This is a genomic window from Oceanobacillus sp. CF4.6, from assembly GCF_051262635.1.
Taxonomy (GTDB): domain Bacteria; phylum Bacillota; class Bacilli; order Bacillales; family Amphibacillaceae; genus Oceanobacillus.
Window position 1 is genome coordinate 57,672 of sequence record NZ_JBIMEX010000012.1, and the last position, 57,671, is coordinate 115,342.

Annotated in this window: 51 protein-coding genes and 1 pseudogene (2 of these 52 cut by a window edge); 11 read left to right on the forward strand and 41 right to left on the reverse strand. The window is 35.5% G+C overall.

Going from position 1 to position 57,671, the window contains the following annotated elements:
• Positions 1-187 carry the 5' end (the start) of an AraC family transcriptional regulator gene (locus tag ACHABU_RS16340; protein ID WP_435766003.1) on the reverse strand. 665 nt of this gene lie to the left of the window's left edge, so only the first 187 of its 852 coding nucleotides appear in the window; it begins with the start codon at positions 185-187; its stop codon lies beyond the left edge, outside the window.
• 1,063 nt (positions 188-1,250) lie between these two features.
• Between ACHABU_RS16340 and rnhA the strand changes: the two genes are divergently transcribed.
• On the forward strand, positions 1,251-1,913 hold the full coding sequence (gene rnhA, locus ACHABU_RS16345; RefSeq protein ID WP_435766004.1) for a ribonuclease H: 663 nt from the start codon (positions 1,251-1,253) through the stop codon (positions 1,911-1,913).
• Positions 1,914-2,045: 132 nt separating this feature from the next.
• Here the strand turns inward: rnhA and ACHABU_RS16350 are convergent, their stop codons facing one another.
• The 4 genes from ACHABU_RS16350 to ACHABU_RS16365 form a co-directional block, all read right to left on the reverse strand.
• The gene (locus tag ACHABU_RS16350; RefSeq protein WP_435766005.1) at positions 2,046-3,254 is read right to left on the reverse strand and encodes an MFS transporter; all 1,209 of its coding nucleotides are present in this window, start codon (positions 3,252-3,254) and stop codon (positions 2,046-2,048) included.
• Between the two features lie 310 nt (positions 3,255-3,564).
• The gene (locus tag ACHABU_RS16355; RefSeq protein WP_435766006.1) at positions 3,565-4,749 is read right to left on the reverse strand and encodes an amidohydrolase; all 1,185 of its coding nucleotides are present in this window, start codon (positions 4,747-4,749) and stop codon (positions 3,565-3,567) included.
• 24 nt (positions 4,750-4,773) lie between these two features.
• Positions 4,774-6,201: an MFS transporter gene (locus ACHABU_RS16360; RefSeq protein WP_435766007.1), complete on the reverse strand. Its 1,428-nt coding sequence runs from the start codon at positions 6,199-6,201 to the stop codon at positions 4,774-4,776.
• A 315-nt stretch (positions 6,202-6,516) separates the two neighbouring features.
• Positions 6,517-8,856 carry a helix-turn-helix domain-containing protein gene (locus ACHABU_RS16365; RefSeq protein ID WP_435766008.1) on the reverse strand — a complete coding sequence of 780 codons (2,340 nt, stop codon included), beginning with the start codon at positions 8,854-8,856 and terminating at the stop codon, positions 6,517-6,519.
• Between the two features lie 273 nt (positions 8,857-9,129).
• On the opposite strand from ACHABU_RS16365, the gene ACHABU_RS16370 reads away from it, so the two are divergent.
• Entirely contained in the window at positions 9,130-10,707 is a 1,578-nt protein-coding gene (locus tag ACHABU_RS16370) for a BCCT family transporter (protein ID WP_435766009.1), read from the forward strand.
• Positions 10,708-11,152: 445 nt separating this feature from the next.
• Positions 11,153-11,977 carry an alpha/beta fold hydrolase gene (locus ACHABU_RS16375; protein ID WP_435766010.1) on the forward strand — a complete coding sequence of 275 codons (825 nt, stop codon included), beginning with the start codon at positions 11,153-11,155 and terminating at the stop codon, positions 11,975-11,977.
• A gap of 146 nt (positions 11,978-12,123) precedes the next feature.
• Here ACHABU_RS16375 and ACHABU_RS16380 read toward each other — a convergent pair whose 3' ends face one another.
• From ACHABU_RS16380 to ACHABU_RS16420, 9 genes are all read right to left on the reverse strand, one after another.
• Entirely contained in the window at positions 12,124-12,420 is a 297-nt protein-coding gene (locus ACHABU_RS16380) for a hypothetical protein (RefSeq protein WP_435766011.1), read from the reverse strand.
• A 102-nt stretch (positions 12,421-12,522) separates the two neighbouring features.
• Positions 12,523-14,022 carry a BCCT family transporter gene (locus ACHABU_RS16385; RefSeq protein ID WP_435766012.1) on the reverse strand — a complete coding sequence of 500 codons (1,500 nt, stop codon included), beginning with the start codon at positions 14,020-14,022 and terminating at the stop codon, positions 12,523-12,525.
• A 1,962-nt stretch (positions 14,023-15,984) separates the two neighbouring features.
• A complete protein-coding gene (locus ACHABU_RS16390; protein WP_435766013.1) occupies positions 15,985-17,178 on the reverse strand; it encodes a thiolase family protein in 1,194 nt (397 codons plus the stop codon).
• A 580-nt stretch (positions 17,179-17,758) separates the two neighbouring features.
• Positions 17,759-18,592 carry a VOC family protein gene (locus ACHABU_RS16395; protein ID WP_435766014.1) on the reverse strand — a complete coding sequence of 278 codons (834 nt, stop codon included), beginning with the start codon at positions 18,590-18,592 and terminating at the stop codon, positions 17,759-17,761.
• Positions 18,593-18,650: 58 nt separating this feature from the next.
• On the reverse strand, positions 18,651-19,667 hold the full coding sequence (locus ACHABU_RS16400) for an alcohol dehydrogenase catalytic domain-containing protein (protein WP_435766015.1): 1,017 nt from the start codon (positions 19,665-19,667) through the stop codon (positions 18,651-18,653).
• 280 nt (positions 19,668-19,947) lie between these two features.
• Positions 19,948-20,730, reverse strand: coding sequence for an enoyl-CoA hydratase/isomerase family protein (locus tag ACHABU_RS16405; protein WP_435766016.1), 783 nt, complete (start codon positions 20,728-20,730; stop codon positions 19,948-19,950).
• Positions 20,731-20,818: 88 nt separating this feature from the next.
• Entirely contained in the window at positions 20,819-22,003 is a 1,185-nt protein-coding gene (locus ACHABU_RS16410) for a CaiB/BaiF CoA transferase family protein (protein ID WP_435766017.1), read from the reverse strand.
• Between the two features lie 41 nt (positions 22,004-22,044).
• Entirely contained in the window at positions 22,045-22,797 is a 753-nt protein-coding gene (locus tag ACHABU_RS16415; protein WP_435766018.1) for an SDR family oxidoreductase, read from the reverse strand.
• Between the two features lie 376 nt (positions 22,798-23,173).
• Complete coding sequence (locus ACHABU_RS16420) at positions 23,174-23,890, reverse strand: FadR/GntR family transcriptional regulator (RefSeq protein WP_435766019.1); 717 nt, start codon at positions 23,888-23,890, stop codon at positions 23,174-23,176.
• Between the two features lie 434 nt (positions 23,891-24,324).
• Between ACHABU_RS16420 and ACHABU_RS16425 the strand changes: the two genes are divergently transcribed.
• Together ACHABU_RS16425 and ACHABU_RS16430 are read left to right on the forward strand one after the other, a co-directional pair.
• Entirely contained in the window at positions 24,325-25,224 is a 900-nt protein-coding gene (locus tag ACHABU_RS16425; protein ID WP_435766020.1) for an NAD(P)-dependent oxidoreductase, read from the forward strand.
• A gap of 698 nt (positions 25,225-25,922) precedes the next feature.
• Positions 25,923-26,927 (forward strand): 2-keto-3-deoxygluconate permease, encoded by a 1,005-nt coding sequence (locus ACHABU_RS16430; RefSeq protein ID WP_435766022.1) that lies wholly within the window; start codon positions 25,923-25,925, stop codon positions 26,925-26,927.
• 332 nt (positions 26,928-27,259) lie between these two features.
• On the opposite strand, the gene ACHABU_RS16435 is transcribed toward ACHABU_RS16430, so the two are convergent.
• The 3 genes from ACHABU_RS16435 to ACHABU_RS16445 form a co-directional block, all read right to left on the reverse strand.
• The gene (locus ACHABU_RS16435; protein WP_435766024.1) at positions 27,260-28,039 is read right to left on the reverse strand and encodes an enoyl-CoA hydratase/isomerase family protein; all 780 of its coding nucleotides are present in this window, start codon (positions 28,037-28,039) and stop codon (positions 27,260-27,262) included.
• Between the two features lie 229 nt (positions 28,040-28,268).
• Positions 28,269-29,642 carry an MATE family efflux transporter gene (locus ACHABU_RS16440; protein ID WP_435766026.1) on the reverse strand — a complete coding sequence of 458 codons (1,374 nt, stop codon included), beginning with the start codon at positions 29,640-29,642 and terminating at the stop codon, positions 28,269-28,271.
• Positions 29,643-29,942: 300 nt separating this feature from the next.
• Positions 29,943-30,578 (reverse strand): hypothetical protein, encoded by a 636-nt coding sequence (locus ACHABU_RS16445; RefSeq protein WP_435766028.1) that lies wholly within the window; start codon positions 30,576-30,578, stop codon positions 29,943-29,945.
• A gap of 324 nt (positions 30,579-30,902) precedes the next feature.
• Between ACHABU_RS16445 and ACHABU_RS16450 the strand changes: the two genes are divergently transcribed.
• Positions 30,903-31,223 carry a MerR family transcriptional regulator gene (locus tag ACHABU_RS16450; RefSeq protein ID WP_435766030.1) on the forward strand — a complete coding sequence of 107 codons (321 nt, stop codon included), beginning with the start codon at positions 30,903-30,905 and terminating at the stop codon, positions 31,221-31,223.
• Positions 31,224-31,415: 192 nt separating this feature from the next.
• The gene (locus ACHABU_RS16455; protein WP_435766032.1) at positions 31,416-32,507 is read left to right on the forward strand and encodes an NAD(P)-dependent alcohol dehydrogenase; all 1,092 of its coding nucleotides are present in this window, start codon (positions 31,416-31,418) and stop codon (positions 32,505-32,507) included.
• 126 nt (positions 32,508-32,633) lie between these two features.
• Here ACHABU_RS16455 and ACHABU_RS16460 read toward each other — a convergent pair whose 3' ends face one another.
• Positions 32,634-32,867, reverse strand: a complete 234-nt coding sequence (locus ACHABU_RS16460) for a DUF2798 domain-containing protein (protein WP_435766034.1) — start codon at positions 32,865-32,867, stop codon at positions 32,634-32,636.
• A gap of 280 nt (positions 32,868-33,147) precedes the next feature.
• On the opposite strand from ACHABU_RS16460, the pseudogene ACHABU_RS16465 reads away from it, so the two are divergent.
• From ACHABU_RS16465 to ACHABU_RS16480, 4 genes and pseudogenes are all read left to right on the forward strand, one after another.
• Positions 33,148-33,402 (forward strand): annotated as a pseudogene (locus ACHABU_RS16465) (LLM class flavin-dependent oxidoreductase); the annotation flags it as partial.
• 11 nt (positions 33,403-33,413) lie between these two features.
• Positions 33,414-33,980 (forward strand): NADPH-dependent FMN reductase, encoded by a 567-nt coding sequence (locus tag ACHABU_RS16470; protein WP_435766036.1) that lies wholly within the window; start codon positions 33,414-33,416, stop codon positions 33,978-33,980.
• Between the two features lie 117 nt (positions 33,981-34,097).
• Complete coding sequence (locus tag ACHABU_RS16475) at positions 34,098-34,652, forward strand: NADPH-dependent FMN reductase (RefSeq protein ID WP_435766037.1); 555 nt, start codon at positions 34,098-34,100, stop codon at positions 34,650-34,652.
• Between the two features lie 708 nt (positions 34,653-35,360).
• Positions 35,361-36,500, forward strand: a complete 1,140-nt coding sequence (locus ACHABU_RS16480) for a Shedu immune nuclease family protein (RefSeq protein WP_435766039.1) — start codon at positions 35,361-35,363, stop codon at positions 36,498-36,500.
• A gap of 576 nt (positions 36,501-37,076) precedes the next feature.
• Here the strand turns inward: ACHABU_RS16480 and ACHABU_RS16485 are convergent.
• The 23 genes from ACHABU_RS16485 to ACHABU_RS16595 all read right to left on the reverse strand — a co-directional run.
• Positions 37,077-37,946 (reverse strand): DUF4238 domain-containing protein, encoded by an 870-nt coding sequence (locus ACHABU_RS16485; RefSeq protein WP_435766040.1) that lies wholly within the window; start codon positions 37,944-37,946, stop codon positions 37,077-37,079.
• Positions 37,947-38,352: 406 nt separating this feature from the next.
• On the reverse strand, positions 38,353-39,999 hold the full coding sequence (locus ACHABU_RS16490; protein ID WP_435766041.1) for an LPD25 domain-containing protein: 1,647 nt from the start codon (positions 39,997-39,999) through the stop codon (positions 38,353-38,355).
• A 53-nt stretch (positions 40,000-40,052) separates the two neighbouring features.
• Positions 40,053-40,592: a hypothetical protein gene (locus ACHABU_RS16495; RefSeq protein ID WP_435766042.1), complete on the reverse strand. Its 540-nt coding sequence runs from the start codon at positions 40,590-40,592 to the stop codon at positions 40,053-40,055.
• 71 nt (positions 40,593-40,663) lie between these two features.
• A complete protein-coding gene (locus tag ACHABU_RS16500) occupies positions 40,664-40,888 on the reverse strand; it encodes a hypothetical protein (RefSeq protein WP_435766044.1) in 225 nt (74 codons plus the stop codon).
• A gap of 27 nt (positions 40,889-40,915) precedes the next feature.
• Positions 40,916-41,311, reverse strand: a complete 396-nt coding sequence (locus ACHABU_RS16505; RefSeq protein ID WP_435766045.1) for a hypothetical protein — start codon at positions 41,309-41,311, stop codon at positions 40,916-40,918.
• The gene (locus ACHABU_RS16510) at positions 41,308-41,778 is read right to left on the reverse strand and encodes a restriction endonuclease (RefSeq protein WP_435766084.1); all 471 of its coding nucleotides are present in this window, start codon (positions 41,776-41,778) and stop codon (positions 41,308-41,310) included. The genes ACHABU_RS16505 and ACHABU_RS16510 overlap by 4 nt, the downstream gene beginning before the upstream one ends.
• A gap of 102 nt (positions 41,779-41,880) precedes the next feature.
• The gene (gene mobP2 / locus ACHABU_RS16515; RefSeq protein ID WP_435766047.1) at positions 41,881-43,134 is read right to left on the reverse strand and encodes a MobP2 family relaxase; all 1,254 of its coding nucleotides are present in this window, start codon (positions 43,132-43,134) and stop codon (positions 41,881-41,883) included.
• Between the two features lie 3 nt (positions 43,135-43,137).
• Complete coding sequence (locus ACHABU_RS16520) at positions 43,138-43,608, reverse strand: hypothetical protein (protein WP_435766048.1); 471 nt, start codon at positions 43,606-43,608, stop codon at positions 43,138-43,140.
• Position 43,609: 1 nt separating this feature from the next.
• Positions 43,610-43,942: a hypothetical protein gene (locus ACHABU_RS16525; RefSeq protein WP_435766049.1), complete on the reverse strand. Its 333-nt coding sequence runs from the start codon at positions 43,940-43,942 to the stop codon at positions 43,610-43,612.
• A 313-nt stretch (positions 43,943-44,255) separates the two neighbouring features.
• On the reverse strand, positions 44,256-45,179 hold the full coding sequence (locus tag ACHABU_RS16530) for a hypothetical protein (protein ID WP_435766050.1): 924 nt from the start codon (positions 45,177-45,179) through the stop codon (positions 44,256-44,258).
• Positions 45,180-45,201: 22 nt separating this feature from the next.
• Positions 45,202-46,341: a peptidoglycan DD-metalloendopeptidase family protein gene (locus tag ACHABU_RS16535; protein WP_435766051.1), complete on the reverse strand. Its 1,140-nt coding sequence runs from the start codon at positions 46,339-46,341 to the stop codon at positions 45,202-45,204.
• A complete protein-coding gene (locus ACHABU_RS16540) occupies positions 46,338-47,063 on the reverse strand; it encodes a hypothetical protein (protein ID WP_435766052.1) in 726 nt (241 codons plus the stop codon). Before ACHABU_RS16540 ends, ACHABU_RS16535 begins: the two co-directional genes overlap by 4 nt.
• Before the next feature lie 3 nt (positions 47,064-47,066).
• Complete coding sequence (locus ACHABU_RS16545) at positions 47,067-49,028, reverse strand: VirB4 family type IV secretion system protein (protein WP_435766054.1); 1,962 nt, start codon at positions 49,026-49,028, stop codon at positions 47,067-47,069.
• A 16-nt stretch (positions 49,029-49,044) separates the two neighbouring features.
• The gene (locus ACHABU_RS16550; protein ID WP_435766056.1) at positions 49,045-49,737 is read right to left on the reverse strand and encodes a hypothetical protein; all 693 of its coding nucleotides are present in this window, start codon (positions 49,735-49,737) and stop codon (positions 49,045-49,047) included.
• A 9-nt stretch (positions 49,738-49,746) separates the two neighbouring features.
• Positions 49,747-50,076, reverse strand: a complete 330-nt coding sequence (locus ACHABU_RS16555; protein ID WP_435766057.1) for a DUF5592 family protein — start codon at positions 50,074-50,076, stop codon at positions 49,747-49,749.
• Positions 50,048-51,952, reverse strand: coding sequence for a pLS20_p028 family conjugation system transmembrane protein (locus ACHABU_RS16560; RefSeq protein WP_435766059.1), 1,905 nt, complete (start codon positions 51,950-51,952; stop codon positions 50,048-50,050). The genes ACHABU_RS16555 and ACHABU_RS16560 overlap by 29 nt, the downstream gene beginning before the upstream one ends.
• Positions 51,953-52,021: 69 nt before the next feature.
• Positions 52,022-52,561 carry a hypothetical protein gene (locus ACHABU_RS16565; RefSeq protein ID WP_435766060.1) on the reverse strand — a complete coding sequence of 180 codons (540 nt, stop codon included), beginning with the start codon at positions 52,559-52,561 and terminating at the stop codon, positions 52,022-52,024.
• Positions 52,562-52,630: 69 nt separating this feature from the next.
• A complete protein-coding gene (locus ACHABU_RS16570) occupies positions 52,631-52,873 on the reverse strand; it encodes a YdbC family protein (RefSeq protein WP_435766062.1) in 243 nt (80 codons plus the stop codon).
• 21 nt (positions 52,874-52,894) lie between these two features.
• Positions 52,895-55,168 (reverse strand): VirD4-like conjugal transfer protein, CD1115 family, encoded by a 2,274-nt coding sequence (locus tag ACHABU_RS16575; protein WP_435766063.1) that lies wholly within the window; start codon positions 55,166-55,168, stop codon positions 52,895-52,897.
• Between the two features lie 107 nt (positions 55,169-55,275).
• Positions 55,276-56,316, reverse strand: coding sequence for a toprim domain-containing protein (locus ACHABU_RS16580; protein ID WP_435766065.1), 1,041 nt, complete (start codon positions 56,314-56,316; stop codon positions 55,276-55,278).
• Complete coding sequence (locus tag ACHABU_RS16585) at positions 56,309-56,953, reverse strand: hypothetical protein (RefSeq protein ID WP_435766067.1); 645 nt, start codon at positions 56,951-56,953, stop codon at positions 56,309-56,311. Before ACHABU_RS16585 ends, ACHABU_RS16580 begins: the two co-directional genes overlap by 8 nt.
• 10 nt (positions 56,954-56,963) lie before the next feature.
• Positions 56,964-57,557 (reverse strand): hypothetical protein, encoded by a 594-nt coding sequence (locus ACHABU_RS16590; protein WP_435766069.1) that lies wholly within the window; start codon positions 57,555-57,557, stop codon positions 56,964-56,966.
• Positions 57,558-57,624: 67 nt separating this feature from the next.
• Positions 57,625-57,671, reverse strand: partial view of a hypothetical protein gene (locus ACHABU_RS16595; RefSeq protein ID WP_435766071.1) — the final stretch only. The gene runs 133 nt beyond the window's last position; the window shows 47 of its 180 coding nt (coding positions 134-180); the start codon falls outside the window, past its right edge; the stop codon is at positions 57,625-57,627.

The following is a 57,671-nucleotide window of genomic DNA, read 5'->3' on the forward strand; positions in this document are numbered from 1 at the left end:
CAGCTAATGTCAGGCGACGGCGTCTGACATAATCACCCACAGATATATCGGTCAGTATCGCAAATGTACGCTGAAAGTGAAATACTGAAAAATTTACATGTTGAGCAATACTTTTCATTGATAGGTCATCTAGTAAATGATCTTCCATGTAGTCTATTGCCGCCTGTAATGATTCAACCCATGTCATGTCACTCACTCCTTATTTAAATCCTAACAGGGCATCACCTGTGAATCCTGTCTTTCTGTGCTTTTCTCGGACAGTATTTTTGAGATAGCTTAGACGGTGCTTTTATTCAACAATCTGGTCCATTGTTGAAAAGATAATCAGACCGCACTCTTTAGCTAACCTGCCAAGTTAGATTAACAGTATTTTATTTAATGTTAACATAATATTCCTAATATTATTCAAAAAGGAAAAGACAATCAAGCTATGATTGCCTTGTTTAAGTCTCGTACCAGTTAGCACAATTGGTTTATTTAACTTTAGTACTAATTACTTTAAACATCACTTGTCGAATTAACATCACAGATGCTGCTAACAACAAGGCTAATATCGACCTTTCACTTCTTTCAACAAAGAAATAAATAGATAGACATCCTATAATTACAAGAAACAAACAAAATATTGTCACTATCATTTTTGGACTTTTCACATCCATCCCCCGTTATCTTATTAAAATAGGTTTTACTAATTCGCTATCTGTCTATTCCTTTCTTGCACTAACCTGCCTCTTTAGTTTAAGTAAATTTCTTCACAATCTCTATATTTATTTTAACATAAATATTCAGAATACCTTGTATAACCAAGGAAAAGGAATCATTTATCTTATTTAATGGATCAGGATTTGCATACAAAATGTACATCAAAAATATAACCATACATCAGCTATTGCATATTGCCCCCGACAAATAAGTGTACAATTCACCCTAGAAAATCACTGAAATGACTTTATATCAATAAAAAATTGACTACAAATTGGTATGTAATTAAGTAGTCAATTTATGTTTCATATTTAATGTTTACGATAAGTAACAGAACCCGTTAGTATCTGTAATCTCACTTTTCCTCTTATCCATTACAAGTTTTACTCGAATAGTGCAACAATCGAGTATCTGAAGCCATTCCTTGTCAGAAGGCGATTCATCTCCACATTACTCGTTGAGAATGGAGTCTTCTCGCCTAAAATGATAATAGTAATCTTAAATGTTATAATTGATTATATGATAATTAACGTGCGAGGAGTAATACAATGGCGAAGAAAAAATATTATGTTGTCTGGGTTGGTAGAAAACCCGGTATTTATTCGAGCTGGGCAGACTGTCAAGCACAGACGAATCACTTTGATCAAGCAAAATTCAAATCCTTTGAAAGTCAGGAACAGGCGGAGAAAGCCTATCGTGAAGGCTGGCAACATCATTGGGGTAAGGGAAAGACACAAAAAGCTACGAAAGGTCAATCGAATAGAAAAACGACTGCAAGTAGACCAAGTGATGTAACCTCCGATGAAATCGATTATAACAGCATTTCCGTTGACGTTGGAACCCACGGGAATCCTGGTCCAGTTGAATATCAAGGTGTCGATACACGAACAGGAGAAGTGATCTTTTCTTACGGACCAATCAGTAAGGGCACGAACAATTTAGGGGAATTTCTTGCAATTGTGCATGCATTGGCTTACTTGAATAAGATAGGTAGTAATAAAACCGTTTACACGGATTCCCGAAATGCCATGCTATGGGTAAAGAAAAAGGCTGTGTCGACAACACTTAAAAGAGATGAATCTACCGCTGAAATTTGGGAATTAATTGACCGCGCCCACCACTGGCTTCACCATCATACATATGAAAATAAAGTCCTTAAGTGGGAAACGAAAAAATGGGGTGAAATTAAAGCTGATTATGGGAGAAAGTAAATCGTTGCCTCCACTGCACGAGTTTTGCCATTTCTTGTGCTAAACCTCAAAAAAGCATTATATACAAGTAACTTAGCCCTTGTATATAATGCTCCATTTTTCTCAACACATGTTGCGTTCAGACTCATGAATTTAGACTTCCCCCGTATTTACTGGCTTTGTTCTTACTAAAAGAATTACTAAGCCACAAATAAATGCACTTATTCCCATTGCAATAAAAGCCACATTATAATTACCACCGTAAGCGGAAATTAAATATCCAGTAATCGTAGGAGATAGAAAACCTCCAATCGTAGAACCCATATTAATAATGGCAATGGAGGTGCCAATCACCGCTGGCCGAATCAATTTATGTGGCCAGCTAAATAAAGTAACGAAAACGGCATTTGATGTAAGTGTAAAAATAAACATCATGATAATCGACAAAAATAAGCTATCGGTCATAGCAAAAACGATACACGCAAGTCCACATAAGATAATACCAGTTAAAGCAAAGCGCTTATCTTTTCCTTTAAAAACTTTATTGACTATAAAGCTTGAGCTCAGTGCACCAACACTCATTAAAATGGCATTGATACCCAAAATAATACTTATTGCTTTTAAATCAAATCCAAATTCAGCCTCATAGAGGGATGGCAACCAGGAAAGATAGCCGTATAAAACAATATTTAGAAATAGTAGTGCAGTAAATAAAATAAATACATTTTTATCTTTAAACACAACACGGATTGGGACCTTATCCTTTTTTATCTCTTGTTCTCCGTTCGGATACTTTTTCTTATTCGGAAAGAAGAAAAAGATCATAAGAATGGAAACAGCAAATAATAAAGCTAATCCGTAGTAAGCATAGCGCCAGTTCATATTAATTAACGTGGAACCTAATGTGAATGCAAGAATGCCACCAATACCAGAAGTTGATAAGATTAATGACTGGACAAACATCTTTTGTTTGGGCTGAATGGTATTTGATACAACCTTTGTCGCGCTTGTTGGTACACCAGCATGACCAAGCCCTGCAACTAATCGGATAACCATTAACAATACTAATGCGCTCACAAATCCAAAGAAAAGGGTTGCTACTAGAATGGTACCAATCGAAATTAATAATACTTTTTTTGGTCCAATTTTGTCAGAGAGCCATCCACTTGGAACTTGCATCACGGTATATCCGATGAAGAACATACTCATTAATAGGCCTGATTGACTAGCACTTAACCCCAATTCTGCTTCCATTGGAATGATTGCTGCGGCGATCATATTTTTGTCCATATAGGTCAATGCATATCCAAACATAATAGAGATAATTAGCATGACGTTATTTTGTGGCTTCTTTTGACTCATCTATTCCACCTCTAACATTTTCTATATTTTTGTAGGTTAACTGGCTGAAAGACAATTCGGGAGTAATAAGAATCGTAAATAAAGAAAAGGAAGCAAATCAAACGCCCGATTCGTTTACAGAATCCCCCCCTGATTGAAGTTCACTTTTCCTATACTACCCTAAAACTTCAATATATAAAATGAGGAAGGGAAAATTTTTAGTCTTTAGGTGATGAATGCGCCGTCATGACATTGAATAAAGAAATACCGATAGTACCTCCTACTATCGGTATGTTTTACTTCATTTTTTTTAGAATACTTTTATGCTTTCTTATTTGCCGAAATAACCGCAAACGACATGACCAACTGCTTTTGCTGCGACAAGAATGGCATCTTCATCAATTTCAAATTTAGGATGATGATTGAAATACGGTTTTTCTACCCCTTTTGGTGTACATCCGATATAGAAGTAGCAACCTGGTATTTTTTCTAAATAATAAGCAAAATCCTCTGATGGGGATAACGGTGGATATTCTTTTACTTCTTTAATATCCTTGTCATTTGCCTGCTTTAGCGTTTCAGCAACCATCTCTGTATATTCTGGATGGTTGTATAATGGCGGGTAGTCCGCATTGTATTCCAGTGTGCATTCCACACCGAACTCTACTTCAATCCCTTTCACAATCCGCTTAAATTCTTTTTCAATTATTTCTTGGCTTTCTACGCTCATATAACGAATATCACCTTCCAGTTCGATACTATCTTTAATCACATTGAATGTACCTTTTCCATCGAATGAGCCAATTGTAACGACACCGACATCCATTGGATTTAATCTGCGGCTAATAATGGTTTGAGCGACCGTAACAAAATGGCTACCTGCAACAATCGCATCATTTGCATTATGTGGTGATGAACCGTGACCACCTTGTCCTTGTATTTTCAATTTAAAATACGACCTACCATTAAAGGAATAACCACTGTGATATCCAACGACACCAGCTTCATCCATCGGTAGCACATGAACCCCAAAAATAGCATCTAAATCGTCTAACTTTCCAGATTCCAATATACTTTTCGCTCCACCTGGTGGTACTTCTTCTGCATGCTGATGAATAATTTTAATCGTTCCGTTCAGTTCACCCTTTAATTGAATGAGACAATCCGCGAGAATGAGTAAGTATGCTGTATGGGCATCATGACCACACGCATGCATCACACCTTCATTTTTGGATTTAAATGGGACATCTGTTTCCTCTTTAATTGGAAGCGCATCGAAGTCCGCTCTTAGTCCGATCGTTTTTCCCGGTTTCCCACCTGTAATGGTTACGACAATTCCGTAACCACTACCAACATTTGTCTCTACTTTAACATCTTTATTCTTATAAAAATCTGCAATATATTGCGCTGTTTTCTCTTCTTCAAAGGATATTTCTGGATATTCATGTAGATAGCGGCGAATTTCAATCATTTCTTCTTTACGCAATTCCAACATTTCCATTAATTGGCTTCTCATTACAACCGTCTCCTTTTGTAGGTTTTAGCGCTCTGCGCCAGCTGGTTTTACGATCGGTGTTGTTGCTTTTGCTTTCGGTTCTTTTCCAACACTACTTGGAACAAAAATGATAATCGAGATAAGTGATAACACTGCAAATAGTACGTTTGTTATAATCCCTGCGGTTGCTGCTACCTCGACACTACTGAAGACAGTGATTGTACTATAAACCGTTGCGGAAATCGCTACACCAAATGCATTACCAAGCGAACTTGCCATTTTGTATATACCTGATGCTTCCCCAACTTTGTTTGCTGGTGCGTACGTAACTGCTGTGTCTGTAGAAGGTGTTGCATACATTCCAAGTCCTAAACCGAAGAGGATAAATCCGCCAAAAACGACAATGGTATACATCATATCTGGTAAAAAGGTAAGTCCCATGACTCCTACACCAATCATCGTTAAAGTAGTTCCCCAAATCATTGGCTTTCTTGCTCCAGTACGTTGCATCAATTTCTCACCAACACGAATCATCGCAAGAACCGCTGCGAGATAACCTAGTGAAAGCATGCCTGATTGAAATGCTGAAAATCCACGTCCAACCTGTACATATGTGTTTGCTACAATAAGTGTACCTGCTACTGCATTCAATAAGAAGTTAGAGATGGTAGCACCTGTATAGGGTTTGCTTTTGAAAATATTGAAATCGATTAATGCACTTTTACGTTTTGCTTCATATTTAATAAAGGAGGTAACACCAACTACCGTAATTACTGCAAGGCCAATTGTTATTGGACTAGTCCAGCCGAAGCCTGCTCCTTGTGTAATAAAGATATTTAAAGCAAGCATGGTAACAATAAATATTCCTAGACCACCAAAGTCAAACTTAAATGAACCTGTTGTTTCTGCTTTACTTTCAGGTACATCTTTAATTAACCACATGGCAAGAACTGCGAAGACGATAGAGAAAATGAAAATCCATTTCCAGCCTAAAGATGTTGCAACTGCACCACCAAAGAATGAACAAAGACCAGAACCACCCCAAGAACCAATGGACCAGTAGCTAAGTGCACGTTGACGATCTGCACCCTCAAAGTATTCTTTCACTAAAGCAATGGTTGCTGGCATAATGGCTGCCGCTGATAAACCTTGTAAGATACGTCCTAGAATTAATAATACGGAACCATTCGCTAAGACAAGCAATAAGGAACCAATGATACTTAAAATTAAACCGACATACGTTATTTTTTTCCGACCCATTCTATCTGCTAATCCACCTGCAACAACGATGAACATTCCTGAGAACAATGCTGAAAGACTTATCGCTACGTTAATCGTTCCGAGTGAAATACCTAGATCCGATTGAACCGCTGGAACAATATTGACCATCGATTGTGCAAACAGCCAAAATGTAATTACCCCAAACACAATACCCGTTAACATCTTATTTGTACCTTTATACGTTGTTTCCATGATACAAAAACCTCCTAATTTTTTATAAATTACATTTGTGATGGCATTTCTATATGATTGCCACCCTTAACCTACTTCGTTGTTAAAAAATCAATTAGATAATAGTGCAATAAACAATTTATGAGCTCATCTTTATTACATCTTTATTATAAGAAATATCCGTTTTTTAAATAAGCTATTTTTCCGCTTCATTACCCGTAAATCATGTGCAATTTTTCACATATATTCAAATAGGTAAAAAATCAACCGTTCATTTTTAACAAAAATAGATGATGGATAGGTAATACACCTATCCATCATCTATAGAATTACTCATTAAAGATGCCCTCTTCGAATGTCAAAGAAATGAATAGCATTGATCGTCATATAAGAATAAAACGACCAATCCCCATCAATCTGTTCATCGAATAGTTCCATGGATGGCTGACTAGTTTCTGTGATGTAATCAATAACCTCCGCATCCATTCCATACGCACTATTCAAATCCCACCATTTCGTATAGAGTGCGCCGTGATCTTTATCGAATACACGTTTTCTAATCTGATAATGACCTGGCTTTATCCCCGCAATGGTGACGCGAATATCTTTGTTTAATTTTTTTAGAAACGTTTCTTCTACCGAATAATATGGATTTACATTATTGATATTCATGAGGATAAGTTGATATCCACGGTCATTTTCGGTCATCACATACGATGATCCTTGTGCAATGATGGTTCCACTTAGCCTCTCTAAAAACTGCATCGCAAAGTATGCTGGACGTTTCCCATTAAAGTAATGGTAAAGTTCTAATCCCTCCATCCGAATCTGCCGGTTTCTTCCCGACTTCTCGTGCTGTTCCGTGTTAATCCAAAAGCCAATGGATTCTACTTCGTTTGCTAATTCGAGTGCATTCTGCAATACTAACGCACCACGGAAAAATGTCCCATTCGTGTATCTCGTATTCCCTGAAAGTGTATTCCAACTTACCAAACTAAGGGGCAGGTTTTTCCTATACTTCCTTACATAACGCTTCATTTTATCTGTTTTTTCCTTAATATAGCCTTCCGCGAGTGAAAAGCGATCATCCCCTAACTCTGTAAAGTCAATGATCTCATTTTGATTCGCTTCATAGCCAATGAAATCGAGCTGGACGTTCCCTTCTACTAACCACGTATGATTTTTCGTCGTCTTCTCCTCTTTGAAAGAAAATGGCAAAAAGGAACCGACACGGATAGCTGGCACAAGTGATTTTAATGCTTCGTATAATTTCAAATAGACACGCTGCAGCTCACTCCCACTTACCGCTGATTGGCTTGGTTCATAAAACATAAAATGCCATTTTTCAAGATAGGAGGTCCCATACACATTCATACAATGCTTCATAAAATTATTTAATTCTTTAAAATATGCTCCTTCATCATTGGTTATTTCCTTATAATCGACACGAACAAAAAGCGATAAATCATGTTTCCTTAGAAAATTCAAAGCGAAATCTGCGTTGTAATAAGGCGAAGTCGTCGCAATAACTTCATCTGTTTCGACAGGTGTAATAAAGGTCGAACCACCAATCAATTGTCGTACAGCAATATTTTCAAGACGCAAATCCTTTTTTGCCATTAAAACTTGTAATCGTACACCTTCCTTTAATAACTCCCTTAACTCGCCAATAGCAAGATTATGCATTGGCCGATTAATTTTGTGTTTCGTAACCTGCTGCAAGTCAAGGTTTAATTCCGAAAGTTGCGTTTCTGAATTCGTATAGGATTCATCTGCATCGGTTAGGAACATACCTAGCTTCTCTAAAACCTCTGGTGATTTGATAATATGAATGGCATCATCAAAATCATAGGATTTTATAAAATCGATTCTTTCTTCCTGATTTTCCTCCCGATATATTTTAGGCGTTTGCTTGTATACTTCTTTAAAATAACTCACAAAAGACTTCGTATTTGGAAAGCCATGATTCATCGCAACATGGGAAATGGACTCCGACGTATACAGTAAGTCCTTCATGGAATGTTCAAGCCTGATTTTCATCAAAAAACGATTAAAACCAATACCTGTTCTATTTTTAAAATAGCGAGATAAGTATCCGGAAGATAAATAAAATTGATTCGCTATTGTTTCTAATGTGATTGCTTGATTATAATTGGTCTCCATATAATCAATAATTTGTATTAAACGCTGATCAGCCGTGTCCACTCTTTCCGAAGTGCTGCCCTTTTGCTTAAAGCGACGAATTAAGATAAGTAGAATTTGACTCACATATGCTTGTAATTCAATTCGATAACTTTCTTCTCTTCGATAGTAACTAATCATCAATTCAGCTAATAGCTTACGAATACGATCGATCATGGATTCTCTTCCCATATCTATGTCCAATGAGTTGCATTCAAACCGACTATATGGATACTCCTCGTATTGCTCCAGCATAAACCGATCCGAAATAGTCAAGATCAATACACGATTTTCGATACTACCATCAGCCTGATACAGTTGATTCCGATTAATCACGAGAACATCTCTTTCTTTTAATGGATAGAATCGGCTATTTGTTTCAACGGTCAGCTCCCCATGAATAACAAGAATGATTTGAATCCCTTTATTTAATCGTGGAGCCAAGATTTTGATTTGTTGTAAATTAATTGTAAAGTCTGTTATGTGTTCATCCATCGTATCTTTTCCCCATTCTTTAATGGTTCCTATTTCTTTTAGTTTACACGTTCTCTATTTAGGGAAGCAATAAAAAAGTGTAGGATTACCTTCCCTCCGGATACCCTGTAAAGTACAATTCGTATATTTACATATTCGATGGATGAATGTGCAAAATAATCGAAGACTTAAACCAGACTCTTTTAAAAGAATTAGACCCTAATTGAAAAGATTTGTAATTATGTTAATATGAAAAACATGGAAAATATCATACGAAGAGGATGGGACTATATAATGAAAGAAAAAAGAAAACAATTTTCCAGTGTATTCACTTACGCTTCCATACTTGTCGGAATACTGGTACTTCTAGGTGCTATTTTCCCCGATCAATTTGGTGAAACTACTGGAGCTATTGGGGCATGGGTTACAGAAACTTTTGGTTGGTACTATATGGCAATTTTTACGTTAATTCTGTTCTTTTGTATATTTTTAGGTTTTAGTCCAATCGGTAAACTCAAACTGGGTAAACCAAATGATAAACCTGAGTTTAATACGTTATCATGGTTAGCCATGCTTTTTAGTGCTGGTATGGGGATTGGCTTAGTGTTTTATGGTTCCTCTGAACCAATTTCACATTACCTGGCTCCGCCTACTGCTGATCCGGAAACAAGAGCTGCAATGGCTGAAGCGATGCGATCAACTATTATGCACTATGGATTCCATCCATGGGCTGTATACGGTATCGTAGCACTGGCATTAGCTTATTCACAGTTCAGAAAAGGAGAAGTTGGTTTAATATCCAAAACATTACGGCCTATTTTAGGTGATCGAGTGGATGGTCCTATCGGTAATATTGTTGATGTGTTATCGGTGTTCGCAACCATTATTGGTGTCGCTGTTTCTTTAGGGATAGGGGCAATGCAAATCAATGGGGGCTTGAACTATCTCTTCGGTATCCCTAACAATCAGCTCGTCCAAGGTATCATCATCGCTGTTGTTACGGTATTATTCTTATACAGTGCCTGGAGTGGATTAAGCAAAGGTATTCAGTATTTAAGTAATTTAAATATGATCCTGGCAGGCCTATTGTTTGTTGCTATCTTAATTCTCGGTCCAACTTTATTTATTCTCAATATGATGACAAGTTCGACTGGTGATTATTTCAATACATTATTATTTAATAGTTTGGATGTAGCCCCATTAAACGAACAAAAACATGAGTGGATGCAGTCCTGGACGATCTATTATTGGGGTTGGTGGATGAGTTGGAGTCCATTTGTAGGTATATTTATTGCAAGGATTTCTCAAGGACGATCCATCCGGGAATTTATCTTTGCGGTACTACTCGTTCCAACTTTTGTGAGTATATTTTGGTTTAGTGCATTTGGTTTGACAGGAATTGAAGTAGGACAAAATGCACCAATCATATTTGATCTTCCACCGGAAACGCAGTTGTTTGGTATTTTCAATGAACTCCCGATGAGTATCATTTTATCTGTAATTACGTTGGTGCTTATATCATCCTTTTTCATAACCTCAGCCGATTCTGCAACCTTTGTTTTAGGTATGCAAACAGCCTTTGGTACGTTACATCCTGCAAATTTTGTTAAAGTCGTATGGGGGTTATCATTATCAGCAATCGCATATATATTGCTGTTAGCAGGTGGAGAAAGCGGATTAAATGCCTTACAATCTGCAGCAATTATATCTGCATTGCCATTCAGTGTTGTCGTCATATTAATGGCAATCGCATTTTATAAAGATGCCAATCAGGAAAGAAAGTCCTTAGGTTTAACACTTACCCCGAACAAAAAAGCAATGAAAGAATATATTGAGAAGTCAAAGGAAGAAGAAGATAAAGAAAGAAGCTAAGTACACGGGAGACTGTGAAATTGACTGGGACAATTACAATGAGCCGTATCTGTTTGGATACGGCTCATTCATTATTTATGCCAAAAAAATTCTCCATCCGCATTGTCTGCGCAGGTCGCTTTATGTGACATGCTTTGGAATACTTTATTTTCTTAACTTAATTCAAGTTGAATTCCATTAATCAAAGCCTTATGAAGACAATGGGGGCATCGTCCAAGACTGCGTGCGATCCTCTACATTGCTATTTTGCTTTCTGCCACGCCATTTTATTGCTGTACCCCCAAGACTTAGATGGTACTATTAGTTATATATCCAATTGATAAGGTTCTTATGTATCCTAAGGAAGCTGCCTATGAATAATGGCAGAAATGCAAGTTCACTCACATGTTTCCTTGTTTATCGTAAATAATAATCATAATTATATTCTTACATCGAGGTGACAAGGGTGAGACGAAATAGTTATTCAAAAGCAGAGATTATTTTGGAAGATGTCAACGTATACTGCGAATATATTTTAAATGGGAAGCCTCCAATACTATTAATTCACGGGTTTGTTTCGTCCATTTATACATTTAATCGCCTTATACCATTACTTGAGAAACATTTTTCAATTATTGCTTTAGATTTACCGGGCTTTGGAAAAAGTGAAAAATCAACCTCCTTTGTATATAAACATGAAAACTATGCGAAGTTGGTTGCCAAATGTATCGACTATTTCAGCTTAGAGAATGTGTGTATCATCGGTCATTCGATGGGTGGGCAAGTAGCCTTACATACCGCGAGAATCATCCCGGAAAAAATCAATAAGTTAGTTTTACTAAGCAGCTCTGGCTACCTGCGAAGTACGAATCGATGGATGGTTTATTGCTCCTATCTTCCGTTATTTAACCAGATGGTGAAGCAACGGATTAAAAGAAGTAATGTAAGGGCAAGCCTGCAAAATGTTTTTTATAATCCATCCTTAATCACAGACGAACATATTAGAGAATTTGAAACTCCATTAAAGGATAAGAATTTCTATAAGTCTTTAATAAGATTATTACGACAGCGTGAGGGTGATTTAAGAAGTGATCAACTAAGAGAAATCCAGACACCCGCATTATTAATATGGGGGCAGGAAGATAAGGTGGTACCATTAGGAGTGGGCAAACGATTGGTTGGGGATTTGCCAAATGCCAGATTAATTACGTATGAAGAGACCGGTCATTTTGTTACAGAGGAACGGTCGAAGGAGATTTATGAAGAAATCTTTAATTATATTATAATGTGAAAGAAATTAGATAAGGTATTAATGGTATAAAATAAGAATCCTGACCATTATGTGGCTTCTTCTTAAGGAGATAATAATGCATTTACTACGGAAATAAGTGAGACGTACATCGAATGAAGCGATGTACGTCTATTGTTCATAACTGCTTAATAACCATAATAATGTGGATAGTACGGATATGGACCCGGGTATGAAGGGTATGGTGGATATGGTGCATATACTGGATAAGGTGGATAATAACCATAATTCGGACTGAAAACTGCACCTGCCAAAAGCCCTCCTGCCAGAGCACCTACAAATGGTACGATAAAAGGACCAACAAATCGCTGTTCCCCGTGAAAATCTTGGCTTTCCACTCTATAATACGGTTGCTGTAAATAGCTCTCATATAAATCATTCACTTGCTCCGGAGATTCCATTGTTTCTTTCCATTCTTTATTCATCTATTCCCCTCATTTCTAAATACATATCTACTCCATTAGCCTATGCACCGGGTTACTAAAATTACTGGGCTATTGTACTGATTTCGAATTAATTTTAAACCCTTACTTTTTTTGTTTTGCATTAACTTTTTCCAATCTCAGTGACTTTAAAAGAGAATACACCATAAGCAGCAAAATAATAGAAAATGGAAAAGCAGCAATAATCATCACATTTTGTACTGCTAGCAGTCCTCCGCTATATAACAAAGTGATAGCAGTTAATGAAAGAACGATACCCCAAACGAATTTAATCCGTTTTGCTGGATTTAAAGATCCATTAGTGGAATGCATACTCAAAACAAACGTCGCTGAATCCGCAGAAGTTATAAAGAAAACAACAATTAAAATTATCGTTAAAATCGAAGCAATTGTACTGAACGGCATTGTACTCAAGATACCAAATAACATCTCTTCTTCTGCAAGGGAAGAAATGTTCATAATTCCTTGTGATTCAAGAGATATTCCTGTACCACCAATCAACGTAAACCATAAAAAACTAACTAGAGAAGGAACAAGTAAAACTGCAATAGTGAATTCTCTAAGTGTACGCCCCCGTGAAACTCTGGCAATAAATGTACCTACATATGGTGACCAAGCAATCCACCAAGCCCAATAAAAAATTGTCCAATCATTAATCCACCCGCGATCTTCAGGGCTACCAGGTGCGATACGAAAACTAAGTTCAGGAAGGGTCTGAATATATGTTCCAAGTGTATTTGTGAAAAGGTTCAACGAATACAAGGTAGCTCCACCAAAAATCCCGATAAATAAGAACAAAAGGAAAGTTAACAGCATATTAAAATTACTCAGGAGACGAATCCCTTTATTTAGTCCTGTCATGGCTGAAGTTAAGAATAAGATACTTACAATAATGATAATAATTACTTGAATATAAAATGCAATCGGTAAGTCTGTTAAGTAGGAAATTCCCCCATTTATCTGCACTGCACCATACCCAAGACTAGTTACAATACCTGTAACCGTTGCAACCAAAGCTAAAGTATCGATTACCTTACCTGCTACTCCATCTGTATTCATAATTGGTGAAAGTGTAGCACTTATTAAACCAGATTTTCCCTTTCTAAACTTAAAGTACGCAATACATAGTGCAATAATGGCATAGATTCCCCAAGCATGGATACCGTAATGAAAAAAGACAAACCGCATAGATTCTCTCGCCGCTTCACTAGTTCCTTCTTCAACTGTCGGTGATTGTATTCCAAAGTGTGATATTGGTTCTGCTGCACCGAAAAAGACAAGACCGATACCCACTCCAGCACTAAATAACATTGCGAACCAAGATAAATAACCATATTCTGGTTTATCATCTGGCTTTCCAAGTTTGATATCTCCATAAGAACTTACAATTAAAAACAGGCATATAACTGTAAAAAGTGTTACGGAAATTAAATAATACCATCCAAAGGTATTCGATATAAAACTTTGAATAGTTCCGGTTATACTTTCCAGTGCGGTTGGAAATAGAACACCGGATACAATGATCACAGCCAGTATTCCAATTGCCCAGTAAAAAACCGGCTGTACTTTGTTTGTTGACTTCATTCATAAAAATTCCTTTTGTCACTGTTTTACATCATCTAAGTATCGATGATGTAACTCTCATTTAAACCTTGATTATGTTCTGTTTTTTATTATTTCTAAATAGCGCTATTTAATACTGGTTTTATAAAAGCTCACAATATGCCATAATTGGATTACCAGTATGCCTGTCTCTATAGCCTTTCATAGCTATCGTTTTTAACTATAACAAGTGATACATTTTATGAATTAACTTTCTGGCATTTATCTCATGGTAAAATCCAAAAAAATTTATTACTTCATTTATAAGTGATTTTTCATTTCTCATTGGAATTAAGGCTGAGGGATTATCCTCGACTAGAATTTCAGTTGACTCTGACTGCCTTATCCCTGTTTCTAATAGAAGTAACATACACGTATAGTCTCAAAGCCACGGAAAGATACGCTTGTCCGGTGCATTTAGTAACGCTCTTAGCTCCTTTAATGTAAAAGCCTCTATATTTCCCGTTCGATCCTTTAACAACGGGTAGCCTTTTATCAGATTGTTTAAGGATATACTTCGACTCATACAAAAAGCCGAATAGCGTTCGGGTAGCCCGAATTGACGTATTAATTGAACGTCTAAACTGTCCGGTCTTATCTTTGTAATACGTAATAGTATCCGGTCTAAGTACTCGACGATCTGCGTTGTTAATAAAGCGTCGTACCTATTCATCGTGGGACAACGTTTCCAGCTCGATAGGCTCCGTTGCTATATCGACTACATGCGGTGCTATTTTATTGCTGCGTCGATTGCCTATAAAAAAACGCTCCCCACCGAATTAATCAAAGGAAAGCGAAAGTAAGCGTACCTATGCACGGGACTAAATGTCGTACGCTCAACGCAAAAAAGACGACGCACTCCGAAGAGAACGCCGTCCTATTAATGTTATGATACCGGTGGTCGGGGTCGATTATTGCTTATAAAGGTTGATATATTAATGCTAGAGAAAAACTATGTGTAAAATAAGTGTAAAAATCCGTGTTAATTAGAAATACACCTCAATGAAAAGGAATTTAGTAATTCGTTGTGGCGTAATAAAATAACTCACCTTTTCGAACTAGGTGAGCTAAAGTAATATTTTGAATGTATTATTTCATACCTAATACAACTGATTTGATTCTTAGTCAAGTATTTTTTCATTATTTTGTTAGAGTGAATGCTTGAGAAGCGCATCTGTTCCGCTTTATCTTTTATTCATATCGTTTATCCTTTTTTCAATATGGCTATGGACCTTTATAACTTGGAAGCCTCTTTTCTTCAATCAAAGTTCATTTTATAAGATTACATCATGCCGCCCATGTTGCGAGCCTAGTTTTTCTATTATTTCACATATATTAAATGCTTATATATCAATGATTTTGGTCATCTTTAATGAAGAATCATTTTGTGTGATTGTTTCTTTTTCCTTATTCTTGTTACCTTTTTGTTACCTTCAATATTATTTCGTTTTTAGCAAAAGTTGTGTATTGTACATGGTCTCAAATTGTGACTTAGACCAATAAACTGAACCTTCCATTTCAAACTTGAAAAATGACCGTTTTCAAATCGTTTCATAAGACATTATAAACGCTGTTCTATCAGCATTTATATCCCATTGACTTTTTTTAAATTACTTCATATTAAATAATTATTCGTAGGCACAAATTAGGCATGTAATTATTTTGTTGTTAACGGGAGGGCATGTTCCTTCTCTAATTATTATATCCTAATATATGCTATGGTCTTTTAAAACTTCAAATTAGGAGGAAGTTTTAAACTGTTGAATTTGAGCCAATAACCACTTCCTTAGCTAAGCGATTGGCTTTACTATCAATAAGTATCTTATTCGCCCTAACCCTTATTGGATCAAGCTTTGTCTTTTGTTGTATTATCTTTAGTATCATTAATTGATAGTTTAGGAAAGTATATAAATTGGAGAAATTCCTTGGAATCTCTTGCCTTTTCTATACCTGGAGGTTTTCCACAACTGTGGCAATTCCCATACCACCCGCAATGCATAAAGTTACAAGACCGTACTTTTTACCTGTCCGTTCCAATTCATGAATCAGTTTTGTAAGTAAAATAGCACCAGTTGCTCCAATCGGATGCCCCATCGCTATTGCTCCACCATTTGGATTCACCCTGTTTATATCCAAACCAAGCTCTTTGATACAGGCGATAGACTGGGAGGCAAATGCTTCATTAAGTTCTATGATTCCGATATCTTGAATCGATAAATTCGTCTGTTTTAAAGCTTTCAGCGTTGCATCTACAGGCCCCATTCCCATCGTTTCCGGGGAAACACCTGCTGCTGCCTGAGCTATAATTCTTACCTTTGGCTTTAGGTTACGCAATTTTGCCGCTTCTTCTGTCATAACAAGTAGTGCTGCAGCGCCATCATTACGTCCACTTGCATTTCCCGCCGTAACCGTACCACCTTCTTTAAAAACAGGTTTTAATTTCCCTAACTTCTCAATTGTTGTCTCTCTTGGATGTTCATCCACTTTAAAGTCAATAGAAGACTTTCTTGTTTCCACTGAGTATGGAGCAATTTCTTTTTCAAAATACCCCTTATCAATAGCATTCTTTGTTTTTTCTTGACTTCTGAGTGCAAACTCATCTTGTTCCTCGCGTGTGATTCCGTATTTCTCCGCAACATTTTCCGCTGTAAGACCCATATTTAAATCCCCATATTTTTCTGCAGGCTGGGATCCTGGCTGACTTGCCGTATTGGGATCCTTTAACTCTACATTTCCTGCTTTAAGACCAAATCGTACACCACTTACATAGTATGGAGCAGTACTCATGGACTCGGCACCACCAGCAATAATGATATCGCTTAAATTAGACTGAATTTGTTGGGCAGCAGAATTAACTGCCTGAATTCCTGATCCGCATTGCCGATGTACCGTATAACTTGGAATATGAATCGGAAGTTCCGCACGAAGTGATGCGACACGTGCAAGGTTCGAAACGTCTGAGGTTTGCTTTGCCTGACCAAGTATTACTTCATCAATGGCATCTCTTTCAATACCTGTCCTGTTAATAAGGGCCCGAATCACATGTTCACCGAGTATATCTACTGTTTCATTCCCGATAGTACCACCGAGTTTACCAATTGCTGTACGTACAGAATCTACAATTACTATATTGTTCAATTGGTTCTCCTCCTTCTTCAAGTTTTCTTATTATCTCTGTTTCCTTTTTTCTTCACTTATTATATTAAAGCTACTGGACAGTTACTTTTCATAGTATAACTTTTTCTATCCTTTTGATTAAAAACATATATAAGAAGATAGTCACTCATGATCCAGGAGATTTAGGCTATAGAGAAAGTCTCTCTACAACCCTATATAATTTTCTCCTTCTTATTAGGATATTTAAAAGTTTAATATCATCCCAGTCTTTGTTCCCTCATAAATTCTAGATATACTCGCATCTCTGTAATAACGCTCTTTTGGATATTGTTTCATATATTGATGGATACAAAAGCAGGAGGCATAACAGATAAAACTAGTTTGGTAGAGTAACTAAATAGGTGACTAACATTCTTTAAGTGGACTCTAGCCATTTAAAAGCAATACCTAATAATATCCCTACATTGCTTGTTCGAACAATAAGTAAAAATATGCAGCATTTAATTAATTGATAAAGAGGGGCACATCATTTTGCAGGCACCACCTCCTACTGTTCATTATTAGTAAAATTAAGGCTTGAAAAACTGATGCAAATGTTTATCTACTCATTCACCTGTTGAAGTTCGAGTACATTTCCATCTGGATCAAATAAGAAAATTTGATACCAGCCTTCGATTGACCACTCACCCATATCTGAGAAAGCTACATTGTTCTCTTTTAATCGTTCTTTAATTGGCTCAATGTCATTGACTCGGAATGCTAGATGGCCGTTCACAAGCGGGTTCACATAATGTCCGGTTTTGTGGCCATTCAGTAAATCCTTTTTAGAAATATGAATTTGATTTCCGTTCTCATCCACCAAAAATCTTGTTTCTCCATCATATTGTTTTAAAATTCTTCCGCCATGCATGTCTTTATTTTCGGTTAAGCCTAGTGCATCTCTATAGAATGTTGTCATTTCTCCTACTTTATTTGTACTGAAATTTCTGTGGTGAAGCTGAATATCCATTTGATGATCTTCCGGTTCTGCATCAACTTGCTGAACTTCAATAACATTACCGTCAGGATCGTATAAAAAGATTTGATACCAGCCTTTTATAGACCATTCTCCAAAATCTGAATAAGGCACATTATGTTTATCCAATCTTCCTTTTAATTCCTCAATGTCATCCACTCGAAATGCTAAATGCCCATTTACAAGCGGGTTCACATAGTGCCCTGTTTTATGACCATTAAATAGATCCATTGTAGCAATATGAATTTGATAATCTCCTCCCGCTAATAAAAAGCGAGTATCCCCACCATATCCTTGGTCAGTAATTCTTTCACCGCTTATTTCCTTACTTTCTTCCAAACCTAATACCTTTTTATAAAATGCAGCCATTTCTTCCACATTATTTGTACTAAAATTTTGATGATGGATTGTCGTTTTCATCGTATTCTCTCCTTAGTATAATTATTTTTTAACTATAAGTATTCTTGCCAGCAGTTCCTTAAGGTTTTAATAAAACTTTTACACCTTCTCCATTTATTGCAACTTTGAAAGCTTCCTCAAAATCCTCTAATGGGAATTGATGAGTAATGGATGGAGCAACATTTAATTTGCCTTCAAGCAGAAGTTCTTCCATTAGATCCCATGTTTCCCACATTCTGCGACCATGAATTCCTCGTAAAGTTATTTCTTTTGCTACCAAACCAGATAGATCTAAGGATATATCTCCTGGGAACAGACCAACCATTACAGCAATTCCGCCTTTTTTCAAATATGGGACCGCTTCAGTAAAAGCTCGGCCACTTCCAGTCGTCTCTATAATCACATCCGCTTTACTATCTCCGAATACATCAGTTAACCCTGTTTCAGCTGGGTTAAAGATATTAAAATCACCACATTGAGAGGCAACATCCAGTCTCGCTTGTTTTAAATCACTGATATATACAGATTCAGCACCTAAAGCTAGGCTAGCACACGCCGAATAAAGGCCAATTGGTCCAGCTCCGAGTACAGCAACTTTTTTACCCTGCACATCTCCAACTTGAGCTGCGTGCATACCTACCCCCAGTGGTTCGAGAATTGCTCCTATTTCTTCAGGAATGGAATCTGGTATCTTACGCAGACATACTTCTGGAACAACAGCCCATTCAGCAAAACAACCATCGGTATGCAGGCCGAAATATGTTAAGTTTTCACAAATGTGCTGATTTCCATTTAAACATAACTCACACTCACCACACGGAATATGCGTTTCGACACTTACTTGATCACCGACTACAAAAGACGTAACTCCTTCTCCAAGCCCAACAACTTTCCCAACACATTCATGTCCCGATATACCGGGCACTTTAATTCCTACTCCTTTTGCCCAATTATCCCATTGGTAAATGTGTAGATCTGATCCACAGATTGCAGACACTTTCACAGAAATCAGAACTTCTCCCTTATCGGGGGTTGGATTTTCAGACTCTTTAAATGTAAAGCCAGGTGCCTCATGCTCTTTAACTAGAGATTTCATTCTCGTAATTCCCCTTTCAATAAGATTTAATAGCCAAAACGAGTAATCATAAATAGTAGTTTGCTATAAATACAGCAGAAATCTTCTACGTAAAATCTTGTATAATTTCCGCCAAATGCAACGGATGTACAATGCACAGCATTCCTACCATTCAATTTCCTAACTTTTGTTTCTACTAAATACTGGCACATCGGAGGCATACAATTTGTTTTAAAATTTACTCCCTTTTTTATAAGAACTAAATAAGCACTTTTCCCTTTGCTTTATCATTGAATCTTAACTATTTACCAGTAAATACAGGTTCTCTTTTTTCTACAAAAGCACGTATCCCTTCAAATCGATCCTGTGTATCCAAACAACGGCTGTAGTATATATCCTCTTTTTCTCTAGCCTCACTGTCATGCATTCCGTATAAATCATTAATGGATGTTTTGCAATTATGGACGGCGAATGGTGCGTTTTTTGCGATAATATCAGCTAACTCAATCGCTCTGTCAAGCAAATCAGATGAATCCACCAGCTCATTTATTAATCTAATTTGATTTGCTTCTTCTGCTTTAACAAGTCTTCCTGTAAAAAGCCATTCTTTTGCAATATGTACAGGAACTCTTCTTTGAAGCAAGCGAGAGCCGCCTCCTCCCGGCATTATTCCACGAGTTACCTCAGGAAGACCGAAAACAGCATTTTCTGATGCGAGAATCATGTCACAATTAAGTGCTAGTTCAAATCCGCCTGCTAAAGCATACCCATCCACTACGGCTATAACTGGCTGCGGCAAATCGGCAATAGACTGAAACATATCAGCAAAAATTTCATGGTGACGTTGAAATTCTTCATCCGTTATTCCATTTCTCTCTTTTAGGTCAGCTCCAGAACAAAATGCTTTGGAATCAGCGGAAGTCAGCAGCACAGCACGAACATCGCTTTTTTCAATTTGCTCACAAATATCAACAATTTGTTTCCCCATGTCCGTGTTAAATGCATTACGTGCTTCAGGTCGATTTAATGTAATTTTTCCAGTATGGTTATTGGCACCTATTCTTTCCCACTCAACAAAGACCATTAGTTCACTTCCTTTTTTTCAAATATTAAATTCTAATTCGGATGATGAAAATCATGTTATCAGACAAGTGTTTATAAAGCATTTCCTTTTAAATAGCTTTTTCAGCCTTCATTTCTTCTATTTCACTTTCTGTATACCCCAGCTCGGATAGAATCTCACCCGTATGTTCTCCAAGTAAAGGCGGATATTGTCTTACTTCACCTGGTGTTTCTGAAAATTTAACCGGGAAACCTGGCATTCTTAAGTTTTTTATATGCGGATGTTCAACATTAATGATCATTTCCCTTTCAATGACTTGAGAATGATTTATAACTTGATCGATTGTATGAATAGGTCCACATGGGACTCCAACTTTTTCCGTTTTTTCAAAGACTTCCTTGCTTTCCATAAGTACCAATCTGCTCTTTAAGATTGGAACAAGTTCTCCCCTATTCTCAACCCTTTTCTGATTTGTTTTAAATCGGCCATCTTCCAGCAAGTCCATCCAATCCATGGTTATGCAGCAGTTTTCCCACTGTCTGTCATTTCCGACCGCCATTATTATATTTGCATCTTTTGTTTCGAATGCTTGGTAAGGGACAAGTGTAGGATGCGCAGATCCCATTTTTCCTGCAGGTTTTCCTGTTGCAAGATACCCTGTTGCCATATGATTCAGTAGCATTACTTGCCCATCTAATAAGCTCACATCAAGGAGTTGTCCTTTCCCCGTCTTTTGTTTTGCAAAGAGGGCGCTTTGAATTCCATATGCAGCGAACATTCCTGTCGTTAAATCCACAATCGACATTCCTGCCTTTACCGGCGTACGATCTGGTTCACCAGTAATGCTCATCAGTCCCCCAAATCCTTGCAACAACAGATCATAACCTGCACGATACTTTTCTGGACCTGTACGGCCAAAGCCAGATATGGAACAGTAAATTAAACCCGGATTTATTTTCTTTAAATCATCATAACCATATCCCATTTTATCAAGGGAGCCGGTTTTGAAATTCTCTACTAACACATCAGCCTCTTCAACCAGCTTATAAATTATATCTTTTCCACGTTGACTCTTTAAATTTATCGTTATGCTTTTTTTATTTCTATTTGAAGAAAGATAATAACAACTTTCTCCATCCCATTCAGGCGGAGTGAAATTCCTTGCTTCATCTCCTGTTCCAGGCTGCTCGACTTTAATGACATCTGCCCCGACATCACCTAATAGCATGGTGCAAAATGGACCAGCTAGCGTTCTTGTTAAATCAAGTATTTTGATACCTTCTAGTGGTTGCATATCTATCTCTCCTTTACAGTATTATTCATCTGGTATAATCATCATATATTTCGGGCTCCCAAGCTCTTCCCTCCATCGACATGAAGGACTTGACCCGTAACATATCTCGCTTCTTCTGATGCAAAGAACAGTATAGAATTTGCTATGTCTTTCGGTTCTCCAATTAAAGGAGTAGGCTGTGCTTTAATAAGATCTTCCTGTACCTTCTGAGGGAGATTTCGGATTAAAGGCGTATCAATTAATCCTGGTGCAATACAGTTTACTGTAATATTGAACTTAGCAAATTCAAGGGCTAATGCTCGTGTTAAACTTACAAGGCCTCCCTTGGATGCAGAATAGTTGGATTGCCCAACCTGACCTAACCAGGCACGAGAGGAAATATTGATAATCCGTCCATATTCAGCATCTTTCATATGTCCTAGTACAGCCTTGGAACAAATCCATGCACCTTTTAAATTGACATCCAGAACAAAATCAAAATCTTGTTCAGGCATTTTTAGGATCAGGTTGTCTCTCACAACTCCTGTATTATTTACTAATCCATCTATCTTCCCGTAACGATTGATGATTTCCCCTACCATCTTCTGCACTTCATCTGTTTTCGTAATATCTGCCTGAAGACCAATTGCATCCTGACCGTTTTCATTAATTTCTTTTGCAACCTTTTCAGCCTTTTTAATATTTATATCGTTAATGACGACTTTTGCACCATGCTGTGCTAATTTTTTTGCAATACCTTCACCAATTCCGCTTCCGGAACCGGTGACTAAAAATACTCTATTTTTTATATTCATTTCTATATGCTCCTTTCCGAATAGGGTTGAATTCGTTTAAAACGTTTTCTGACCGAGTGTATTAAAGTTGATGTAGCAATGCAGTGTATCTATTTATTTACTCATTTCCATTTATAAGGTTACCTGATACCTGCACTAGTACGATTTAAATTCTTTTAACAAGCGCTTACAAATATTTTTTTAAACAAACTATAAACCCACTTAAAACTTATAAGGTTATAAGGTTATCAGACAACCTGGTAGTATGTGTTTGAAGATTAATTAAAAGTTATCATAATATCTTTTAGTTGTCCAATAATAATTTAAATTATCTAAAAAATAGCTAAGCCAGGATATTTCTGCCTGGCTTATTCGAAAAATAAATCCATTCAACTTCTTACTTTTTTGATTTCATATGATTTTTCAGCTCATACTCAAAATGTTCCAGATGTTTTTGCATTGCATTTTGAGCTTTCTCTGCATCTTGTTCTACAATTGCTTGATAGATCACTTTATGCTCACTTAAAACCAAAATGGTCGATAATGGATTACTAAATCCCATTCTGCGTATTTCTTTCATCGCTTTTTCCATTGGTTCGGAAATCGTATCCAACAGCCGAACCATAATCGAATTTTGGGTCCCCTGTGCGATTGTCTGATGAAAGAGCATATCCTCTTTTTCACTTTCATTATTTTCTAACAGATTAGCTTCCATCTGATCAATAATTTGCTGCAGCTTTTTCAAATTACGCCCATCTCTATTCTTTGCTGCCAACTGCACATTAGATATTTCTATCAGCTTACGAGCCTCCATTAATTCAAGAATGGTTTGATCGCTTAACAGCAGCCCCGTAAAGTCAGGCATTCCAATATCTTCCGGATCCACTTTGCGTACGATACTTCCTTCCCCTTGTCTGGATTGAATCAGCCCCATGAATTTCAGAGCACTTAATGCTTCTCTGATTGTTGAACGTCCAACTGAATACAACTCGCACAATTCTTTATCAGAGGGTAATTTTTCTCCTGGTTTCAGTTTACCATCTAAAATTTGCTTTTTTATATGTTCAGCTACTTCTTCATAAATTTTTACTGTTTTCACTTTAAATGGTTCCATAATTTCCTCCTGCAAAATTATATTTTCTAAAAAGAAAGTAAATTTTTTATAGACATAAAAATATTTTTCTGTTAAGATGTACCCACAAAAGCTTCTTACTTTTCAGACAAATCCTGTCTGATAACCTGATTATAACATTTCTAATATCTTATTGCTTAATTAAGAATTTAAATAAATTCTTTTTTGTTTTATAAACTTGTCTGATAACCTGTATATATTGTTTATCATATAAGGTTATAAATTCTATAATCAGGTAAAACGACAGAACTTTTTCATTCTTTGAATAAATGTCTCTCGATAAATTATTGCTCTAAGTATCGGGTGGGCAATTACAGAATAGTAGTATCCTTTTAATACCATTCAAAGAGTTGAAATTCAGGTAGGTCTGATAGTTGAAGGGAAACAAGAAGATAGGGAAAGGGGAATATGTAGATATGAGTAAAGGTCGAATTGGATTTATTGGAGTTGGAACGATGGGAAGACACTTAGTTCATAACTTAATCAAAAATGACTATGAAGTGTTTGTCTATGACATGAAACAAGAAGCTTTAGATTATGTGGTAGCTTTTGGCGCAAAACCTGCCGAAAGCTTAAAACAATTAATGGAGGCAAGTCAAACCGTATTTGTAGCCGTCATGACGGATGATCAAGTGAAATCGGTTATCGCAGGTGAAGACGGATTATTAGAATATGCGACACCTGAGAAACTGATTGTTATTAACAGTAGTATTAACCCACAAACCGTTCTTTCTATGGCAGAGCTGGCAAACAAAAAAGGAGTCAATATCATTGATGCTCCAATGAGCGGAGGAGAACCAGGTGCAATTGAAGGAACCCTTACATTTATGGTTGGCAGTAATGATAAACAGTTGTTTGAGCAAATTCGTCCAATCTTAAATTGTATCGGTAGCAGTATTTTCTATGTAGGGCCGACTGGATCTGGAGAAGCTATCAAACTGGCAAATAATCTCATGGCACTCTGTAATAACTTAATTGCATTAGAATCCGTTAAATTAGCAAAAGGTTACGGAATTACAGAAGAACAGCTAATGGAAGTTGCCGGACTGAGCACCGGAAACAGTTACATTGTTGAGAACTGGGATTATTTTGGGAATATGATGCAAACGCATTCATTAGCTGGAACAAAAGATGTCTATACATTTTTAACAAAAGATATCAAGCTCGCTGTAGAATCAGCAAATGCAATCGATCTATCCCTGCCGATCGGCGGACTTTGCTGGCAGCTTTCAGATTCGGAATTAGAGAAAAGAGATAAAGAGAATAGAAAATCAGGCCGCATTTATGATACACCTTATACAGCTGAACCTGTTTAATCGGTATTGAAAGCGGTTTATAATAGGTGCATTTTCAAAAATAGAAATAACCCGTACAAGCAGTCTGTACTGGTTATTTCTATAAATCATTTTATTTTCTCCAAGTATATCGGAACAAATCCTTTGTGTTTTTTAATGACTATTGCATCATCTAATATTTCAGTCATTATGTTTTTACATTTTAGACTTCTTTCTTTTTTATAGTTATAATTTTATTTTCACTATTGTTATAGGGAAATCACACCATTGATCATTTGATACAATCTAATTTTTAAAGGCTCCGTATACAAATTAAGATTATTTGTTAGTATTCCATTGTAAGGAATTATATCACTTTCCTTTCCTTAAAATCCGATAACATGAAGTGTTGTTACTTGTCTGATAATATAACGATCTTAAAGTATGATTGCATCAAGTGATGGTAAACAATACCGACATCGTTTGTAAGGGCTTACAACACTTTATCTTATCAGTCGGACTGATAAGATGAAGTATATTTTCTAATCTTCCAGTTATTATTTAGAGCGTATTGGTTTTTTGCATTTTTGATAAGACGAATACTATGTCTAAAAGTATTCCGAACAAAAGAAAGCTTAATCACTGCTAGGACGCTGAGATTAAATATTCTCTAGCAAAGTCTTTTTACCTTTTTATAGATTTAAAATTAATGGACTAACAATGGAAATGGGGAATAATATATGATACCAATAAAAAAATCTTTAGACCGAATCCCTGGCGGAATAATGATAATTCCTTTATTCCTAGGTGTACTCGTTAACAGCTTTGCTCCCGACTTATTGCGGATTGGTGGTTTTACAGAAGGACTATTTGTTAATGGAGTTGTTCCGCTTGTCGGCTTTTATTTTGTCTGTATAGGAGCTGAAATTAATTTAAAGACGGCAAAGGGAGCTCTGGCAAAAGGAACAACGATGCTGGTTACAAAATGGGTTATTGGCGCATCATTGGGTATACTTGCTTTCTGGATGGCCGGCCCAAGTGGTTTATTTTTAGGTCTGGCCCCTCTTGCCATCATTGCAGCCATGACAAATAGTAACGGTACGATGTATATCGCCATTGCAAGCCAATTTGGGGAAAAAGATGACAGAGCTGCGATCGGTATCCTATCATTGAATGATGGACCTTTTTTTACGATGCTAGCTTTAACGATGGTTGGATCAATGGGAGTAGGTGGCCATCTATTCTCATTGATGGATTTCGTCGCTGTTCTTTTCCCGCTCATATTGGGTATGGTTTTAGGTAATCTGGACCCTGATATGAGAAAGTTCTTATCAAAAGGTGTCGACGCACTTATTCCTTTTATGGCATTCGGAATGGGGATGGGAATTGATTTAAGAGCAATTCTGGAAGGCGGTTTGGCAGGTGTTATTTTAGGTGTACTAACTGTCCTTCTCACTGGAACTGCATGTGCTATTATTTTTAAAAAAATGGGATGGAATCCAATTGTCGGTGTAGCCGAAGGTGCAGTTGCTGGAAATTCAATCGCTACACCTGCTGCAATCGCTACGGTAAGTACAGCTTTTGCATCTGAAGTAGGAATTGCTACTGTGCAGATTGCTGCAGCTTGTGTAACATCGGGAATACTGCTGCCACTTTATGTTTCCTTTTTAGCAAAGCGATATGGCAAACAAAACAAAACCCAGCAACAACTGGAAAACCAAGAATTAGATGTTGTGGGGAGATAAATGGAAGCAATTTATCACGACCTCACAAAAAGTTCTTTCAGAACCTTTTGTGGGGTCATTTTGATTTCCACATTAAAAAACACCTCCTTCAAGTATGTTGCGAAAGAGGATTGTCCAAAGAATGTTGAAACTAGTTGATCGTGTTGATGTATACGATTTGTACCGTCTGTAGATTCACCCCCAAAACTTAAGTCCAGTTATAGCAGGTGGATATATGGATCACTATAACGAGGAAGGAATTCAAAAATAGGCTACCTCATTCCAAGATAATTCAGAATAATGATAGCCTAAAAGGCGTTAACTAGAAACATATCTTTTTAGCTTATAATAATTTATTTACCAACATAAAGAGGTTTCCTATTTTCAACAAATGCAGTCATAGCCTCTTTGCGATCTTGTGTCGCAAAGACGCCATCAAAGCAGGTTGCTTCAATCGTTAAAGCTGATTCAAGATCCACATTAGATCCTGTATGTACAGCTAATTTCATCATTCTTAATGCGACAGGTGCCTTCTGCGCTAGTTTTTCAGCCCAATCTTTTGCTGTGGATAGAAGTTCATTATGTTCAACCACTTTGTTTACAATCTGTAACTGGTAGGCTCTTTCAGCATCAATCGCTTCCCCAAAATATAGTAATTCGTTTGCAGTACCTTGTCCAACTACTTTTTGGATGCGTTGTGTACCACCGCCTCCCGGGATGACTCCTAAATTGATTTCAGGAAAAGAAAATTGCGCTTTTTTGGAGGCAATACGCAAATCACACGATAAAGCCAGCTCAAATCCACCACCACGTGCCACTCCATTAATTGCAGCGATTACAGGTTTGTTCAGATTTTCAATTTTTGAAAAGGCAATTCTTGTAAGCTGAGTTAAATCCATCATTCCAACTGTATCCATTTCCAAGATTTCATTAATATCTGCTCCAGCTACAAATGCCTCATCACCAGCACCGGTGAGCACAAGCGCATGGACATCTTGATTTTCCTCCAATTCCCCTATTAAATGGGTAATTTCTTGGTAAACTTGTGTATTCAATTTATTTCCTGGTGCATGATTGATCGTTACAACCGCTACTTTATTTTCGATATCACAAAGTAAATATTGATAATTCATTATTTCCCCTCCTAAGAATGATTTATAATAATTACGATATGGCATTTCAATATTTAGCTCGGGCATCGGTCATTGAGCCCTTGCCAAGGCAGATGATCAACCATCTATGTAGTGAAATGCTCAGATCATTTCACTTTATTCTGAAGTTTCTTTCATAATTTATATTAACTCTTGATTCCCTTTACATCAAGAGATAAGTCTTCTTCGTTGCTTATGCTTATGTTTATGTTTAATCTTTTAAAGATGCTAAATCCAACTCATCTTTTTTTTCATCTTCAAACAATTGGTTCTTTCTCCAATTTCCCCATCGATAATAAGCAAAAGAAAAGATACTACTAATGACAAAGCTTACTCCCATTCCTAAGGCAACACCACTCTGACCAATTAAAGAAGAAAAAATGGAAGTTAGAGGGTAGCGGAGAACCCAAAGTGAAAGAATGTTTAGCACTAGAACTTGAAACATCGCACCCGAACCACGAACAACTCCATTTAAAATAAAGTTAATTCCAAGGAAAGGGTAGAAAAAAGCAACAATTCTTAAATAATCCGTACCAAATGTAACCGCCTGCTCCTCTTGAATAAACAACCTCGTTAAAGGTTCAGCAAATAGAAAGACAAGACTAGTAATCGTAAGCATAACGACAATGTTAAAAGCAGTCCCAATGTTCGCAATCTCACGTACGCGACCCCATTGGTTAATACTGATATTTTGCCCTGCCATACTATTAACTGCTGTACCTAATGCCATAGCAGGAAGTGTAATCAAACTATCAATTCTTTGAGTAGCACCAAATCCAGCAACAACGCCCCCACCAAAAGAATTCACGACGGTCATAATCGCAGTCACACCTGCAAAAACGACCATCATTTGTAGTCCTGAGGGAATTCCAAGTTTTAAAATCAGCGAAACATCTTCCCTTTTTGGTAAACTAGGTATCGTAAACGGTACAAGTTTAAAACGCAGTATATACCATAGTCCGCCCAAGAATGAGACTCCTTGCGCTAATACTGTTGCCAATGCTGCTCCTTCTATCCCCCATTTGAAAACTGAAATAAATAAAGGAGCTAAAATAGTATTTAAAACAACTGCTATCATTACAAACCTCAATGGTGTTCTACTATCACCCAAAGCTCTAAGCACAGTAGCGATAAAGTTGTAACCCATTAAAAATAAAATACCTATAAAATTAATTTGTAAATAACTCTTCGCTTCAAGTAACATTTCTTGTGGAGTGTTTAAGAAGACCAATATTTGCTCAGTAAATAAATAACCAACAATACCAAAGAGAATGGATAACAATCCAAGAACCACAACAAAGGCATTTAAATATGTTTTTAAACCTTTATCATCTGCTCTTGCCTTTTGTTGGGATATGATCGTTAATGTTGTATTATTGATTCCAATAATAAACGCAAGCACTGTTACCAAAACAGTAGACGAAATGGCAACCGCACCAAGCGCATTCGCTCCTATTAGATTACCAACCCACAGGCTATTAATGATTTGCAGAGAGGCTTGTAATAAATTCGCTAGCATAATAGGTCCTGAGTAAAAGACCATTTGCTTTATAATTGAACCCTTCGTAAAATCTTGTTGCGACAAAAATAACACTCCTTATTTCATTCCGTCTTAAGTAATCACAATACGTAGACAGACACCAAATTTATTCTATAATTAATTTCCCTCGCAAAGCATGCTGCCAAAATCTGAACCCTTCGTTAAAACATGTCACAGCTCACCCGCTATTATAAAGGCACGAACATCTAATAAAGAAAATACACATATTAAGCAAATTCTAATATGTGTAATGGATATCTATTAGAAACTACTTTACTATTATTACAACTCTTGATTATATTGACATCTTTCCTATTTATATTAGTACTGTAGAATGTATGATTATTAAGACTTAGAAAATATTCCTTTAATCTTGGATTTAATAGAAGAATCTCCGCCTTTTAAAAGCCAACTATCATGTAACCACATTTCAGATATTCGCCCACCTATCCATACCATTTCTTGCTCGAATGAAATAATATCTTTATCTGGACCAACGATTACCCAAGCCCATCTATTTTCAAGCGGTGCATAGAACTTACATCTCATACCAGTAACTGTCATTTTTTCACCATCTACCATAATGGCTGTATCTTCTGGACGGATCCACGTATTCTCTAATCGTTCAAATAAACCAGGCTGAGTCTGATCAATAAATGTTTTTGAAATTTGTAGGGTTTCTTGACTAGAAGGAAGTTGCTGACCTGTAACAAAGCGTCGGTCCATCCATATCGTCCCTAAAATTCGATAACTATCTTGATTAACTGTAAAAGAAAAATGTTCCCCACCTAATCCATTATTGTCTCCATTTGATTTTTCATAACGAAATACCCAAACATCATCTTTATTCTGCCTTTCACTCCTAACCTCCTTAAATTCATAACCCAGGGGAATAGATATAGTTTCAAGGACTTTGCTCAATGCACTTTGATATCGTTCTTCCTTTATTTCTTCTTGGTTGTTTTGCTCTGTTTGGCTCATTGATGACACCTCGTTTTATTTTTTTATTAAGCTTAGAATCTAAAATGATTTGTAGACACTATTTAATTAGATAGCGATTAGCTAACGGAATTTCCTAATATAACTTAAACACCTTAGTAGAATTATATTTTCACCCCTTTTATTCATTTTTAACTTTTAATGGTAGGCATAAATAATCTTTTTCCATGAGAATACATACGACGAATGAACATTAACTACACTTATTGTAACCTAGTTACAACTTAAGTCAATAAATAGCTTTTTTGTTTGTAAATTATCTACTACTATTGTAAAATAGTTACACAAGGTATCGGAGGTGACAGTATGACTAATTTAAATGAGCCAGATCCATTAATTAAAAAGTTAGTTGTTGGCATCGGAGAAGTTTCAGACATAACTAGCGTACCAACACGAAAAATCCGTTATTGGGAGGAAAAAGGGGTTATTACTTCTGTAGAAGATGCCGAAGGAGCTACTAGAAGGTTTGATTTCTGGAACATAAAAAAAATTATTTTTATTCAGGAACTAATTGAAGAAGGGTTTACGCTTGATGCTGCAGCAAAAAAAGTAGAAGTCCGAATGAAAAACATGAGTCAAGCATTTGATAAGTTAGCAAATTCATCAAATAATAATGAATCTAAATAGCTTGATCCTAAACAAAAACTTCAAAATATAAAAACACCAGGCAAGTCCTGAATGGTGTTTTTAGAGCCTGAGATTAAGCATCTTCCTATTGAGCAATTTAATTGTAAAAACAACACATTAAGAGTAAGATATATTTATATTTAATTAAAAATATTTCAATTCAATACAAATTAATCATTAGGAGAGAAAAATATGGAAATTAAAGCTGCTGTTGCAAAAACTGTCGGAGAAGAATTAAAAATAGAAGACGTAGAACTAACGGATCCAGGCGCTGAAGAGGTTTTAATTAAAATCGTTGCTACTGGCGTGTGTCATACTGATGCAGAATCAATAAATGGTAGAGGCGCTCCCTTCCCCGCTGTGCTTGGTCACGAGGGTGCTGGAATTGTAGAAAAAGTTGGGTCCAGTGTTACGAATGTACAAGTAGGAGATCATGTTGTTCTTTCTTATTCTTACTGTGGCGAGTGTTCACAATGTTTAACAGGTCACCAGAATTTATGTGAAAGAACAGTAGAACTAAACTTCGGTGGAAAGTCAAAAGATGGTTCTAACCGTATTCATCAACATAATCATGCACTTTCTACTTTCTTTGGTCAATCTTCATTCGCAACATATTCAATTGCAAATAAAAATAATGTCGTAAAAGTAGATAAAGACGTTGATTTAGCATTACTAGGCCCATTAGGATGCGGCATTCAAACTGGTAGTGGTACCGTTATGAACAGTTTAAACCCAGAACCTGGTACATCTATTGTTATTTACGGTGGTGGTGCAGTTGGTTTAAGTGCGGTCATGGCTGCGAAAATCATGGGCTTAAAACATATTATTGTTGTCGATCTTCACCAAAGTCGTTTAGACCTTGCAAAAGAACTTGGTGCTACTCATACATTAAATGGTAAAGAAGTAGATGTTGTTAAAGAAATTAAAGAAATTACAAACGGTGGTTCTCACTACGCTGTAGAAACTACAGGAGCAACGCCAGTAATTAAACAATCTGTTGCTGCATTACGTGTTTCTGGTAAAGTTGCAATCGTAGGGATGGGTGGAGATGTTACATTAAACTTTACGAATGACATCTTGATGGAAGGTAAAAGCATTATTGGAACAGTTCAAGGTGATTCAGTGCCACAATTACACATTCCTAAATTAGTCCAATACTATAAAGAAGGAAAATTTCCATTCGATAAATTAGTAAAATTCTATGATTTTGAAGACATCAACCAAGCATTTGAAGATTCAAAAACAGGCATCACAATCAAACCAATCGTAAAGATTGCGCATTAATCATTTAACCATTTTAAATAAAAAACGCACATACTAGATTAGATAAGTCTAGTATGTGCGTTTTTTCTGATGTACCTAATTCCTTATTAAATCAATTATAACCTTGAAGTGATACAAATAATAAAATTAATTTTCTTCAAAAACAATTTTATCCATTATTTTTACTATCACTCTTGGGAAAAAGTATGCTCCAAAGTAAGCAATCATAAATGCCATCCCCCAAGTTTTTAACCATTCTTGTAGAAAAAGACTATTGTAACCAACGTTTATTGATACCATAATAAATGAAATAAACAAACTCATACTAAAAGACATAAAGAATGCAAAAATGAGTCTTCTATATTTTATATTAATTTTCAACTTTACCCCTTAAACCTCCCCAAAATAAGTAATCCCTATTGGCTCTCTCCTTGATTAGCGATATCACCTTTATATGATTTTTATATAAACTGCATCATATTGAGATATCATCTTCTTTAATACAGGCTTTTCATAGTCTATTGTTTTTTCAATTTATGAAATTTTTTATTAGACTTCTAACACTTGTAACTTAGAGCTTTTCTTTAAATACTTCCATCCTTATTATAGCATAATAATTGTCCTGCCCTTATTGAATAATCCTGCTCCGTTAGATTATGTGATGAAAGAGATGCGCGGTGTTGGTTATCCAAAACAACAATTTGCTCAAGCTGCAGATGTTCGAAATTCTCTTATCGTTGGAAGTCCTCAACAGATAATAGAAAAAATTCTCTATCAGCATGAGCTATTGGGCCACCAACGTTTCTTCGCACAAGTGGATTCCGGCGGGGTTTCATTTGAAAAAATAATGAAAAATATTGAGCTAATTGGAACAGAAATTCTACCCGCAATTAAAAAATATACTGCAAAGAAATAGGAGCTGAGAATATGAAAATTGTACTGTTATCAGGTTCGAAAGTCGGCTCAAAGACAAGGACAGCAATAGATTATACGAAGAAAGCCATTACTGAAGAGTATCCGGACGCACAAACATCATTAATTGATTTAGCAGAATATGACGTGGAGTTTAGTGATGGACGTAATTATTTAGAATACGAAGGCGACACAGGATATATAACGAAAACAATTATGGAAGCTGACGCCGTTATTATTGGAACGCCTATATTTCAAGCCTCCATACCGGCTACATTGAAGAACATTTTTGATTTACTACCTGTTGATGCACTTCAGCATAAAGTAACCAGCATCCTAGTTACTGCTGGGTCTCCAAAGCATTATTTAATTGCCGAAAACCAATTAAAACCTATTTTGGGTTATATGAAGGCACAAATTGTTCAGACGTATGTTTTTGTGGAAGAACAAGATTTCCATAGAAAGGAAATCATAAATGATGATGTGCTATTCAGAATTGACCGATTGGTTGAAGACACTGTAGTACTAACTGAAACCTATACAAAGATCCGTGAAGAAAAAGAGGCTGCATATGGTTTTTAATGATTAATCGACTTTTGAGGAACCTTTTTAAATAGCAAGAACTGGAATGAGAAATATAAAATAGGTAAAGTATTTCATTTTTTATTAAAAATAATAGTATATTAAGGATGATATTAAATGACAAAAATCGGTATTTTAGTTGGTAGTCTGCGGAAAGAATCTTTCTCTGAAAAAATTGCAACGAATGTCGCAGCTCTATTCCCTGAAGGATATGAGACAGAATTTGTAGAAATCGGAAATCTGCCATTTTATAATCAAGATTTTGATGATAAAGATAATGTTTTAACAGAATATACATCATTTCGTAATACAATAAAGGAATTTGACGCTATTTTATTTGTAACACCTGAATATAACCGTTCTGTACCTGCTGTATTAAGTAATGCGCTAGATATAGGGTCACGTCCTTATGGAGCGAATATTTGGAGTGGTAAACCAGCAGCCATTATCAGTCAATCTCCTGGTAATCTGGGTGGGTTTGGTGCAAACCATCATTTACGTCAAATCCTTATAGCCTTAAATATGCCTTTGGTTCAACAACCAGAAGCTTATATTAGTAATGTTGTAGCTTTATTGGATGAAAACGGCAAAGTTAAAAACGAAGGGACTGTTGAATTCTTACAGTCGTTTGTATATACGTTTGTAGATTTGATTAAGAAATATCAAGCTTAGTTTATTAAGCAGTCAGACGCTTTTCCAAAGTAACGCTAAAAGTCCAATTTCTCAATTTTAATGCTGAGAAAATTGGGCTCTTTATATTTACCTATAATGCAAAATAGCGTTTAAAAATAGGTGCAAAATAACACTTAAAGTGACATATGTAGGTTCATTGCTATAAAACTTTCTTGGTTAGTATTATCAATGTTTTGATGGTAATCCCTACATTATTCCACCCAGGATGATTACAGCCACGAGAATGTACCACTGCTGCCATAGTTTTTACCAGCGATTTTCCACGGATTATACCACTCATTGCCAACGAGTGTACCATTGAACGGATAGGACTCTACAGATTAATTTTACTTAACCGTTGGGATTCCTTCTACACCATTAGTTAGTCAGCATTGGAGTATAACGAACGGAATAAGCCGGCTGTAACGGAGTTTTGAGCCACTGACTAGTAAAGCCCACGATAATAAACAGCCATCGGAATTGTCGTGTCCAATGGCTGTCTTTATACAAAGCATCTTTTAATTCACTCCATTGCTTTGTTTATAAATTTACAACTGAATAAAGTCCTTCTCTGATAGGTCGTTTTCCCTCCATGTATTGTAGATAATCCCTTAATTGATTTCGGAATTTTACATCAATTATCTTCTTAATTGTATATTATAATGGTATAATTTACCAATAGCAGCAATATAAAAAGGAGGAAATAAGATGACCATATCAATTCAAACAACTTCAATAAATTCTGGGACAGGAGAGGATATCATTCTCAGACAAACAACTTCAACAAAACTTGTGTTTAGACCAGAGATAGTCAATAACATAAATAATTCTAATGCAGCTGTAAAGGGGTGTTTTATTTTTCAAAAGAAGAAAGGCAAGGACCAGTGGGAAGACCACAAGGAATTAGAATTAAATAAACTAAAAGCAGATGAGTGGATTAAACTTGCAATCGGCTCAGAAGAAATGCTCACTCTCTTTACTGAAATAAAAAAGTATTACACAATCCATGAAGAATATGGAGTAAGGTATGGAAGCTACACTTTCTTCAAGGCAAATACTGATCTTGAAAAGGTAATTGATTTGTTTGAAGGTAACAATGAGCTATTCACTCAATTATTAAGTGATAATAAAGGGGAGCTTTTGGAGCAAACATTGGAGTGGGTTGTAAACACTGATAACTCCGAAAAAATAGTAGATAAATTTCTCAAGTTAGGGGAAAAGGATTTAGACCAATTAAATTCTTTAGTTGGTATTGCAAATCTAAAAAAAATACTATCTGTTTGGGAAGAAAATAAAGACAACCGCTCTGAAAAGTTTTGGCAGGACTTACTTAAAGAAAATACTTGGATTTTAAGTCAAATATTCTCTAACCCAACAGTACTTATTGATAATGAGGCTTTTGTTGGAGGAAAAACTACAAATAATGATAAAGGTAAAGTTGTGGACTTCCTCTACACTAATCCATTTTCAAAAGATGCAGTTTTAATAGAAATTAAAAACCCTTCCACTACCTTGTTAAATACAACTGAATATAGAGCAGGGGTACATTCTGTACACAAGGATTTGGCTGGTGCAGTTAGTCAGGTGCTGACATATAAAGGATCTCTACAAAGTGAATATACACAAATATTAGTTAACAACATCAGAAGTCAGAAACCCATTGATTTTGATGTAATTAATCCAAGCTGTGTAGTAATCTCGGGAAGATTTGATACATTGGATAAACCTGCCCTAAAACATTCATTTGAACTATATAGAAAAGAATTAAAAAATGTCATAGTTATTACTTTTGATGAATTGTTTATGAAAATTAAACACTTAATAGATTTATTATCAAAGGAAGTTTAAAGGAAGTTAACCTCCTTTTTTCTATGCCATTTTTATCACTATCCCATTCATTGATATAAATCTTAATCCATGTAAAAATAAGTGCGGGGGAGAGAGCCACTGGCTAGTAATGCACAAAATATTTTGATGAGAGTTCCCCGTACTTGCGATAATGCCCCTCGAACTGATCCCCCACAGCGTGTAGTTCTTATATCTTTCGATAATGAATTATATAAAACACTCCTTTATAAGCAATGTCACACCTAGGCGTGCTCATTAATTATACAAAACATATGAAGTGATACAGGCTTTGTCACCAGGTGGTAAAAACATGTCTCGAGTAGTACATTTCATTGGCTGTAATCACCAAGATCCTATTTTGTTTAGATTCCACTGGTTTTTTATCAAACTTTATCATAAAGCTATTCATATTGTTTTAATTCTAACAACCTATTGTAGATTACTTAATCAACCAAATTCACCAGAAAATATATGAGTAAATAATGATTGAATGGGAACAACGTGGTACTAATGGGGCACAAGTAAAAAACACCCTGCCACATTAAAGAGACCTAGCTCAAGAGTTCTCTTTTTAACTCACAAATGCTTTTTTATATTACTTCTTAGAATACTTTCATTAAGAGAGAAGACAAACCTGTCAGCATGTTTTACTATTTGCTGATTAATCTTTCTTACTTCCTTAGCGCCCAATACTTTAAATTTCTCTTCTGGTGAATTAATATTGAGAGCTAATTGTGTAGTTAATGGGAAAACACCGCCTTCAATGGGAAAGGTAGAATCCTCAATCTCACTATCTAAAATAACTGGATTGTCTGAGGTAATAAAGTATCTCCCTTTAGGTGCTATGAGATAGCTCCAGTTCTGAGAAGCAAGCGTTTCAGCAAACTCTATCATTTTCTCGGGTAGAAATTGAACGAAGCAATCTTTGCTAATATCTAGTGAAACTTCTTCAAGTTTTCCATTCGCCTTTTTAATAAACTCCTCGTATGTAATTTCTTTTCCATTCTCGTAAAAGCTTTGAGTAAACTGTTCAACTGAAGTTTTATCAAACCATTCACCAGCTTCACCATACCTAAATGCTCTTTCTATTTCATTTATTATTTTATCCTTCATGCTAACTGTTCTTAACTTTTGAGGTGATACAAAGTAAGCAAATTGCTTTTTCTCTAATTCATTTAACATTTCACTTTGTTGTAACTGTTCAATATAGGGCTGATAGAGTGGCTCTATTTCGTTAGCTAGAAAGTACTCAAAATCATAAAGTTTCTTACCACCTTTTTCACGATCAGTAACAGTATAGAAGTCCTTTATTATTGGCACTTTACTAATACTTTGCTCTCTGAAGTGCTTTGTATCCTTCTGAAACAACCATATATTTTGGTCGTCTGACGTAAATTGTTTTAAATATGTTTTAGGAACAATATGCTGTTTAACTGGTAGACTCAAAAATTATTACCCCCTTAAGAATAATCGTCACTTTTCTATAATTATATCAAATATGCTAACCTGCTCGTAATTGTCTCCTTTGTTGAAGAAAACCTATGAGTGTTCCCCAGAAGTATGCTCAAAGATTCCTCATAATACTCTTAAACTTGTAAGATTTCTCGGGCTTACAATACTTGAGATAGCTAGCTCAATAATGTCTGTAACATGGAGCATACCTTTCTAAACCAATTAATTTAGAAGCGCTCAAGCCAGTTTCAATAAGTTAAAGAAAATTTTGATCAAAAACACTTCGCCAAATAAATATATCTCACGATAAATAAAAAGAATCCATATTGAAAAAAGATTGACCAAAATGGCTTCCTCAACAGGTGGGAAACTTATGAAGATAAATACCATCCAAAAGCCCTCACATCTCCATTTCACTCTCTATTTTCTTTCTGTTTTTCTTTGCCCATTCATTTACCTCTTTTGTTTCTTTTCGAATTAAATCATTTGTGATTACTTCTTCTAATTCCTGCCATTGATTTTCTGACATATATATTTTAGCTTCAGTTCTCACTTGATGATGAATATTAATATAGTGACCATCTCCAATATCTAAACGATCCATATTTAATACTACATTACCTTTTTCGTCTCTTAATTCTTTAGGAAATATGATATTATATCTTGTTTTATCATACCTATGTTCTCCTCCATTGTTTACTGAAAGTCTTTCAACCAAATTATTTGCTTCAATATAAGACAGTAACTGATTTGGCTCAAATCTATTATTTTCTGACCATTTAATTAAAATTGCTGGTTCTTTTAAGGTATCCATATCTACCAAAGCATGGGTCTCTCGAAAAACATGATTAAATTTTTCAATGTATTCTTTATCCTTTAATTCTTCATTTTTCAATGAATCAACATTTGTTATTTTACCGTCGTAATATAAATTTCTCCATTTTTCTTCTGCTAATGCTTCTAATTTGTCCACGACAAACTCATGCACTTTATTTTTAGATACAAACATATTATTTGTTTGATTAAGCCGGTCATACTCTATTAACAGGTACCTTTCATTAACAATCATATCGACCACCCTATCTTTTTCGCCATTGATTTTCTTTTCCTGCTCTTTTATTAATTCAGGCTCCATAATCTCAATAAACTCAACTGCTGTTTCTCTTACCTCTTGTAACAACTTCGCTTTATCATTTAATTCCTTTCCTTGTGTCCAGTTAGCAAGGTAGCCCAAAGAATAATCACTCGTATCAATACCAAAGTACGATGCAACTGCATAAGCCGTCATTTCTGCTTGGAATTCCTTTTCCTCTGATGAAAGGCTGAAATGTTTCTCAGGTGTACTATGCAACTTAGCATGGGCTAATTCATGTATCAACGTTTTCACATTCTGCAATTCACCATTACGTGGATTTAAACCAATATGATTATTTCTACCATCTACACCTTGATAAAAGACACCTTTGGCAGCCCCTAATTCCTCCAATGGCTCACCAATTGTAACATTCAGGTTGTTTCCCACCTTTTTCATCGCTTCTAGCATATCTTGATAGTTTGCTACGTCACCCTCTAACCATCTATTCGGGAAATTATCCGGGAGATTGTTAGCTTTTGCATCTGTTTGTGATACATCAAAAACACTTCCCCTAGCAAAATATAACTCACTTTTATTTTTCTCTAAATCTCCTTTTTTTATCAATTCTTTATCCTGTTCCGTTGCCTTTTTAATACTTTTCCATTTTCCATTTTCATCCTTAAATTTCGGTTGTGTCTTATTGGGCACTAAAATTTGAATTGCTTTTTCTCCTTTTTGCACCTGAAATCCTTTCTCTTGCCAAAACTTATAACTTCCAACTGCCCGTGCGCCCCTAAACTGATTCTGAATAAGAGCAGTATTTCGCAATGAATATTGATAAAACTGCATCATAAACGCTAAGTGTTCAGCCATTTGTTCAGGTGTTTCAAAATAGGATTCAATGGACTGATTCATCGTTTCCGTTAATTGCTTCACTTCTTCTCTTTTTTGTTCAAATGTTTTTCTTTTCATGAAACATCATCCTTTCATAAAATAAAAAGGACTCCCATCAGGAAGCCCCGCAACTACATTTCCATATCGGCTATTTGTTCTTTATACTTGTTATCCAATAATTGACTCTTCTTTTCTTTCATCCATATTTGTTTCGTATTCCCATCTAATAAATCTCCATTTGGTACTCTCGGGTCATGTTTAATAAAAGATACATCCTGTATGGCTAGTTGTTCAGGACTTTTACCTAGAACTGATCCATGCTCCTTTTCTCTGTTCCAAAAATAAAGGGACTCTTTGTAAAATTCATCCAAAATACGTTCTGTTCGTTCATCCTTTGATTGGTTTTCTTCCATTTCAAATCCTGGTGCATAATCAATCTCACCTGTATCTACAACATAAACAAGCGTATTTTCATTCACTTCTTTATATCCATCCTCACTCCGAATCGGATGTAGTCCTTCTGTTTGAATGTATTCCTCTAATTCAAGGATCGCTTTAGCTCGCTCCTCTGACGATAAATAATCAAATTCAACATCCAATTCTACTCCCTCAATCAGATATACCTCACTTTTCCCAATATAAATTTGATACCTCGTTAAATCGTTATTCATTACATTCATCCTTCCACATATAGAAAAGGACTCCCAATAAAATTGGAAGCCCTTTACTAAAACGTAATTACTTATACCGGTTCACCATCTAATATGACTACCTTCTTCTCTACATCCAATGGAATTAACGCTTCATCATCAGCGTGATAAATCGTTTCAATCGCATCTTTTGTAATTGGATCTACATTAATTTCTACTTCTCCAGTATCGACAATCAAAGTAACACTTGTTTCTTTGATTTCCTTTACATACCCTAAGTCCACCATCTTATATTCGCCATTTACATACATATCCATCATTATCTCCTTTCGGGAATTCAAATTTTATATTTCTATTTCCAAGTTTTGTTTACTTTTATTAATCGGCTTTTTATCCTTATCACCAGCTAGTAATGTATATTGAAAATCTTCCACTTCACAAAAAGAAAAACCTAAATTAAATATCTTGTCTGTCATCTCTTTTCCACTTTCTGATTCAAGGTCACCAACTGCGCCGTACTTATCAAAATAAGTGAATTGTATAACAGCTTCCTGTTTGGTACTGGGATGAATAATTCCTTCCTGTTGTAACGATGTATGACGAAAGGTTTTCGTTCCTTCCTTAATAGCTTCCTCCATTTTCATTTTTAATTGCTCATCCTGTTCTACGCATTTCATAATGTATTGCCATAATGCCTCGCCTGTAAGATCATTTGTTGGAATTCCATCTCTATACCTCATTTAATAGACTCCTTTCCTCTTACTACTTCCTCTGGAGATTGTTCAGGATTAATTTTGAGAATAAACTTTTCTAATTCATAATGGTTTAATAGCTTTACATCACATGATTTTGCTAATTCTTTCGCTTGTTTGGTAAAAAATGAATTGGTAATTACCCATGCCTCGTCTGCCTTGTAATAATATTTTGAGGCAAACACTTCTCGGACTGCATCCAGACTCACATTATGTTTGTAACCATACCGTTTGGCTTGAATCACTATTTTATTTTTACCTTTTAATATCACGTCTGCTCCATAGTCACCTGACTTTTTCGTCACCATTGGTCGATAACCCAGTGACTTGAAAAGTACTTTTAAATACTCTTCAAATTGATAGCCTTCCATTCGGTCAATATCTCTGATGCCTGATTGCTTTATTAAATAATGATATTTTCTTCTTTTGATTACTTTTATTATGCTGGGAAAAATGTAAACCAAAAACAAAAGAACACCTAATATAATAAGTAGGTGTTCGTTACCTTTAAATATATAATTTTGCCAATGACTCAACCCACTCACCCTTTCATGAACTTAATAACCATCCAACAACCGATCAAATTCATCTATATTTCTTTCTCTTTTATAATCATGAAATGTTTTCTGCATGGCTTGCTTCAATCGAATAGCAGAAACTTGAAGATTGTAGTTTCCCTTGCCATTGTACCGTTGAAAAGAAGTTTGTTGGTTATCCCTTTCTAATACATGAAGCTGTCTCATTGCTACTTTTTGTTTAAAAACTGACGTCCTTTCTTCTTTGTCAATAGCACGCATTTCCGTTAGAATTGTATTTCCCATACGCTTTTTCAAATCATCTAATTTCGTCTCTTTATATTTTTTATATTCACTTTCTTCACCGTACATTTCTTTCATCACATCTACTTCTTCATCTAACTTCGTCTTTAATTCGTTTATCTCTTCTGGATGAAACTGTTCTAAATATATTTCTGTTATTTCATCTATATAAGGTCTAGCTTCATTAGTGGATTGATAACCATAACGCCATTGTTTTCGATCATCAGGCAAACGATTCATGGCTTCTATAAATAATTTGTCTGTTTTACGAAAAGAGGACAGAGAAATGTTATTCTCCTTTTTATAACGTATTGTTCCACGCAATAATTCATCTATTTTGTTTCGTTCGTTGGTACGCTCTAAAATCATATTTGCAACTTTGGACTTCATTTTGTCTAACGTTTTTGGCTTTCGTTTAGCTCGATATTCTTCATGCCATGTATTCGAATCCTTATCCAATACCTTCATACGTTCTCTTGTTGGATAGGGCTCTACGGTTGCAACATGTACATGAATATTATCGGTATTGTAATGTAGGGATGCAGTCCAAATTGCCGATTGCTGCATTCCTTCTGCCTTTAACATAACATGCATTGTTTCACTTACAATACTTCGCATTTTCGTTTCATCTACTGTATTAGTATAAGGATTGTATAATCCTTGTTTTGCTAACCATTCATTATCAAAAGAAATGACATCTTGCCACATCGGTGATTCATTTTGTTGTGCTAGTTGAAACTGTTCTTTTACTTTTTCTTTTTCTTTGTCACTCAGCTTGTCTTTACTAGAAGTAAATAATTCGCCTTGTTTTTCGTCATCATCCATATAATCCATGAAATTGTAAAACACGTCAAAACCATTTTCCTTATCAGGTGAAGAACCAATTTTTACATGTTGTTTCGCATCTTCACGATCCATATAATTAATATAATTATTAAATGTACTTGACCCGGGGGTAACAAATTTGCTTCTTAATACAACAGCTGGACTCATTTTTTATTCCCGACTTTCCGATTGCTTTTGTTGCTTGAATTCTTTTAGTCGTTCATAATCTAATTTCTTTTTCCGTTGTTTATGAATTCGTTTTTGCACTAATTGTTCTGCCTGGTCCATTCCTTTTGTTTTAAATTCTTCCGTTGTAATCAAGTTTTTAAATTTATTCACAAGGTAGTAATGGTTCATGAACTCCAGAATAATTTTTGTGTCACGATCAATGACATTACTTGCTACTTGAATACGGCTCATTTTCTCTTTTATGGATGCTAACTTGTCATCCAGTAAATCGGAAATAGTGTTTTTTAAAAGTAAGTGTTCCTTTTCTGTACTTTCAAAATAAGCATCTACCATTAAGGAAAGGGCATTCGCTTGGGACATATGATTTTCATTCGCTGCCACTTTTATTTTTTCTTTTGTTTCAGAGGTTAACATAAAGTATGTTCCTTGTTTTTTCTTTTCTGTAATGTTCATTTCATTCACCAGCCTTGTCGTCAATACCAAATGTTTGATCTAAAATATGATCAGCTTCTTTCGGATCAAATCCAAGTGCATCACATAAAAGTAAATAGAGTTTCAGTGTTCTTTTTTCCAAATGATCTAATCGTTTGAATGTTATTTCCAATCCATCAGCAACTCGACTTACTGTCACATCTAATTCTTTTTCTGCTAATTTAATTCCATCAAACCTTACCATGTCCTCTACCATTCGTTTCAGTAATATATTCCTTGATACCTTTTGCTTTTTTGCTTCTTCATCCAAAACTTTTACTGCACGAACATCTAAATCACGAATTTTTATTTCCATTCAGATCCTCTCCTTAAATACATAATGAATAAAATAGGAAAATCCCCGTTCACAAGAACAGGGATTGTTGAACAGGATAAGGGGAAAGTGTACCCACATTGCGTGGGTGACTAGGCAGCGCCTAGTTTTCCAGTAAGCCCATTTTTACAATCGAATATATACTTTTCATATAGGTTCTACATCTCCGTTTACTAATGAATATATAGGTTTCATATAGATTCCAAAATGCTCATTCCCCCTGTTTATTTGGTATTTTATCTTTATTTTTCTTCCCTTGTTGTTGCTTTTGCTGCCGTTTCTGTTCTTTTATTTGTTATGTTTCTTTTTCTGTTTGACGTTCAGGTTGTAGTAAAGCATTGAGTTTTTCTTCCCGACTTTCATATTTCTCCTGGAGTTCCTTCACCTTCGTTTTGTACTGTTCAATTTGTTCCTTTGCATGAGAAATCGTATTCTCCTTATGTTCTATTTCCTTTTTTGTTTCGTCTTGTTCTTCCTCTGTTTCAAATTCCATTCCATCTTGTAAGTCTTTTTTGTCCTTTGTTAAAGTTGTAACCAATTCCTCCTGGAAAGGAATATTTTCATCTATAATAATAGATATTTCTTGTTCAATTCTGTTCATATCTGCGATAATCGTTTCCTTTTGATATGCCTTATCCGATTTTGTAACTAGATTTTTATTTACTTCAATTTCACGATAATCACCAACGACTATCACATCTTTTGGCTTCGGTAAATCGGATTCTTTAATTTCCTCTAATGCAGTTGTCGCAACTTCACTATCATTCATCAGTTGTCGTTTGTATTCTTGTTTGAGTATATTTTTATCACGATGTTCCGTTACAAATAAACCGATAACATGATATTCAGTCGGAACATTTTCAATCTGAACAATCATTACATTATCGGATTCATACACTTTTTTTGCTGGATAGGATTCCCTTGATTCTTTTCCTTTTGTTTTAAACGTGAATGTTGGTTCTGCTGCATCTGTTCCTGTATGGACCGTTTCAATCGTCACTTCCATGAGTTGATTATTCGGATTATATTCCCAACTTCTTAAAATTAATGTTGTTTGACTTAATCCATTGATGGATTCGTTATAGGGTGTTTGGGCGATTGCGCTGTCATCATACATCCATGTTTTAGACGTAAAAAACACACCAAACAAAACGCCTAGTGTGATCATAATTCCGATATAAACTTTGTTTTCTATTCCACGATTTAATTTACTTTTCACGCTTATATTGCTCCTTTCCTAATCATTTACCACTTGTTAAAAATGGATTGATGTAAGGCATTGGATCTACTTTCTCACCATTAATTATAATTTCAAAATGAATATGAGGCCCAGTTGACCCACCAGTCGAACCAACATAACCTACCACATCACCAGCTTTTACTTCCTTTCCAACAGGAATACCTTTTTTAATCATGTGGGCATAACGCGTTTTAATTCCGTTGCCATGATCGATTTCTACATACCATCCATAACCCCTGCCCATATTATCTAAAGTAGAGTCAAATGTCGTTCCATTGGATTCACTTATGGTAACTTTTCCATCAGCAAAAGAAACAATCGGTGTATTTCTTATACTGGAACCTGCAACATCTATCCCTGCATGAAATGTTGTACAGTTTCCACATCCTGAACGATAACCAAAGCCTGATGTGATTGTTTTGGTATGAGGAGATACCCAAGACTTCCCACCGATTAATTCCATTTCATCATGATCTTTAGCTTCGCAATTCATGGTTAATCCCCCTAAATTTGCGGTTAATTCTTGCATGGTTGGTATCCAATGTCTATTTAAATTATTCGGATCATTTTCTGCACCAATCGGAGCATATACTTCCCCTAATTGGTCAATTGTTAACAAGCCATCTACAATGATTCGATTGTATAATGTCACTGCCATTGCCTCTAATCCAACCCTCAATGTAGGGAAACGTTGAAGCGTTTGCCAATCCGTTGCTGGATCCATCAATCCACCAGGATTATTCTTATTGACAACACCATTAGATGTTCCATAACCAGTTTCATGTAAAGAAATTGCACCAAAAAGAATAGGGTCTATTCCTTTCTCTTCGGATAATTCAATAATGTCATCACTATGCCCTGAAAGAACACCCGAACGGTTGTTATGTTTAAAATAACTATTCCATTTCTCTTGATTCAACTCACCCGTTGGGGAACATATGAAACCAATTTCACCATCGTTCTCCTTCTCATTGTTTTGATGATCAACACTTCCACTTAGCCCACCGATAATCGCAAGCAGCATTGTACAAAGAATAAGAAAAATAAGGATAGGAATAATACTTGCAGCTAAAAAGCTACCTATTCCCATAAGTAGCTTTTTCCTTACAATATGTTTTGCTAATTGTTTTAAATGCTTCAATTCTTCCCCTTCCCTTCTCCTTCCATGCTTTGATTATTCGGTGTAACCATGTCATTAACTATCCAATTTTCATCTTCCTTTTGTAAAGCAATGTAGTATAACTGCATCGGTTGAGATGTTGATTTCTCGTTTACTGTCACGTGCCATGTAGCGAAAGCACCATACGTTATTTCACCATCTTCCGAAGGTTGAGAAGCAAATAGTTCAATTGCATCCAGTTCCCTTTTCACCTTATTAACTTTAAAATTTGTCATTTCCTTTTTCACATTATCAAGATAACTTGATGTGACTGCACCATTCCATTTATTCCAATCAGTCACTTGCAATAAATAAAGAGCAAGCACTTTTTTTGCTTGCTCTTTCGCTTGTTTCACTTCTTGTTCGCTATATTGATTTATATATTCCTGTTCTAAACTTACATCTTCTGGACTGATTTGCGCTTGTTCATTTAGCTTACTTTCTTCTTTTGTTTCTGTTTTCTGTGCTTCTGAATTTTTATCTTCATCATCTATTAATGCATCATTTATTTTTTCTTCATCTAGACCATCTGGCTTTTTTACGTCTTCTTGCTGTTCGGTCTTTTGAAACATTTCCTCTGGATTTTGTTCCCTTGGATCATCAGCAGTCCATTTCCATATATAAATAATAGCTATGAAAACCGTCACAATTAGTAAAAACAGAAACTTATATTGCATTCGCTTTTCGTGATTATCTTCCTGCATATTTTACAAACCACCTCTAAATAGCCTTAATTCTTCTTCACTTGCCTCAATTGATAACATAATATTTCCGACACCTGAAATACTTAATAAACAATCTCCTTGTTTGAGTTGAGGAACATGTTCCAATTCACTTTCTGTTAGCTGCCCCTCAAAAATCGTCCGTAGGGAGTCCAATGTGTTTGAATCCTGTTGCATCACAAACTTATATTGTGTTAGCTCAAATAATGTACGTATTTTTGTTACTGTTGCGGTATCTTTGTTATCTGGAACAAAGTCACGGATAGATTGACTTGCTAAAATCATCCCACCAAAGTATTTACGGGCTTCTCTTGCAAAGTCTGTTAAGAATGAAACAGCTAACATGTTTTCAGCATTGACTAAACGGTGTGCTTCATCAATCATAATTAAAAAACGGACTGCATCATCGGGATCAAACATTTCATCTTGGTACATTTGTTGCATTTGTCTTGCTCCTACTTGAATCAAATTATCCCAAATTAAATTTAATGTGTTATACATTTGTGCTTGAAACACATTCTTTTCTAACTTCGTCAGGTTACGAATGGAAAAGAATATTACTTGTTCATCAGTTATTTCCCGAATCGTGGTGTAACCATTAAATAAAGAAGCATAACTATTCACTAAGTTATCAACTACAAGCTCAATTTTTTCCAAGCGATTTACACGTGAAATGGATAATTCAGATCGTATAGTTCGTTTTTCCGAATTATCATATAGCTGTTCTCGAATATATTCTAGCAAGTCACTAAAGATTGGATATTCTTCATTACCCAATGTCGTAACGCCTGTTGTTTTAAATTTCTCCAGAAAGCCCAGTGAATCATAAAACATACGTAATATCTTTTTAAATTCCTCAATTTCTTCAGTGGAAGGACTTCCGGCAAGAAATTCATAAAAAATAGCAACCTTTGATATATGTTGCATAAAACATTGCTTTTCGTATTGTTCAAAACTCATCCTTCCTTCCTTGTGACTACTTTTATCATCTGATCGATAGACTTGTAATGGATTAATAATCCCATCGCTACCATCTAAGCTAATGGATTGGCCGCCTAACGAACTGACTAACGTTTCAAACTCCCCAGTTACATCAAATCCTCGAATAAAGTTTCCTCTTGCCTCATTGTCCATTAATAATTTCTTTAGGACAGTAGACTTCCCAGCACCCATTTTCCCAACAACTACTGCATTGTAAAAACGTCTTAATTTGTCTTTATGGAACAAATCAAATAGGACATTCCCACCAGTAAAGGATGTGCCTAGAAAACTACCTGTGCGATCGTTTAACTCTGAAAAGTGATAAGGTAACCCAGATGCAAGCGTAATCGCTGGCATTCCTTTTCCGTCTCTTGTATTTGGAAATTTAATTTGTTGTTGATAAGGCAGGAACATTGATTGCCATTCATAGTATGTTTCGTTCAAAAATATTTGCCCCTTAAACCCAATGGAATTGAGTTTAGAAATCGTATGATCTACCTTTTTTTCTAATTCCCAAATAGTTGGAGAAGCAACAAACAAGCGAATATGAAGGAGTTTTATCACTTCACCCGTTTCGGAAATTTGTTGATATAAATCTTCCATTTCTTTATAACTTCGTTGTGCATCCATCCGATCAGATTCTTGTTTCGCACTGCGAAAACGAACATCTTGTTCCACCATACTTTTATTTATAGCACTAATCGTTTCCTCTTGGTCCATTGTTGCAACATCCGCAACAACGGTAACATCATACATCGACATTACCTTATCCAACCAAAGCAAATTCACATTCGAAGGATAATCCCAAACATGGATACATGCTTCATAACCATCCCCTTTTTGAATGTACTTACCTTTGAAGTTAACGCCACCTTGTGGTTGTATAGCCGTTAAAAATGCTTTATCTAGTTTCGGTTTCTTTGATTTCTTTTCTTCTTCGATAACAGCTTGTGCTTGCTTTTTCATTTATCTCATCCTTTCTTTAAAGTTGCGTATTCTGATTGTTTAATAGAAACAATATCTGTTCTTTTTTGCTTTTAGCTAACTCCTGTAACGGAAATGAACTCTTCATTCCTTGTATACAATCATGTTTTCGATCTTCTAGTTCTTCTTTGTCACCTGCATAGATAAACATGAAAAATTCCCGATTATAACGTTCTCTTTCTAAATACTCAAATTCAAATAACTTTTGTTCAATATACTTTAAACGAGACGGATTCGTTGCCTGTTGTTGCTTTTTCAACCAATAAGCACGTTGTATTTCTGTATTGGTTGGAAAGTTTAAGATTACTTCCTTGAATGAACGAAAGTAACTTCTTAGAAATTGTGCACGATTTAATAATAAATAATTTAAGTCTGCATCATTTAAAGCATGGATATTTTTCGTTTTTACCTGAAAAATGTCCATGACCCCTTCTTTCAATAAAATATAATCCTCATCTATTTGAACAAAAGGAAGAATATCAGAAGTTTGTTTTAACATTTTTGGCTTTTTCCCTTGTTTCTTCATTTCTTCTTGAAATTCTTTTTTTATATTCCTCTTTTGTATAGCTTTTTGTAATAACTTTATCTTCTTTTTCGTTTTCTTATTTTTTATAACCTTTTCAGTATCTTCCTCTTGTAAGTTTTCATCTGGTTTTTCTTGAACCGACTTTATCAATTTTAGAGGTTCCATATTTTTTTCTCACCCCTCCCATTTTTTCTCGTCTCTTTGAATTTGTTCATTTAGTACTTCGTTTCGATCCATAGCATGATATGTCCCCTTTTTATGTCGGAACATCAATACGATAGATTCATAGTTTCGCTTCCCAGGATTGTTGCCACTTGGTAGAAATAAATAAATCATTCCTACAATTGCTACACCAAAATAAAAAAGAACAAATAAGCTATGCACCAATTCTTGTAAAACCGTTAATAATAAAAGAGAGCTAATCAAAATAATGACTAGCTCTCTCATTTCTAATCCTAAGATTTTAGGCTTGGATTTAATCTCTTTCGGTATTTCGTATATCATTGGTTTTCAAACCCCTTTTTTCTATTTTGATTTGCTTTGCCTGTTGTACGTTTCCTTTAAACTGACTCACTCTTTGTCCAATGTCGTAACCTGTATTATGTGCTCGTGAAAGAAAATGACTAGCACGTTGTACAGATCGATTTCCACCGATTAACGTGTGATTTCGTTGTGGGTAAATATGTCCTCGTCTACCAGCATTAACAACTGGTTTATGCTGACTAGCAGAAGATGATTTCCCACCTACCTCACTTTTACTGCTACCACCGTCACCAGCAGAAACATTACTTGTATTGATGGGGATAGTACTTGCAGGTGAACCGCTAGGACGACTAGGAATACTTGTATTTGGCTTTGACGGTACAGTACTTGTTCCGTTTGTTGAAGTTCCTGTTTTCGGTTCCATAATATTTGACTTATTTATTGTATTCGTTGAAAATTGCCGTTCATTTCGTGACGTTTCTTGATTTGGCTCTCGTGGAGGAACAGGCTTCACATTGTTATTTCGCATACCATCTTTCATTCCTTTGTACACGCCAACTCCTCCAGCCCCAATACCTCCAGCTGTCTTACCTCCTGTTTTAACCACTTTCCCAGCACCTTTTCCAACCATTGATGCACCAGCACCAGCCATTTTCGTACTAGCATATGCCCCCATCATTGTTTGCCATCCTGAACGAAGTCCAGCATCTATTCCCATTGTGCGCTGTACAATATCAGGAGCATCAATAAGCGCCCATGCCCCAGCAATAAGCAAGATGATTACACCGACAATACCAATCTCTTGTTCTAAATCATTTGCCCATTGTGCATAAATAATGAACAATTTCAGGAGGACAATCATCACAAAGATAACTGCAAACGTACTAGCAATTTCCGTTAACACTTTCTTCAAGCGTTGACCACCTGTTATGTCCGTGGATGCAGTGAACATAGCGTAAATTTGGTGGAATGCTAAGTCAAACATTGCTCGGCCAATTTTTAGTGTCGTAATGATTAAAGCAAAACCTGTCACAGCTAATATCGAAATTGCAATAGCCCAATTGACATGATAGCGATAATAACTTTGCTGCCCTAAGTTTGTAGCTGGTACGGTATTTTCACTAAGTTTTACAATTCTGGTTGTACCGTCTCCATTTTGAACGAGTCTATGTTTCAAAAAATCTTTTTCTTCGTTAGTCAACTCTTTTACCCAATCTTCTGTTGTCCAATTAAACCACCCTTCATCTTCATAGATATCAAGTTTTTCGGTTACATCTATCAAGTCAGGATTCTTCAGTTTGTTAGCATAATAATAATTACTTGTGCCAATTTCTTTATTTGTTGGATGGGGAGGGTGTGGCAATGTATTCTCATCTCCCATCTCTGTATTTTTGTTTAATCCATCTGCGTAGTTAAAGTCGCTATCAAAATAGTACTTTAAATCAGCGATATTTCTTTTCAACACATTATCAGAGATGTTCCCATTTACATCTACCCTATCTAACCCCTTATGCAGTAAGTCCTCCATCATTCCCATTAAACTTGGAAGAATGACAATGACACTAACTGCTATTAACACATTCATGATAATTTCATTCCGTTTTTCCACTTTATTTAGCATGAACATAAATCCAAGTACTGTTACAGATACGACAAATAACCCGATTGCAAGAGGTTGTAGGATATCTACAAAACTACTCATATCTTCGCTGTCATATAAACCACCTAATGTTATTACTTTTGTAGCAACACCTTCAATCCAATCATTAATCCATACCAAAAGTTGTATGATGCCCCAACCGATATTCCGGAGAAGGTCATCATACAGCCAGCCACTATATAAATCGAGAATATTCGTTAAGTCCTCATATAATTTTTTTCTTGCTTCATCGCCCATCTACAGTATCACCACCTTTTAAAGCATAAAAAAAGAACCCATATAAAACGGATTCTTTAATATTTACTATTAATAAGTTAATTCTATATTATTTTGTTGGATATATTCTAGAATGTCGGAGATCCCTCCATCAATATCATCCATATACTCAAAAAAACTTGTTTCATAACCATCTGTTCCATTTGCTGTACCTTCGATTAACGACTGAGAAAGTAATGTTTGCCTTGGATTTTTCATAACTCCGCCATCACTAATCAAGACCAACCCATCATCTTTTGGTTCCCAAACATCCCCTTTATATTCAGAAGGTGTATATTTTTCTCCCAATTGATCAAGTGTTTCTTGGCTTTCACCATCAAAATTCACATAGAAGGCTGTCTTTTCAACTCTATTTAATGAGTCATCAAATACTTCTACTAATTCTGACTTCTCAACATCTTCTTCACCCGCTGAAAATGTTACTAAAAGAAACGTTTCTTCGTTATCTAATTTTTCCTCTAACTCTTTTAAACTAATTTTATTCATGCCTGCTTCTGGTTGGTTACCACAAGCACTCAAAACCAACAGAAATGACAATAGCATCAAGCTAATAATCCAATGTTTTTTCATCTTCTCCCATCAACTCCATTTTTGTTCATTTTTTCCAGTATAACAATAATGGTCTGCGGTAGAAAATATTTATCTTTCTATATTAAATACATTTGGTAATGTTTTATACAGTATTTCTAGTTCTTCTTTGGTAAAGGTAAATCCCTTACCAATCCTTGTTTTATTGGCATTCCACCATCTTACATCAAATTTTGGGTCTTCCCCATTCCAACTAATCAAATTCAGTTCTTTCGCCCATCCCCCTTGGCTTCTATACAATACAGTAATTTCTTCGATAACTTCCCAATCGACACGATAATTTTTTTCCTTCATACAAAACGACCTCCTTCCCTTTTAATTCGTACTGATTGCTTTTTTGATTAATGCTTCCTCTTTATTGCCTTCTTCTATTTCCTCGCTTTGTTTTATTGCTTTCTCTTTATTCCTTTGCTCAAGTTGACGTTCCATTTTTGTATTTACTTTTTCTTCCCATTCAGATAAGACATCTTCAGGCAAATATTTATGCACATGCTCTATCAGTTTCAAATGAAGTGCTTCAAGATTTGAACGATGGACAAGATAACTTAAATAATGTAAAAATGACCAATCATCCACCTCCAGCATTTGTCTTTGTAATATTTTTCTATCTTTTTTCGATAATCCTTCCACTTGAAGTAAATTTCGTTTCAATCTGATAAAATCCTCTGCCGCCATAACTTCTGTCATTCGTAAGTATAAGTCATCACGCACTTTTGCTGAATAAACCATTTCATTTAAATTCATATCATAATACTTGTCAGAAACAATCGGTAAAGAAAGGATGGACTTACTTGTATCAAAGTCATTCGCTAAATACTCATACCTAAATTTATGCATTGTTTGATCTTTATTAAAAATTGGTTTTGGCTCAATTTTCCTCCGTTTCGTATCTTGTCGTTTATTCACACGAATCACTACAGATTGTCCTTCTTGCAGTCTCATCAATTCGTCAGGGGTAAGCAATGCCCTTTCCTTTGTTGATTCACTATGTGATTTATCAAAAGAATGCAATTCCCCACTTCGACTCACGTCCGTTATCGTTCTTGTACCTAGCATGCTCGAATAATGCTCGGCAGTGCTTTTATCTTCCGTTAATATATATATTTGATTGGAACAGTTTCCAGTGATTGTGTCTGATTCATCACCATACATCGATTTTACCTGTGAATAAGCTTGTATGATTAAGTGATAACGAAAACCTCGACCAGCACCAACCGTTACCATTCCTGCCATTCCCTCAATAGTAGGCATGTTTCCGAATTCATCTAAGAGGAAGTGAACATTCCGTTTCATTTTCCCACTTTTCCTTTTCGTTGCTTTCTCGGAGTTAACCCTATAGAGTTGACTAATTAATATACTTGCTAGTACTTCGTTTGACTTGTCAGAATCAGGTGTTGCGATAAATAATGCAATGGGTTTGTCTCCAAACCCAATATCCGTTAAATCTAAACTATTGAATCCGGTTACCTTTGCATTAGGTTCTAACGTAAATATTTGCAACTTATCCATGGCAACACTAAAAATACTTCCTCTTGTATTTCCTGTTGCAAAGTTTGATGTTGCATACATCATTCTTGCCGGATTATTTTCATTCCTTTCCTTAAAGAACAAATCTAAGGCATTGTTCCCTTCCTCGTCATTGTCACTTCCCTTTGTTGAAAGGAAGTTTGCCACAGAATACATTGTTACACGTTCTTCTTTTCCCTGATTGACCAAATCCTCTGTTAATGCAAGAATAATCGCAGTTACAAGCGATTTTGCACTATTTGACCAAAAAGGATCTTTTGCATTTGGATCATGATACAAGCTGTATGCAACACTGTTTGCATATTTTTGTGCATCACTATAACGGCCTTTCTTCCATGAATCAATGACCAGCTGCAATGGATTAAAGCCCATACTCATGTCATGCTGAATAAGGTTAAACACATGAACGTCATAACCTCGTTCTTTTAACGTTTCATAAGAAGCACCAGCCAGTTCACCTTTTGGGTCATTGATTATCATAGAAGGTTTTTCAACAGCTCTACTTTGCACATCAATCATTGGTACAACAAATGTTTCTCCTTTACCACTCCGTGTAATACCAATCACCATCGTATGAACTGGAGCATCATCAATTAATAATTGATAGTTGTTTCCTTCATGTAGTCCGGCAATAATCGTACCGCCTTTTCCTTCATATTCTTCTTTTTCAGATGGAATAATCAAATATTGTTTTTTCAAGTTCTTAATTTTTTCAAATTCGTTGGTTCCGTGTTGCCCTTTGTTAATAGATTGATAATTCATTTTCACATTGTATAGTAGTTTCAACACACTAATACCAATCAATATATAAAATCCCACGTAAAACTCTATCCATTCTTTTTGAAAAAGAAAGAAATAATGCCAATCAATAGAGAACGTATGAAAGTTTACCATTTCAGGGTCTGTGGCAAAGCCTTCTACTAAATGTAGTATTTGTTGCAAAAAATGTAACAGGAAATTCGCAACGAAAAAGCCTACAACGGTGATACACGCTATAAATACACCCATGATTTTCCAATCGCTTAAACGTTCTGTTAACGACTTTTTATCGTTCGAATGCATTATCCTCTTTCTCCTTTCTTAGAGGTCTCACAAATCCATCTTGATTTGTTTCATGAGTCATGTTCTAAAATGTCCTTTCACAAAAGGAACGTATATATTCTAACTTTTTATGATAGTTGTATTTCGTTTTTGATTTGTTTAGTTGGTTGCAACTGATTTTTATTTTGCAAGTAGCTTTTCTCAAACTTTACTCTGTTGCCTTGTAAAAATTCATTTGCATCTTTATAGCCATCACTATAAAGAAATAACGAAGCATTTTCGCCTAGCCCTTTCGTTTCTAACGTATTAACAAGTTTTCGTGTTGCCCTGAAGCCTGCTTTATCATCATCCATCGCAATCAGAATATGTTTATCTGCGAATAAATTTTTATTTTCACGAATAAATTCTTGCACTTGTCGTGTTTTTGATGCACCTGTTAATGCAATAAATCCACATTTTTCATCTACTTCACGAAATGAAAGAGCATCCAGCAAAGATTCACTAAATACAACTGTCTTCGTTTCTTCTGGAATATCCATAAAAAAATCCTTCGTATCTTTGGAAGGATTCATGATTATCTGTATTTCTTTTGGTTCTAACGTTGGATCAATACTAGAACGTAACAATACTCGATCTAAAATATTATTTTTATCATAAAGAGGAAAAACTAAATTTCGCTTACTCATCCAGCTATTGCTAGCGTAATTCTTCCCTAACAGACTACTTGTTTGTTTAAAAAAATACTTTACAACCTCTTCGTTTTGTAAATCGACAATATACTTTCTTACATTTTCTTTTGATAGACCACGATAGCCATCATCTAACGTTTCACTTTTTAATCCAGTTTTGGGAAAAGAAAAAAGCCTCATCGACCAGGTTAAAGCATCCTCTTGGTCATCTGAAAGACTCGGAAAAGTTTTTTGTATCTCTTCTTTTTCTAGATGTACATTATTTTTTTCATGAAACTGTAATAGCATTCGTTCTCCACAATGATTTTCTCGGTTGCATTGAATAAAGTTTGTGTTGTTCTTATACATGAATGCTTCATGCTCGTTGCATTCGGGACAATTACATATATAATAATTTCCTTTGTCTTCTGCATTCAAATCAGCAAGCGCATTTTCTATATTTTGATAAACCAACTTTTTATATAAGCTTTGTTTATCCATTTTCACCACCCTTTGCTATCTGTCGTATTTTTATATCATATCTTTGGACAATCGGCTCAATAACTTTCACTTCTATCTTTTCATCCGTATTTAACATCGTACCTTCAAACAATAAATCATGGTAACGATTGTGAAATGCTTGAATTAATTCATTATGGAGTTGATATGCCTTTTCAAATCCATTTTCACCAACGAACGTTTCCCCAAATAAATTATCTTCAAATCTTTGATACGGCTTATTGTGTACTATTAATATGTTAATACGTTGCTCTTGCAATGACTGATAATTGGTTACTACATGGGTAATAAAATTTTCAAAGTCTTTATCATTACTCATATACGTTTTTAGTTGTATCTTTTCATGATTTCTATCAATAACAGCATCAAAGCTAGTTCGGATTGCGGTCATCACATGTTCCATTTCTGCAAAGATACTTGTTTCAATAGCTGGAGTAATTCTATTGTAAAGTGCTTCTAACTGTTCATGGTTTAAATCTAATGGAATACTTCGCTTCGTTGGATCACACATTACTTTATGAAAACGATTTTCAAATGCTGAAAACAAACTATTAGATTTACCTTGAATAGCATTATTCGTTGTATTTGAAAATCTATTAAGTACTTCTTCTACCGCCATTCATTACACCTCACATCTCCATTTCAACTTCCTTATCCTTTTTCTTACTTTTCCCTAGTTTAATTTGTCTTTCACGCTCCAGATCTTGTTCCACACTTTTCAATCTTTCACGTTGTGAAAGATTGAAATCCATTTCACGTATTTCATTTAATACTTTCCTTTTTAATGCATATACTTTTTCATAACCATATTTGGATTCAAATTCAGCCATTTCTTGATCCCTTTTTTCCGTATTTACTTTGGTTTCTTCTTTTTCATCCTGTTCTTTATCAAGAAATGTTAGTACTTTTTGTTTATAGGCATCTTTATACTTCCTTTCTCCTTTTGTATCTCCCAAATTACTTAGCACATTCTCTTTATACTTTTCTTTAAATTGATTCCCTTCTTCTTGTTCCCTTTCGTATTGTTCATGCAAGGATTCCCCTTGTTTCTCAATTTCAGCTAATTCTTCCTTTGGCAATTTTGCCTTTAAAACAGCATCTTGATAAAGCGTACTTAATTGATTATATTTCCATTCATACCCTTTATTATCAGAATGCAGTGTTGCCTTTTGTTTTGCAGTCAATAACTCAGCATATTTGTTTACAAGTTCTTTTTCATTCATTAAATTCCCTCCAATTTAAAGATTAAGAAGGCTCCCCACATAAAGAGAAGCCTATAAGCATTTTTTCTTATAATGTTATAAAATTTTGCACGCAAATCGATTCATCTAACTCTA

Coding starts and splice junctions, on each gene's coding strand:
- rnhA (WP_435766004.1), top strand. CDS start 1,251: ATGGCGAAGAAAAAATATTATGTTGTCTGGGTTGGTAGAAAACCCGGT.
- ACHABU_RS16350 (WP_435766005.1), bottom strand. CDS start 3,254: ATGAGTCAAAAGAAGCCACAAAATAACGTCATGCTAATTATCTCTATT.
- ACHABU_RS16355 (WP_435766006.1), bottom strand. CDS start 4,749: ATGAGAAGCCAATTAATGGAAATGTTGGAATTGCGTAAAGAAGAAATG.
- ACHABU_RS16360 (WP_435766007.1), bottom strand. CDS start 6,201: ATGGAAACAACGTATAAAGGTACAAATAAGATGTTAACGGGTATTGTG.
- ACHABU_RS16365 (WP_435766008.1), bottom strand. CDS start 8,856: ATGGATGAACACATAACAGACTTTACAATTAATTTACAACAAATCAAA.
- ACHABU_RS16370 (WP_435766009.1), top strand. CDS start 9,130: ATGAAAGAAAAAAGAAAACAATTTTCCAGTGTATTCACTTACGCTTCC.
- ACHABU_RS16380 (WP_435766011.1), bottom strand. CDS start 12,420: ATGAATAAAGAATGGAAAGAAACAATGGAATCTCCGGAGCAAGTGAAT.
- ACHABU_RS16385 (WP_435766012.1), bottom strand. CDS start 14,022: ATGAAGTCAACAAACAAAGTACAGCCGGTTTTTTACTGGGCAATTGGA.
- ACHABU_RS16395 (WP_435766014.1), bottom strand. CDS start 18,592: ATGAAAACGACAATCCATCATCAAAATTTTAGTACAAATAATGTGGAA.
- ACHABU_RS16400 (WP_435766015.1), bottom strand. CDS start 19,667: ATGAAATCTCTAGTTAAAGAGCATGAGGCACCTGGCTTTACATTTAAA.
- ACHABU_RS16405 (WP_435766016.1), bottom strand. CDS start 20,730: ATGGTCTTTGTTGAGTGGGAAAGAATAGGTGCCAATAACCATACTGGA.
- ACHABU_RS16410 (WP_435766017.1), bottom strand. CDS start 22,003: ATGCAACCACTAGAAGGTATCAAAATACTTGATTTAACAAGAACGCTA.
- ACHABU_RS16415 (WP_435766018.1), bottom strand. CDS start 22,797: ATGAATATAAAAAATAGAGTATTTTTAGTCACCGGTTCCGGAAGCGGA.
- ACHABU_RS16420 (WP_435766019.1), bottom strand. CDS start 23,890: ATGGAACCATTTAAAGTGAAAACAGTAAAAATTTATGAAGAAGTAGCT.
- ACHABU_RS16425 (WP_435766020.1), top strand. CDS start 24,325: ATGAGTAAAGGTCGAATTGGATTTATTGGAGTTGGAACGATGGGAAGA.
- ACHABU_RS16430 (WP_435766022.1), top strand. CDS start 25,923: ATGATACCAATAAAAAAATCTTTAGACCGAATCCCTGGCGGAATAATG.
- ACHABU_RS16435 (WP_435766024.1), bottom strand. CDS start 28,039: ATGAATTATCAATATTTACTTTGTGATATCGAAAATAAAGTAGCGGTT.
- ACHABU_RS16445 (WP_435766028.1), bottom strand. CDS start 30,578: ATGAGCCAAACAGAGCAAAACAACCAAGAAGAAATAAAGGAAGAACGA.
- ACHABU_RS16450 (WP_435766030.1), top strand. CDS start 30,903: ATGACTAATTTAAATGAGCCAGATCCATTAATTAAAAAGTTAGTTGTT.
- ACHABU_RS16455 (WP_435766032.1), top strand. CDS start 31,416: ATGGAAATTAAAGCTGCTGTTGCAAAAACTGTCGGAGAAGAATTAAAA.
- ACHABU_RS16470 (WP_435766036.1), top strand. CDS start 33,414: ATGAAAATTGTACTGTTATCAGGTTCGAAAGTCGGCTCAAAGACAAGG.
- ACHABU_RS16475 (WP_435766037.1), top strand. CDS start 34,098: ATGACAAAAATCGGTATTTTAGTTGGTAGTCTGCGGAAAGAATCTTTC.
- ACHABU_RS16480 (WP_435766039.1), top strand. CDS start 35,361: ATGACCATATCAATTCAAACAACTTCAATAAATTCTGGGACAGGAGAG.
- ACHABU_RS16490 (WP_435766041.1), bottom strand. CDS start 39,999: ATGAAAAGAAAAACATTTGAACAAAAAAGAGAAGAAGTGAAGCAATTA.
- ACHABU_RS16495 (WP_435766042.1), bottom strand. CDS start 40,592: ATGAATAACGATTTAACGAGGTATCAAATTTATATTGGGAAAAGTGAG.
- ACHABU_RS16500 (WP_435766044.1), bottom strand. CDS start 40,888: ATGGATATGTATGTAAATGGCGAATATAAGATGGTGGACTTAGGGTAT.
- ACHABU_RS16505 (WP_435766045.1), bottom strand. CDS start 41,311: ATGAGGTATAGAGATGGAATTCCAACAAATGATCTTACAGGCGAGGCA.
- mobP2 (WP_435766047.1), bottom strand. CDS start 43,134: ATGAGTCCAGCTGTTGTATTAAGAAGCAAATTTGTTACCCCCGGGTCA.
- ACHABU_RS16520 (WP_435766048.1), bottom strand. CDS start 43,608: ATGAACATTACAGAAAAGAAAAAACAAGGAACATACTTTATGTTAACC.
- ACHABU_RS16525 (WP_435766049.1), bottom strand. CDS start 43,942: ATGGAAATAAAAATTCGTGATTTAGATGTTCGTGCAGTAAAAGTTTTG.
- ACHABU_RS16540 (WP_435766052.1), bottom strand. CDS start 47,063: ATGCAGGAAGATAATCACGAAAAGCGAATGCAATATAAGTTTCTGTTT.
- ACHABU_RS16545 (WP_435766054.1), bottom strand. CDS start 49,028: ATGAAAAAGCAAGCACAAGCTGTTATCGAAGAAGAAAAGAAATCAAAG.
- ACHABU_RS16550 (WP_435766056.1), bottom strand. CDS start 49,737: ATGGAACCTCTAAAATTGATAAAGTCGGTTCAAGAAAAACCAGATGAA.
- ACHABU_RS16555 (WP_435766057.1), bottom strand. CDS start 50,076: ATGATATACGAAATACCGAAAGAGATTAAATCCAAGCCTAAAATCTTA.
- ACHABU_RS16560 (WP_435766059.1), bottom strand. CDS start 51,952: ATGGGCGATGAAGCAAGAAAAAAATTATATGAGGACTTAACGAATATT.
- ACHABU_RS16565 (WP_435766060.1), bottom strand. CDS start 52,561: ATGAAAAAACATTGGATTATTAGCTTGATGCTATTGTCATTTCTGTTG.
- ACHABU_RS16570 (WP_435766062.1), bottom strand. CDS start 52,873: ATGAAGGAAAAAAATTATCGTGTCGATTGGGAAGTTATCGAAGAAATT.
- ACHABU_RS16575 (WP_435766063.1), bottom strand. CDS start 55,168: ATGCATTCGAACGATAAAAAGTCGTTAACAGAACGTTTAAGCGATTGG.
- ACHABU_RS16580 (WP_435766065.1), bottom strand. CDS start 56,316: ATGGATAAACAAAGCTTATATAAAAAGTTGGTTTATCAAAATATAGAA.
- ACHABU_RS16585 (WP_435766067.1), bottom strand. CDS start 56,953: ATGGCGGTAGAAGAAGTACTTAATAGATTTTCAAATACAACGAATAAT.
- ACHABU_RS16590 (WP_435766069.1), bottom strand. CDS start 57,557: ATGAATGAAAAAGAACTTGTAAACAAATATGCTGAGTTATTGACTGCA.